Annotated in this window: 39 protein-coding genes and 2 pseudogenes; 24 read left to right on the top strand and 17 right to left on the bottom strand. The window is 61.9% G+C overall.

Annotated elements, in window-relative coordinates; translation table 11 throughout:
- Positions 1-61 precede the first annotated feature (61 nt).
- The 7 genes and pseudogenes from pglX to ACCAA_RS22225 all read left to right on the top strand — a co-directional run.
- Positions 62-1,768 (top strand): annotated as a pseudogene (gene pglX, locus ACCAA_RS16835) (BREX-1 system adenine-specific DNA-methyltransferase PglX); the annotation flags it as partial.
- Entirely contained in the window at positions 1,761-2,354 is a 594-nt protein-coding gene (locus tag ACCAA_RS16830) for an ATPase (RefSeq protein ID WP_186408406.1), read from the top strand. The pseudogene pglX and the gene ACCAA_RS16830, both read left to right, overlap by 8 nt.
- Complete coding sequence (locus ACCAA_RS16825; protein ID WP_186408405.1) at positions 2,335-2,559, top strand: hypothetical protein; 225 nt, start codon at positions 2,335-2,337, stop codon at positions 2,557-2,559. The genes ACCAA_RS16830 and ACCAA_RS16825 overlap by 20 nt, the downstream gene beginning before the upstream one ends.
- A 136-nt stretch (positions 2,560-2,695) precedes the next feature.
- Positions 2,696-4,163 (top strand): annotated as a pseudogene (locus ACCAA_RS16820) (ATP-binding protein).
- Between the two features lie 96 nt (positions 4,164-4,259).
- The gene (gene pglZ / locus ACCAA_RS16815; RefSeq protein WP_186408412.1) at positions 4,260-6,872 is read left to right on the top strand and encodes a BREX-1 system phosphatase PglZ type A; all 2,613 of its coding nucleotides are present in this window, start codon (positions 4,260-4,262) and stop codon (positions 6,870-6,872) included.
- 8 nt (positions 6,873-6,880) lie between these two features.
- Entirely contained in the window at positions 6,881-8,923 is a 2,043-nt protein-coding gene (brxL, locus tag ACCAA_RS16810; RefSeq protein ID WP_186408404.1) for a protease Lon-related BREX system protein BrxL, read from the top strand.
- Between the two features lie 497 nt (positions 8,924-9,420).
- Positions 9,421-10,170 carry an SEC-C metal-binding domain-containing protein gene (locus ACCAA_RS22225; RefSeq protein WP_245754633.1) on the top strand — a complete coding sequence of 250 codons (750 nt, stop codon included), beginning with the start codon at positions 9,421-9,423 and terminating at the stop codon, positions 10,168-10,170.
- Between the two features lie 146 nt (positions 10,171-10,316).
- On the opposite strand, the gene ACCAA_RS16800 is transcribed toward ACCAA_RS22225, so the two are convergent.
- The 3 genes from ACCAA_RS16800 to ACCAA_RS22220 all read right to left on the bottom strand — a co-directional run bounded on the left by ACCAA_RS16800 (position 10,317) and on the right by ACCAA_RS22220 (position 14,158).
- Positions 10,317-11,888: a 4-hydroxyphenylacetate 3-hydroxylase family protein gene (locus tag ACCAA_RS16800; RefSeq protein WP_186408403.1), complete on the bottom strand. Its 1,572-nt coding sequence runs from the start codon at positions 11,886-11,888 to the stop codon at positions 10,317-10,319.
- The gene (gene typA, locus ACCAA_RS16795; protein ID WP_186408402.1) at positions 11,885-13,723 is read right to left on the bottom strand and encodes a translational GTPase TypA; all 1,839 of its coding nucleotides are present in this window, start codon (positions 13,721-13,723) and stop codon (positions 11,885-11,887) included. The genes ACCAA_RS16800 and typA overlap by 4 nt, the downstream gene beginning before the upstream one ends.
- Before the next feature lie 81 nt (positions 13,724-13,804).
- Complete coding sequence (locus ACCAA_RS22220; protein ID WP_245754632.1) at positions 13,805-14,158, bottom strand: globin domain-containing protein; 354 nt, start codon at positions 14,156-14,158, stop codon at positions 13,805-13,807.
- 62 nt (positions 14,159-14,220) lie between these two features.
- On the opposite strand from ACCAA_RS22220, the gene ACCAA_RS16785 reads away from it, so the two are divergent.
- Both ACCAA_RS16785 and ACCAA_RS16780 read left to right on the top strand, forming a co-directional pair.
- Positions 14,221-14,757 carry a phasin family protein gene (locus tag ACCAA_RS16785; RefSeq protein ID WP_186408401.1) on the top strand — a complete coding sequence of 179 codons (537 nt, stop codon included), beginning with the start codon at positions 14,221-14,223 and terminating at the stop codon, positions 14,755-14,757.
- 253 nt (positions 14,758-15,010) lie between these two features.
- A complete protein-coding gene (locus ACCAA_RS16780) occupies positions 15,011-15,286 on the top strand; it encodes an ArsR family transcriptional regulator (protein WP_186408400.1) in 276 nt (91 codons plus the stop codon).
- A 113-nt stretch (positions 15,287-15,399) separates the two neighbouring features.
- Here the strand turns inward: ACCAA_RS16780 and ACCAA_RS16775 are convergent, their stop codons facing one another.
- The 9 genes from ACCAA_RS16775 to ACCAA_RS16740 form a co-directional block, all read right to left on the bottom strand.
- On the bottom strand, positions 15,400-16,839 hold the full coding sequence (locus ACCAA_RS16775; RefSeq protein ID WP_186408399.1) for a DUF294 nucleotidyltransferase-like domain-containing protein: 1,440 nt from the start codon (positions 16,837-16,839) through the stop codon (positions 15,400-15,402).
- A 74-nt stretch (positions 16,840-16,913) separates the two neighbouring features.
- Positions 16,914-17,105: a hypothetical protein gene (locus tag ACCAA_RS22215; RefSeq protein WP_245754631.1), complete on the bottom strand. Its 192-nt coding sequence runs from the start codon at positions 17,103-17,105 to the stop codon at positions 16,914-16,916.
- Positions 17,102-17,359 carry a cytochrome c gene (locus ACCAA_RS22210; protein ID WP_245754630.1) on the bottom strand — a complete coding sequence of 86 codons (258 nt, stop codon included), beginning with the start codon at positions 17,357-17,359 and terminating at the stop codon, positions 17,102-17,104. Before ACCAA_RS22210 ends, ACCAA_RS22215 begins: the two co-directional genes overlap by 4 nt.
- A 248-nt stretch (positions 17,360-17,607) precedes the next feature.
- Entirely contained in the window at positions 17,608-17,979 is a 372-nt protein-coding gene (locus ACCAA_RS16765) for a Na+/H+ antiporter subunit G (protein ID WP_186408411.1), read from the bottom strand.
- A gap of 5 nt (positions 17,980-17,984) precedes the next feature.
- Positions 17,985-18,260: a K+/H+ antiporter subunit F gene (locus ACCAA_RS16760; protein ID WP_186408398.1), complete on the bottom strand. Its 276-nt coding sequence runs from the start codon at positions 18,258-18,260 to the stop codon at positions 17,985-17,987.
- A complete protein-coding gene (locus ACCAA_RS16755; RefSeq protein WP_186408397.1) occupies positions 18,254-18,745 on the bottom strand; it encodes a Na+/H+ antiporter subunit E in 492 nt (163 codons plus the stop codon). Before ACCAA_RS16755 ends, ACCAA_RS16760 begins: the two co-directional genes overlap by 7 nt.
- Positions 18,742-20,268 (bottom strand): monovalent cation/H+ antiporter subunit D, encoded by a 1,527-nt coding sequence (locus tag ACCAA_RS16750; RefSeq protein ID WP_186408396.1) that lies wholly within the window; start codon positions 20,266-20,268, stop codon positions 18,742-18,744. Before ACCAA_RS16750 ends, ACCAA_RS16755 begins: the two co-directional genes overlap by 4 nt.
- On the bottom strand, positions 20,265-20,618 hold the full coding sequence (locus ACCAA_RS16745; protein WP_186408395.1) for a Na+/H+ antiporter subunit C: 354 nt from the start codon (positions 20,616-20,618) through the stop codon (positions 20,265-20,267). The genes ACCAA_RS16750 and ACCAA_RS16745 overlap by 4 nt, the downstream gene beginning before the upstream one ends.
- Positions 20,618-23,527 carry a monovalent cation/H+ antiporter subunit A gene (locus ACCAA_RS16740; protein ID WP_245754629.1) on the bottom strand — a complete coding sequence of 970 codons (2,910 nt, stop codon included), beginning with the start codon at positions 23,525-23,527 and terminating at the stop codon, positions 20,618-20,620. The genes ACCAA_RS16745 and ACCAA_RS16740 overlap by 1 nt, the downstream gene beginning before the upstream one ends.
- 82 nt (positions 23,528-23,609) lie before the next feature.
- Between ACCAA_RS16740 and phoU the strand changes: the two genes are divergently transcribed.
- The 4 genes from phoU (at position 23,610) to ACCAA_RS16720 (ending at position 27,648) form a co-directional block, all read left to right on the top strand.
- Positions 23,610-24,308, top strand: a complete 699-nt coding sequence (phoU, locus tag ACCAA_RS16735) for a phosphate signaling complex protein PhoU (protein ID WP_186408394.1) — start codon at positions 23,610-23,612, stop codon at positions 24,306-24,308.
- A complete protein-coding gene (phoB, locus tag ACCAA_RS16730) occupies positions 24,308-25,030 on the top strand; it encodes a phosphate regulon transcriptional regulator PhoB (protein WP_186408393.1) in 723 nt (240 codons plus the stop codon). The genes phoU and phoB overlap by 1 nt, the downstream gene beginning before the upstream one ends.
- Positions 25,027-26,346: a phosphate regulon sensor histidine kinase PhoR gene (gene phoR / locus ACCAA_RS16725; RefSeq protein ID WP_186408392.1), complete on the top strand. Its 1,320-nt coding sequence runs from the start codon at positions 25,027-25,029 to the stop codon at positions 26,344-26,346. Before phoB ends, phoR begins: the two co-directional genes overlap by 4 nt.
- A gap of 558 nt (positions 26,347-26,904) precedes the next feature.
- Entirely contained in the window at positions 26,905-27,648 is a 744-nt protein-coding gene (locus ACCAA_RS16720; protein WP_186408391.1) for a PEP-CTERM sorting domain-containing protein, read from the top strand.
- A gap of 479 nt (positions 27,649-28,127) precedes the next feature.
- Here the strand turns inward: ACCAA_RS16720 and ACCAA_RS16715 are convergent, their stop codons facing one another.
- The 4 genes from ACCAA_RS16715 to hemN form a co-directional block, all read right to left on the bottom strand.
- Positions 28,128-29,210, bottom strand: a complete 1,083-nt coding sequence (locus ACCAA_RS16715; protein WP_245754628.1) for a major royal jelly family protein — start codon at positions 29,208-29,210, stop codon at positions 28,128-28,130.
- Between the two features lie 81 nt (positions 29,211-29,291).
- On the bottom strand, positions 29,292-32,801 hold the full coding sequence (locus tag ACCAA_RS16710; protein WP_186408390.1) for a YhaN family protein: 3,510 nt from the start codon (positions 32,799-32,801) through the stop codon (positions 29,292-29,294).
- Positions 32,801-34,063 carry a metallophosphoesterase family protein gene (locus ACCAA_RS16705; protein ID WP_186408389.1) on the bottom strand — a complete coding sequence of 421 codons (1,263 nt, stop codon included), beginning with the start codon at positions 34,061-34,063 and terminating at the stop codon, positions 32,801-32,803. The genes ACCAA_RS16710 and ACCAA_RS16705 overlap by 1 nt, the downstream gene beginning before the upstream one ends.
- A 132-nt stretch (positions 34,064-34,195) precedes the next feature.
- Positions 34,196-35,593 (bottom strand): oxygen-independent coproporphyrinogen III oxidase, encoded by a 1,398-nt coding sequence (gene hemN / locus ACCAA_RS16700; RefSeq protein WP_186408388.1) that lies wholly within the window; start codon positions 35,591-35,593, stop codon positions 34,196-34,198.
- A 96-nt stretch (positions 35,594-35,689) separates the two neighbouring features.
- Between hemN and fnr the strand changes: the two genes are divergently transcribed.
- The gene (gene fnr / locus ACCAA_RS16695) at positions 35,690-36,433 is read left to right on the top strand and encodes a fumarate/nitrate reduction transcriptional regulator Fnr (protein WP_186408387.1); all 744 of its coding nucleotides are present in this window, start codon (positions 35,690-35,692) and stop codon (positions 36,431-36,433) included.
- A gap of 48 nt (positions 36,434-36,481) precedes the next feature.
- Here fnr and ACCAA_RS16690 read toward each other — a convergent pair whose 3' ends face one another.
- Complete coding sequence (locus ACCAA_RS16690; RefSeq protein ID WP_186408386.1) at positions 36,482-36,769, bottom strand: hypothetical protein; 288 nt, start codon at positions 36,767-36,769, stop codon at positions 36,482-36,484.
- A gap of 198 nt (positions 36,770-36,967) precedes the next feature.
- Between ACCAA_RS16690 and cas3 the strand changes: the two genes are divergently transcribed.
- The 10 genes from cas3 (at position 36,968) to cas2e (ending at position 46,942) form a co-directional block, all read left to right on the top strand.
- A complete protein-coding gene (cas3, locus tag ACCAA_RS16685) occupies positions 36,968-39,775 on the top strand; it encodes a CRISPR-associated helicase Cas3' (RefSeq protein WP_186408385.1) in 2,808 nt (935 codons plus the stop codon).
- Between the two features lie 308 nt (positions 39,776-40,083).
- On the top strand, positions 40,084-41,697 hold the full coding sequence (gene casA / locus ACCAA_RS16680; protein WP_186408384.1) for a type I-E CRISPR-associated protein Cse1/CasA: 1,614 nt from the start codon (positions 40,084-40,086) through the stop codon (positions 41,695-41,697).
- 9 nt (positions 41,698-41,706) lie between these two features.
- Positions 41,707-42,273, top strand: a complete 567-nt coding sequence (casB, locus tag ACCAA_RS16675; protein WP_186408383.1) for a type I-E CRISPR-associated protein Cse2/CasB — start codon at positions 41,707-41,709, stop codon at positions 42,271-42,273.
- Positions 42,274-42,319: 46 nt separating this feature from the next.
- A complete protein-coding gene (gene cas7e, locus ACCAA_RS16670; protein ID WP_186408408.1) occupies positions 42,320-43,378 on the top strand; it encodes a type I-E CRISPR-associated protein Cas7/Cse4/CasC in 1,059 nt (352 codons plus the stop codon).
- Positions 43,379-43,383: 5 nt separating this feature from the next.
- Entirely contained in the window at positions 43,384-44,142 is a 759-nt protein-coding gene (cas5e, locus tag ACCAA_RS16665) for a type I-E CRISPR-associated protein Cas5/CasD (RefSeq protein ID WP_186408382.1), read from the top strand.
- 1 nt (position 44,143) lies between these two features.
- The gene (gene cas6e / locus ACCAA_RS16660) at positions 44,144-44,863 is read left to right on the top strand and encodes a type I-E CRISPR-associated protein Cas6/Cse3/CasE (RefSeq protein WP_186408381.1); all 720 of its coding nucleotides are present in this window, start codon (positions 44,144-44,146) and stop codon (positions 44,861-44,863) included.
- 66 nt (positions 44,864-44,929) lie between these two features.
- Positions 44,930-45,268, top strand: coding sequence for a type II toxin-antitoxin system prevent-host-death family antitoxin (locus ACCAA_RS16655; RefSeq protein ID WP_186408380.1), 339 nt, complete (start codon positions 44,930-44,932; stop codon positions 45,266-45,268).
- The gene (locus ACCAA_RS16650; RefSeq protein WP_186408379.1) at positions 45,243-45,743 is read left to right on the top strand and encodes a PIN domain-containing protein; all 501 of its coding nucleotides are present in this window, start codon (positions 45,243-45,245) and stop codon (positions 45,741-45,743) included. The genes ACCAA_RS16655 and ACCAA_RS16650 overlap by 26 nt, the downstream gene beginning before the upstream one ends.
- Positions 45,744-45,747: 4 nt before the next feature.
- On the top strand, positions 45,748-46,659 hold the full coding sequence (cas1e, locus tag ACCAA_RS16645; protein WP_186408378.1) for a type I-E CRISPR-associated endonuclease Cas1e: 912 nt from the start codon (positions 45,748-45,750) through the stop codon (positions 46,657-46,659).
- Positions 46,640-46,942, top strand: a complete 303-nt coding sequence (cas2e, locus tag ACCAA_RS16640; RefSeq protein ID WP_186408377.1) for a type I-E CRISPR-associated endoribonuclease Cas2e — start codon at positions 46,640-46,642, stop codon at positions 46,940-46,942. The genes cas1e and cas2e overlap by 20 nt, the downstream gene beginning before the upstream one ends.
- Positions 46,943-47,093: the final 151 nt, after the last annotated feature.

Raw genomic sequence — 47,093 nt, 5'->3', positions numbered from 1 at the left:
AGACGCATGCCCAAAGGATAGCGCTCGCGGCCGACGGAGTCAAGTATGTCGGAGGCTCAGCGCATACTGGGCGTCTCCGGCAATGATTCGGATCCTTGAGCAATCAGAGCAGCTGGCGTCCGCTGCGGAAGTCCGGAAGGGCTTAGCGACGTGCGACGATGCGCGCTGGGTTAGGTACTGGTTCGAAGTAGATATCTTTGAGGTTGAGCTTCGCTGCGTGAGCAACGAAGATGCGCAGAACTCAAGACGGACCTGGTTTCCACTCCTGAAAGGAGGCCCATTCAGGAAGTGGTTCGGGAACTGTCATCACGTCCTTGACTGGGCAAATGGGGGAGCTGCACTCAAATCCTTCATTTCCGATAGGTACGACGGCGCACATTATTCAAAAGAGATTCGCAGCGAGGAGTTCTACTTCCAGGAGTGCATGACCTGGTCTGACATCGCGACCCCAAACACCTTCGGGGCGCGGTACTGTGGGATCGGATTCATCGCTAGCACCGTTGGTGGTGCGGTTTACTCAAGTCCAGACAACCTGCTCCTCTTGAACGCCCTGCTGTGCTCCTCGGTGGCACCCGTATGGCTGGGTGTAATAAATCCGACTTTGCACGCCAATCCGGGTGACATCGCATCTATTCCTCTTCCACCGCGCGACGAGTTGGTGGCCGTACAAAGGGAAATTGAGAGCAGGTCAGCTCGATGTGGCGATGTCGCCAGCGAAGACTGGAACGTCTACGAACGCTCCTGGGATTTCCAATCGCTCCCCATCCTGACAGCCTCCTCCGACCCCACCCCAACCCTCGAATCAAGCTACGCGACCTGGATCACCCAGAACCGTACCACCATCGCCGAGATGAAGCGCCTCGAAGAGGAGAACAACCGCCTCTTCATCGACGCCTACGGTCTGGGGGACGAACTCACCCCCGACGTCCCGATCGAGCAGATCACCCTGACGGTAAACCCCGCCTACCGCTACGGCGGCAAGCTCACCGAGGACGAGCAATGGACCCGCTTCCGCCAGGACAGCATGGAGGAGCTGGTCTCCTACGCCATCGGCTGCCTGATGGGCCGCTACAGCCTGGACGCGCCCGGCCTGATCTACGCCCACGCCGGCAACGTCGGCTTCGACGCCACGCGCTACCAGACCTTCCCCGCCGACGCCGACGGCATCGTGCCCGTCACCGACGAGCTCTGGTTCGAGGACGACGCCGCCAACCGCGTGCGCGAATTCCTGCTCGCCACCTGGGGTGCCGAGAAGCTCGACCAGAACATGGCCTTCCTCGCCGACAACCTCGGCGCCAAGGCCAGCGAAGCCCCCGTCGAGGCCATCCGCCGCTACCTCGCCGACAAGTTCTTCAAGGACCACCTCCAAACCTACAAAAAGCGCCCGATTTACTGGCTGTTTTCCAGCGGCAAACAGGGTGCCTTCGAGGCGCTCGTGTACCTGCACCGCTATCACGAAGGCACGCTCGCCCGCATGCGCGCCGAATACGTCGTCCCGCTCACCGGCAAGATGCAGTCGCGCATCGAAATGCTGGAAAAGGACCGCGACGCAAGCAGCTCAACCGCTGCCCGCAACAAGATCGCCAAGCACATCGAGTCGCTGAAAAAGAAACACGTCGAACTGCTCGCCTACGACGAAAAGCTCCGCCACTACGCCGACATGCGCATCACTCTTGATCTCGATGATGGCGTGAAGGTGAACTACGGTAGATTCGGTGATCTGCTGGCGGAGGTGAAGGCGGTGACGGGAGGTGCGAACGATGACTGAGCGGCGCCTCGTCATCGTTGGCGGGCCTAACGGGAGCGGCAAGACCACGTTTGCCGAAGAGTTCGTCACCCGTTTTGCCATTCCCTATCTCGGTGCTGATGCACTCGCGTCAACATTGGCACCGGCCGATCCCTTGAGCGTGCGCGTTGAAGCGGGCAAGCTGTTTGTGCGCAGGCTATCGGCGTTGATTGAGGCGGGTGAATCCTGCGTGGTGGAATCGACACTGGCGGGCAAGGCCCTTGGTCGCCATATTTCTCGGGCGCGTGAGCGTGGATACGAGGTCAGCCTGGTGTTTGTGACGCTCGACAGCGCTGATTTGTGCGTGGCTCGGATTCAGGAACGTGTGGCTCGTGGCGGACATCATGTTCCCGTCGAAGACATACGCCGCCGTTTTGGTCGCGCACGCAGCTTGTTTTGGCAGCATTACCGCCGCCTGGCGGACAACTGGCAGTTGTTTTCGAATTCGCGTGAGGGTTTCGAACTGTTGGCCATTGGGCAGTTCGAGCAAGTCTCCGAGGCCGCGCCGGATTCCTTCGCCGCCTTCTTGCTTTCTCTGGAGGAACATCGTGAACAATCCACTCTTTGATCCGGTGACCGATCCAGAAGTCTTTCGCCGCGCGGTGCAGATGCTTGCCATCGGCAACGTCGCCGCGCATCGTGCCCAGGTGCTCAACCAGTCGCTGGGTATCCCGAACCATTATTCGATTGGCGGTCGCATCGTCACTGATCGGGATCGCGATGATGGCGGGAGCGCCGTCGCGGTGAAGGCTGAGGACCATACTGCTTCATGAGCCAGCAACGCATCACCGACGCGCTCACCACGGCGTTTTCCAGTCATTCGATGGTCTCTTTGGCACGACGCCGACGGCGAGTTCGGGGATCCGCTGGCGGAGGCGAAGGCGAAGGCTGTAACAGGAGGGGCGAGTGATGACTGCGCATCGATCAAGCACGCTGGAGGAACTACTGACTCACCCTGAAGGCAAGACGCTGGAGTTCAAACGCGATTTGTCGTCACCGAGGCCTTTGCTCAAGACGCTGGTGGCGTTTGCCAATACCGCCGGGGGTCGCTTGTTTGTCGGCATTGGTGACGACCGTAGCATTGTCGGCGTCGAAAATCCGCTCGATGAGGAGGAACGTCTGTGCAGTCTGATTGCCGACAGCATCGCGCCGCGACTGGTCCCCAATGTGGAACTGCTGACGGTGGAGGGCAAGACGCTGCTCCTGATAGACGTTTTTGTCAGCGGTTCCCGGCCGCACTGGCTTAAATCCGAGGGCGCTGAATCAGGCGTCTATGTCCGCCTGGGGTCGACCAGTCGCCAGGCTGATGCGGCGCTGATCGGCGAACTGCGGCGGTCGGTCGAGGGTGTGGCTTTTGATGAGATGCCGATGCCGGACTTGAGTCTGAAGGATCTCGACATGGAGGCGGCCCGGCAGCTCTTTCCTGGACTGAACAGGCAGGGCGAGCAAGCGCTGCGAACGCTCAAGCTGGTGAACCCCGTATCAGGGTCATCTTGTGCCGACCAAGGGCGCCGTACTGCTGTTTGGCAAGGAACGGACGCAGCATTTCTCCGATGCCTGGGTTCAGTGCGGTCGTTTTGTCGGCACGGACAAGGCCGAAATCTTTGACCACGTCGACGTTCATGAGCATTTGCCGACAGCCGTGGATCACATCATGCTGTTTTTGAAAAAGCACGCGATGCGCGGTGCCGATTTTACGGAGGTGCGCCGCAAGGATGTCTGGAGCATTCCGCTGCTCCTGTTGCGGGAGGCCGTGATCAACGCCCTGGTGCATGCCGATTATTCGCAGCGAGGCGCACCCATCCGCCTCGCTTTTTTTGACGACCGTATTGAAATCGAGAGCCCCGGCATCCTTCTGCCCGGCATGACAGTGGCCGACATGCGTCAGGGTGTTTCGAAGATCCGCAACCACGTCATCGCCCGTGTGTTCCGTGAACTGAATCTGATCGAGCAGTGGGGCAGCGGGGTACCGCGGATCTTCCGGGAAGCCGAGGAGCAGGGTTTGCCGGAACCACAAATCATTGAAGTGGGAATGCGCGTGCGCGTGGTGGTGCATCTGGCCGAAGCGATCCGCCCGGTACAAGTAACCGAGCAAGTAACCGAGCAAGTAACCGAGCAAGTAAGCGAGCAAGTAACACGCTTCCTTGAATGCCTGAAGCAAGGGCCGCTCAGCACGCGCGAGGCGATGGAGCGTTTGGCGTTGCAGCATCGACCGACGTTCTCTGCGAACTATCTGCGGCCAGCGCTGAACGCTGGCCTGGTTGAAATGACCCAGCCCGAATCGCCAAGAAGTCCTACCCAGAAATACCGCCTGATTGCGCCAGCGTATCGCAGTGGACGCGCTCCGCTTGAACCGAAGGGACGAGCTAATGAATGAGGCTACCGACACCGATTTGTGCAACAGCCTGTTGCACAAATGCTCTGCTGTTGCCCCCGATGATTCCCGGCTATGGCACTTCACGGCGGCAATCCGATGAGCGAGCAACGCATCACCGACGCGCTCAGCACCGCGTTCTCCAGTCATTCGATTGTCTTCTGGCACGACGCCGACGGGGAATTCTCTTTCTCGGTCAGGAATCTCTTGCCCGACGGCGTCGAACTGCTCTATGTCGACGATCTGCCGGCCTTGTCGATCAAGCTCCAAGTGGAGCGCGCCGCGCCGCAGGCCAGCTTCCTCCTCTACAGCGCCAAACCGGTCCCTGAGCTTGCCGACGACTGGCTGCTGGACATCCGGCTGCGCAGCAAGAGCTTCCACGCTGACAACGCGTCTATCGTGCTGGAGGACCTCGGCCTGGCCTCGCAGCAACTGCGAGCGCATCTCAAGGAGCGCGCCAAGTTCTTGAAGTCCAAGGACCGCGTCGAGCGCCTCAAGCGCTGGGTTGCGCCCAACGATGGCGCCGAAGATCTCGATCGCAAGATGATCGCGGTATTGGCAAAGGCCGAGCAAGCCGATCTCGCTGCCATCCTCCTGCGCCTTTTTTCTGCGCTGGTGCAGGACGGCGTCGCCAATCTCGATGCCGAACCGAAAGCGTGCTCCGACATCGTCGCCAACGACCTGATCGATTCGTTCTGGGTCCTGGTTGAGCAGGAAATGGGATATGGCGATGCCGCGCCGACACTGCGGGACTTCCTGTTCCGGATCCTGGTGACGGATCTTTCGCGGACCGTCCGCGGTGCTTGTCCGGCGCAGTTGTCGCATTTTGTCATCGGTGACCAGGCACGCGCGGCGAATGCCTCGGTCTTTGTCGCGGGCTGGCGCTCGCACATGCAGCACTTTGCCAGCTACGATGCCTTGTCGGGCACGGTGGCTCGCGAACTGGGCTTGAGCAAGGTGATTGCCGGGCTGGCCGCTGAATCATTGGCGGAAACGATGACTTTCGAGGAAGTCGAGCGGCGCATCATCCAGGACATCAAGGGCCGCATCATCGCCGGTGCCGGCGCCGACATGGATACTTTGCGTGGACTGATCGCGCGTCGTCGCGACGGCCATTGGGCCAACAAGCTGCTGGCGCATTCCAGCGCCACGACTCGCGCGCTGGCATCGTGCTACGACGCGCTGGAAGCCGCGGCTGCTTTCTTCGAGTTGAAAGAGCGGTTCAACGCCGGCTTTGGTTTCGCCAACGCCGAGGCCGGGTTGGCGGCGTACCAGAGCGAGTTGTTCCGCTTCGATCAACTCTATCGCCAGATCAACCATGCCGCCGATGGCGTCGAGCCGATGGGCTGGGCCTTGCTGCATGAGCTTCGTCAGCGCATCGAGAGCGCCTATTCGGGCTGGTTTGTTCCGCAGTTGGGGTCTGCCTGGAGCAAGGTGCTGGAGGGCAAGGACGGCCTGTTGTCGAGCTGGCAGGTCGCTGGCTGGGTCAATCAGCCGGACTTTTTCGAAACGCACGTCATGGCGCATCTGGATGCGGGGATCCGCCGGGTATTTGTGGTCATCTCCGACGCGTTCCGCTACGAGGCGGCGGAGGAACTGGTTCGCGACATCAATGGCAAGAGCCGCTTCAAGGCGGCGCTGACGCCCATGCTTGGCGTGCTTCCCAGCTACACCGCGCTCGGCATGGCGTCGCTGTTGCCGCACCACACGCTGGCCTACAGGACGAACAGCAATCTCGACGTGATCGCCGACGCCGCCGTGGTTTCGACGCTTGAGCAGCGCAGCGCACATCTGGGCAGATATCAGGGGGTTGCCGTCAAGGCCGATGAGCTGCTGTCCATGGGCAAGGACAAGGGCCGGGAGTTTGTTCGCGATCATCGCGTGATCTACGTCTATCACGACAGGATCGACATGCTCGGGGACAAACAAGGCTCGGAGGGGCAGACCTTCGACGCCGTTGCCCAGACGCTGGCGGAACTGAATCAGCTCGCGACCTTTATCGTCAATGGCCTCAATGCGTCACTGGTGTTGATCACCGCCGATCACGGCTTTCTTTACCAGGAGTCGGCGCTCGACAAGGCCGATAAATCGACGCTCAGTGACAAGCCGGCGGGAACGCTACGAGCGAAGAAGCGCTATCTGCTCGGGCAAGGGCTTGGCGAGAGCAGTCAGGCGTGGTGTGGCAACACGGCCGTCACGGCGGGGACGACAGCGGGTGAAGGCAGCATGGATTTCTGGGTGCCCAAAGGAGCGGCTCGCTTTCACTTTGCCGGCGGCGCACGCTTCGTTCACGGCAGCGCCATGCCGCAGGAGATTGTCATCCCGGTGATCACCCTGCGCGAGAGCGAGCACCAGTCGGCCAGGACGCGCGCGGTCGAATTCAGCTTGCTGGGCTCGTCGAACAAGGTGGTCACCAACAAGCAGCGCTTCGAATTCATCCAGACCGAAGCCGTTTCGGAGCGGGTCTTGGCCAGATCGGTATTGGTCTCTCTGCGTGACGGCGAGACCATGATCAGCGACGAGCAGTCGCTGACTTTCGACAGCAGTTCCGGGCTGATGGACGAACGTAAGCGCTCGGTGATCCTGACCATCAAGTCCGGTCAATACGACAAGAGCAAAGACCATTTCCTGATTGCCCGTGACACGCAAACCAGGGTCGAAGTGGTCCGGATTCCGGTCAAGGTGGACCTGGCCTTTGCCAACGACTTCTAGAACCGATCATGACTGAACAACTCCCCGAGAACGACCGCAATCTCGATGCCCTGCTGAATCGGCAATTCGCCGGCAAAGTGGTGCGCAAGGATCTGACCAAGCTCATCAAGGAAGGCGCCAACGTTCCCGTTTACGTCCTGGAATACCTGCTCGGGATGTACTGCGCGTCCGACGATCAGGCGACCATCGATGCCGGACTGGTCAATGTAAAGCGGATTCTCAGCGAGAACTACGTTCGGCCAGACGAGGCCGAGAAGGTCAAGTCGAAAATCCGCGAGAGCGGCAGTTACAAGGTCATCGACAAGGTGACGGTCAAGCTGAATGAAAAGCGCGATGTCTATGAGGCGCTGCTCTCCAATCTCGGGGTCAAGAATGCGGAGATTTCCGATGCCTACGTTCGCCAGTTCGAGAAGCTGCTGGTTGGCGGCATCTGGTGCATCGTCACGCTCCACTACCGATTCGAGGAGAACCAGAAGGGGTCGCCTTTCCTGGTCAGCGACCTCAAACCGATACAGATGCCCAACATGGACATGCCGGGCCTGTTTGAAGGGCGCAAGGCATTCACGGAAGCACTCTGGATTGATGCACTGATCCGTTCAACGGGAATGGAGCCGTCCTGCTTCAAGGATCGGGTGAAGTGGCATCTGCTGGCGCGGATGATTCCTCTGGTCGAGAACAACTACAACTTCTGCGAACTTGGCCCCCGCGGCACGGGCAAGAGCCACATCTACAAGGAGATCAGCCCGAACAGCATCCTGGTCTCGGGTGGGCAGACCACCGTCGCCAACCTGTTCTACCACATGGCGGCGCGCAAGGTGGGCCTGGTCGGGCTGTGGGACGTGGTGGCCTTCGATGAGGTGGCCGGAATCAACTTCAAGGATCAGGACGGCGTCCAGATCATGAAGGACTTCATGGCCAGCGGATCATTCTCGCGGGGACGCGAGGCGATCAGCGCGAACGCGGCGATGGTCTTCGTCGGCAACCTCCCGCAAGGGCAGACTGTCGAGTCGCTGGTCAAGACCAGCCACCTGTTCAGGCCCTTCCCCGAGGTGATGATCGACTCGGCGTTCTTCGACCGCTTCCACGCCTATGTGCCCGGCTGGGAAATCCCGAAAATGCGTCCGGAGTTTTTCACGAACCAGTACGGGCTGATCGTCGATTACCTCGCTGAGTACCTGCGTGAAATGCGCAAGTACAACTTTGCTGATGCCATCGACAAGTGGTTCAAGCTCGGCAACAACCTGAATCAGCGCGACACCATTGCCGTGCGCCGGACGGTGTCGGGCCTTCTGAAGCTGATCTGTCCTGCCGGCGATTACGACAAGACGATCGTGCGCAAGTGTCTTGAGTACGCGCTGGAAGCTCGCCGGCGCGTGAAGGAGCAACTCAAGAAGATCGGCGGCATGGAGTTCTACGACGTCCACTTCTCCTACATCGATCTTGAAGATAACCAGGAGCGTTTTGTTTCCGTTCCAGAACAATCGAGCGGTGCGCTGATTCCGGATGGCCGCCTCGCGCCGGGAGCGCTGCACACGATCAGCATGGGTACCTCCGAAATGCCGGGGATCTACCGCCTTGAAATTCAAACCATTGCCGGCGGGGGAAAAGTCTCTGCCTCGGGTGCTGCACCGCGCGAGCCGGTGCGCGTGGCCTTCGACTACTTCAAGGCCAACTCTTCACGCATCAGTGCATCGATCAAGCCGAGCGAACACGATTTCCACCTTCAGCTTGTCGAGCTGCAGAATGCCGGCGCGCCACAGTCATTCACACTTGCCAGCTTCATTGCACTGTGCTCGGCAGCGCTGGGCCGCCCGGTTCAGTCGCAGATGACGATCATGGGCGATATGAGCCTTGGCGGAACTGTGGTGCAGGTGCGCAATCTTGCGGAAAGCTTGCAGCTTGCGTTTGACGCCGGGGCAAAAAAGATACTGTTGCCGATGTCGAGCGTTGGCGATATTCCGAGTGTTCCGGGGGAGCTCTTCGCCAAGTTCCAGACAAGTTTCTATTCCGATCCAGTGGATGCGGTATTCAAGGCGATTGGGGTCGAGTGAGGTGAGTCTTGAGGAAAACGGTCCATTAAAAGCGCTTTGTTCATTGATTTCGACAACGTCTATTCCGGTCTGCGCTGCCTTGACCAGGGAATCGCCGACCAACTCAAGAACAGGGAGCGGCGTATCCGACCGCAAACACTCCAACATCCATGCCAGGAGAAGCGGACGGTCTGCGTCAGGAATGTTCAACAGCGGCCAGAGCCAAACCCTTCTCGCTGTCGCGGTGCTCAGTCGGTTATCATGAGGCACCTCGACGAGCGTCAAGGACTCCTTACTCGGAAGCGATCATGGCACACAATCACACAGCAAGCGCCTCCTCAAGGCAACACCAGACGGCAAGCGGACGGAGAACTACCGGACCTGTTCTCGCACTCGACGATGGAGTGTTCGAGCTTCCGGGAATCGGTCCCCTGTGGGTCTGGGTACACACCTGTCCCGACCAGCGCTGCAAATGTCGTGAGGCGCTGATCCTTGCCTCGGACGAAAGTCGTGACGCGTTGCTCACGCGCGGCCTGCGCGTGCGCGAAGCCTGGCAAGCCGGCCACGGATACGTCGCCGCCGCGGCAGCGATCGAAGGACTCACGTCCTTCATGCTGAATATCGACGCCGTCACGCCTGCGGACCTTCACGGCCAGGCACTGGCAGCAACGGATGTGGAGCCTCGCATTGCTGCCATCGTCGACCGCCTCCAGGGTGATGTTCTCGATGACATCGCCAGACTGTGGGTCCTCGGCAAAGGTTATCCGGATCAACGGGAAGTCGTTCTCGCTGCCAAGACGATTGAGGTTTCTGCCTGGCAACCAGGCGACATGGTGGCTTACCGCGACGTTTTCAATTGGGTTCGGCGCGACCGGTATTTGTTCGACGGTGACCCGGGAGTCTTCGAAGCATTCGATGGCTATTGCATCAACCCGGCGTGCGATTGTGGCGACGTCGTCGTGCAGTTCTACCAGTTGGCGACTGCCGGGGACCCCCAGCCGGTTGGAGAGGTTGCGGTGAATTTGTCTGGTCGGATTGAGTTCATACCTGAGCCGGGGCACGACGCCACCCTCGATCGGCTCTGGGCGGCTTACGGCAAGCGCCACCCGGCATACCTGGCGTGCCTCGCGCAGCGGAACGCGGACATGAAATGCATAGGGAAGAAGAGAGAGTCATTGCATCGTCCAAAAATCGGCCGCAATGAGCCGTGTCCGTGTGGCTCCGGCAAGAAATATAAGCGGTGTTGCGCCGACGCGATCCCTGACTGACCAGAATGAACCCACAATTGCTCTCCGCGCTCATCTGGTGCGATGCAACACCTCCCCCTCGATTATCCCGGTGAAGGTTTGCAGGCACGTGTGCGAATGGGCGCCGACACGCATCCCCTGGCCGGGCGATTCACGGCACGTACCAGTCAGGCGTTCTTGTCCTGGCTCGGGAGGGGCACCATGATCGCTTGTCCCGGCGGCGAGCAACCCGCGTCGCAACATCGTCCGGGTTGGCGATTACGGGTGATCGAACGCGACTCATCGTGGAGTACGCCGCGGTCGAGAAGCCTTTCGACCAGTTCGACCTTGCTGCCCAGCGGGTAGTTACGCCAGATCTCCTGCTTCATGGCGGCCGGTGAGCCGCCGCCATGCAGGCTGATCACCGAGTACCAGCCGCCCTGGTACGAAGCGGTCAGGTCTTCGATGAAGCGCGCCACCTCGATCCGCTTGTCGTAGGGTACGTCCGGGTTGGCGCGCAGGACTTCGGCCAGTGTCGCGGCGGTCGCCGGGTTGTGGTCTTCGTCCGGTCCGGGCAGGGCGACGATCAAACCGCCCGACACTTCGTGCGCCAGGCGGTGCATGTCGTAGATCTGGGTGGCCAGCAGGAGCTTGCCGATGTTGGCAAAAACAGGCTCGGGCATGAAGCTGCCACTGTACGGGTCGCTGCTGCCATAGACGCTGGCGGCGACGCCGCAGGCGAAAAAGCCTTCGGTGATCTTGATCAGTTCGACCATCGGTTCGCGCAGGCTGGCTGTTCTGCCCGGATCGAAGCCGTTGGCCTCGCACATCAGCGCGCCGGCACCGATCAGCAGGTCGCCAAAGCCAGCCCTCGCGGCGATGCAACTGTGCCGATGGTGCGTCGCGTAGTGGTAGGTCAGCGAAGCTGAGTGCTCCCACTCGCCAGCAAAGAAGACGCGCTCCCAGGGGACGAAGACGCGGTCGAGGATGACCACGGCGGTCGATTGCCCGTAACGCCGTGAAAACAGCGCAGCTCCGTGTTCGACCTTCTCGCCAGGGCGGCCTGCCGGGCGGGCGACGATGGTCACCCCCGGGGCATCGACCGGCAAGGCGCAACAAACGGCGAAGTCGGCATCGGCGGGGGTCATGTTGCGGCTCGGCATGACCAGGAGTTCGTGCATGTACGGCGCGCCCGTGACAATCGCCTTGGTTCCGGAGATGACGATTCCCTTCGCCGTGCGCTCGACGACATGCACATAGGTATCCGGGTTGGCCTGCTGGTGTGGACGTTTGGAGCGCTCGCCCTTGGCGTCGGTCATGGCGATTCCCAGCGCCAGGTCGCGATCCTGCACATCTTCGAGGTAAGCGGCGAAACGGGAACGGTGTTCGCTGCCGCCGCGCGCGTCGTCGATCCGGGCGGCTACCTGATGGAGGGCATTCAGCGCGTCGTGCGCCAGGTAGCGCTGCGCACAGCCGGTCTCCTGACACAGGATGCGCACCGCCTCGAGCTTGTTCAACAGGTCGCCTGAAGACTCGTTGATGTGCAGCATGCGGTTGACCGTTCGTCCGCTGGCCGATTGCACGGCGGTCATCAGCGGCGATTTTGCGGCGTCGAGGGCGAAATCGTAGGTCACTGCCAGGGCGTTGATTCCCGGCTGCAGCGCGGGCGCATCGGCGACCGATTCGATCAGTTCGCCGTCGACGTAGACCGTCGGCCGGTAGCACCGCAGCGACTCGCGGTACTCGGCGCCGTTCATCATTCGCGTGAGGCCCTTCGCCGCTCGTGGTCGGTGAGCAGGCGCTTGCGGATGCGGATGCTCTTCGGCGTGATTTCGACCAGCTCATCGTCGTTGATGAATTCGACCGCGGACTCGAGCGTCAGCGCGACCGGCGGCACCAGTCGAACTGCCTCGTCGGTTCCAGAAGAACGGATGTTGGTCAGTTGCTTGCCTTTGATCGGATTGACGACCAGGTCGTTCTCGCGGCTGTGGATGCCGATCACCATTCCCTCATAGAGCCTGTCGCCCGGAACGGTGAACATCCGGCCGCGCTCCTGTAGCTTCCAAAGTGCATAGGCGACGGCCTCGCCCTTCTCGCCTGAAATCAGGACGCCGTTGCGGCGGCCCGAAATGTCGCCCTTGACCGGGGCGTACTCGTCGAAAACGTGACTCACCAGTCCGGTGCCGCGCGTCAGGTTCATCACCTCGCCCTGGAAGCCGATCAGGCCGCGCGCCGGGATGCGGTACTCGAGGCGGACGCGGCCGCGTCCATCGGAGGACATGTCCTGCAGGTCGCCACGCCGATAGCCCAGCGCCTCCATGACTGCGCCCTGGTGCGCTTCCTCGACGTCGAGGGTCAGCATTTCATAGGGCTCGCACTGCTCGCCTTCGATTTCCTTGAGAATCACCCGTGGACGGCCGACCGCCAGCTCGTAACCCTCGCGGCGCATGGTTTCAAGGAGAATCGTCAGGTGCAGCTCGCCGCGCCCGGAAACCAGAAAACTGTCGGTGTCTGTCGTTTCTTCGACGCGCAGCGCCATGTTGGTCAGCAACTCCTTGCGCAGTCGCTCGCCGATCTGCCGGCTGGTGACGAACTTGCCTTCAGTACCGGCGTAGGGCGAGTTGTTGACCATGAAAGTCATGTTCAGCGTCGGCTCGTCGATCTTCAGCATCGGCAGCGCTTCGGGTCGCTCGACATCGGTGATCGTGCAGCCGATCGACAGGTCGTCGATGCCGGTGACCAGCACGATGTCGCCGGCCAGTGCTTCGTCCATCGATACCCGTTCCAGCCCCTGGAAGCCGAAGACCTGGCCGACCTTGGCCGCCTTCGGCGAGCCATGCTCGAACTTGCCGGCGGCATCGGCCTGGCCATACATGACGATCACCTGCTGGGCCGGCTTCAGGCGTCCGCGCTGAATGCGGCCGATGCCGATGCGTCCGACGTAGCTCGAGTAATCCAGCGCCGAGATCTGCAGTTGCAGCGGCCCGTCGATCTCGTCGGCGTGCGGAGGCGAAACATGCTTGAGGATGGTGTCGAACATCGGCCGCATGTTCGGCGAGGGCTTGGCCAGGTCGAGTGTCGCATAGCCGTTGATCGCCGACGCGTAGATCACCGGGAAATCGAGCTGCTGGTCATTGGCACCGAGTTTGTCGAACAGGTCGAAAGTGTGATCGACGACCCAGTCAGGCCGGGCACCGTCGCGGTCGATCTTGTTCACCACGACGATCGGCTTCAGACCGAGGGCCAGCGCCTTCTTGGTGACGAAGCGCGTCTGCGGCATCGGCCCTTCAACGGCATCGACCAGCAGCAGGACGCCATCGACCATCGACAGCACTCGTTCCACTTCGCCGCCGAAGTCGGCGTGCCCCGGCGTGTCGACGATGTTGATATGCACGCCCAGATAGTCTACCGCCAGATTCTTGGCCAGGATCGTGATCCCGCGCTCTTTCTCGAGGTCGTTCGAGTCCATCATCCGTTCGGTGATGTGCTGGTGGGCCGAGAAAGTGCCGGCCTGGACCAGCAGCTTGTCGACCAGGGTGGTCTTGCCGTGGTCGACGTGGGCAATGATGGCGATGTTACGGACGGCGCGGGACATAGAGGGTCAAGCCTTTCAGGAAGGGCCAGTAGTCTAGCACAGGACGCCGTTCCTGCTGCGCTGCAAAAAGGCCGTGATGGCTCAGGCGGGTTGATTGCGCGTGAAATCGGCGGTGCTGTAGAACGACGACAGCAGCTTTTCGCGCGCGGGTTGGTCAATACCGACCGACTCCATGGCCAGAAACATGCACGCGACCCACTGATCACGCTCGGCTTCACCGATGGCAAAGGGCATGTGACCGCGGCGCAGCATCGGATGGCCGATTTCTACCCGCAGCGACTGCTGCTGTGCCGCGGCTTCTCGTCTGACATTCTGCTGGGTGAAGAAGCGCTTGGCGCTGCCCCCGGATGTGGCGACAGAAATGCTGCGGCGCAACATAAAGTGTTGACAACTCCTTTTGGATTGATACAATACATCCTTGTTGCGTCGCAGCAATTTGACTCTGGCGGGTTCGCCTGAGCAAGGTGCAAAAAGTTTGCAATCTCAAGGAGAGTACCGTGTACAACGTAGCAGAGAAATTTACCAGTACCAACAAGGCGGGTCTGGAAGCCCTGAATACCATCATCAACACTTCGCTGACGGGAATCGGCGCGCTGGCCACCTTGAATCTTCAGACGGCACGTGCTTTCGCCGAGCGCGGCGCCGAGAACTTCGCCGCGCTGTCGGAGGTGAGGGATCTGGCCGGTCTGAAGGCGCTGCAAAAGCCGATGGCCATGGCTGCACTTGACCAGTCGATGGCCTACTCGCGTCGTGCCTACAAGATCTGCAACGAGTCATCGAGTGCGGTCGTCCAGGTCTTCGAAGGCCACCTTCGCCAGGTTGGTGGCGACCTCTTCGCGGCGATCAATGACGGTCGCCAGAATCTGCCGCCGGCTGTCGGCTTTGCCGCCGCGACAGCGAAGTCGCTGATGGCCGCGGCCAAGCAGGTCTATGGTCAGGCGAGTGAGGTCGGCAGGCAGGTGGCGGACAGCGCTCAGGCAAGTGCGACGGCGGCCGGCGAGTCGGCGGTCAAGCTGCTCGCCAAGCCGGCCTGACGCTGCCGCGGTCGCGGCTTGTCAGCGCGCGTAGTTGCAGTTCGACCCGATGCCAAGGCATCGGGTTTTTGCGTCTGATGGCGGCGGCAGCGAGCGACCTTCCCTGACTGGTCGGCGCCGAGCCACGATGACCAGCCGTCATTGCGCAACCCTGATTGTTGCGCCGAGAAAGACTGGCAATTGCCAGAACGGGTTCTGCGGCGCACACTATGCTGGTTTTCGGATTGGCGAAGGCATTTTTGGGAGTAGTCAGATGAGCGAAACGATTCTTGGTTACCTGAGGGCCAATGCAGAGCAGCTTGACGTCGATATGGCCGAGGCGCTCAACATTCCACTCGCCGAGCTTCGCGATGAGGTTGCGCGGCTCGCGGCGGCGGGCGATGTGATTTGTTGCAAGGTGACGCGTTTCATCGAGGGCCGGAAAATCGAGGGAATCAGTTGTCGGCTGTCCTGCGACCTGCCGACTCCGTCGCGAGGTCGGAAGCCAGGGGTCAAGAAGGATGACGACGCGGAAGCCACCGCGTATTGACCGGATTTGAGCGGCTGGAACCTGGCCGGCCCTGACGCCGGGGTCGTGCGCGGTTCTGCTCCTTGCGACGGCGGCTCAGCGGGTCCCCCCGTTGAACGCCGACGCTGCTTCGGCTATCTGAGCAGATGCAGATTGAAGTGGCCCTTGATGAACTCCTGGAATTTCTCGACGCCCTTGAGGGCGATCTGCAGCCGGCCCAGCTCCATCATGTTCAGGCGTTCGAGCGCGACGTAGTTGTCCGGCTTGCGCCCTTCGCGAACCGCCTCCACCTGCCCGCGCAGGCGCATCAGAACGAGAAAGTCGAAGCTCTCGGCGATGTTATCGGCGATTTTCTTGCTCAGCACCTTGTCCTTGACCAGCGCTTCGAGGCGCTGGTGGGTGCTCCCCTTGAGCTTGCCGGCCTGAATGGCCAGCGCCTTGACGCCCTCGGAAATGGCAAAGATTCCTGCTTTCTTGATCTCCAGCATACCGGAATGGTCACCGTCCTTCTCACCCTTGATCTTGCCGAACCAGCCGATCGGGGGCGCGAAGCGCAGCGTATTCTCGACCATGCGCATCAGGAACAGCTTGTCCCGCTGTACGTACTTGTACACTTGCGCTTTCAGTTCGTGCTCGAAACACGGGTCGCCGTAGATCGTCCGAATGTCGACAAACGTTCCGCAACTGAGGACGTTGTTCGGCGTCGGTGCCTGTAGCCAGCGGTCGAGCTGCTCTCTCCATGTGCCCAGACTTCGCCGCCACTCCTCCTTGTTGGCCATGATTCCGCCAGGGCAGGGGGGGATGCCGATGGTGATCAAGGAGCCGATCAAGACCTGCGAGAACTCTTCGATCTGCCTAATCTCGTCGGCTCCGAGTTCGTCGCCATAGACGATGGCATTGTCCTGATCGGTGAGCAGCGTCTGCTCGCCCCGTCCTTCGCTGCCGAGAACCACCACGGCGAAGCGCTCCGGCAAATCGGCAAAACGGTCCTCGCGCAGCAGCGTAATCAGACGTAGCAGGATCTGGTCGTTGAGGTGGGCAATCATGCGCACCACGTCGCGCGTGCGCGTGCCGCTACCGCTGAGATGCAGGACCAGGCTCTGGATTCGCGAGTACACCGCTTTCAGTTCGCCGAGATCGCTGGTCCTCTCGATGTCGAGCACCAGTTGCTGTGGCGAGTGCGACTGCAGGCGGATGATGTCGCTGTCGGTGATGATACCCGACAGTTTTCCCTTGCCATCGACCACCGCCAGACGATGGATGTTCTGGCGCGACATCCGGTACAGCGCTTCGTAGAGCAGATCGCTCTCGCCAATCACCGACAGCGGGCTATTCATGATCGCCCTGACCGTGAGAGTCGAGGGGTCGGCGCCGGAAGCGACTACCTTGTTACGCAGATCGCGGTCGGTCATGATGCCCACCGGCAGCTTGTTTGCGCAAACCACGACGCTCGAAATGTTCTTCTCGCGCATGATCCTGACCACGTCGACGAGCGCGTCATCGGGTCCGCAGGTGACCACCGTGCGCTGGCAGAAGTCCTTTACGGGGCGAAAAAACTGACCTTCTTCAGCCATCGGTCGCTGCTCCCTGTGCTTGACTTTCTTGTTCCGCCAGCGTACACGCGGTGTCCGCTGCGGCCAAAATCACACTACTTCATCTTGCCGCCCTTCGCAGAGGCCGTCTTGCACATCGAACCGCTCTGCATCAGCATTGACTTCGGGGTCGTCAGACTCGCCTGATAGGCAGCGATGGCAACCAACTGAGCATCGTCGTATTTCGTGATGACCCTGAACATTTCCGGTGGGACATCGCGTCGCTTTGCAGCACGGATTTCAGTCATCTGACGCAACAGATACTGCCATCGGGATTTCCACTTCCCATCGGCAGATGGCAGGCTGCACAGTACTCTTCGTATTCCGCCTGGCCTGCCTTGGCATTGCCCGTGAGCCTGAGTGCCTCGACCTTCTCGGTGGGGGAGGTGTTCCCCTTGTAGTCCCGGATCTCGATGTCAGCCTTTTTTTCGGCGGGTGGCTGCGCCAGCGCAAAAGCGGGAATCAGCGCCACAAAGAAAGCAAAAGTGAGCGGCTTGTACATTAGGTGAGTCCTCCAGTGAGAATCAAGGGCAATACCAGAACATGCCCAAGCAGTATCGTCGGTGTATGTACCTCGGTCAAGCAGTGCTTCTCACTTTGGTTATTCTGCCGGAGGCAGCGAGGTTGGGGTGAGCTGGCGAACCCCAACAACCCACCAGCTCGCGCTCGCCATAAACCGGCGATGCTCTGTTGACCAGTGCGCTTATGGCGCATCGAGCGAAGATTGGCACCGTGTTGGCGTTCGCCAGCTCACCCCAACGGACTTTCAGGAGCTGAACGGGCCTTTTCGCGGTCCGCGGTCGTGCGCTGCTCGCCGTCACGCGCCTTTGCCTGCCGGTGCAGTGCTGCTTTGGCGAGCAGGTGCGCCGTTACTGGCGCGGTGATGAACAGGAAGAAGAGGATCGCCAGTTCGTGCAGGCTCACCCCCCTGTCAGGCCGGGTCGAGAAGAAGATCGCCGAAGCGAGTAGCAGCGCGCCGACACCGAGCGTCGTCGCCTTGGTTGGTCCGTGCAGGCGGGTCAGGAAATCGGGCAGGCGCGCCAGGCCGATCGAGCCGAGCAGGACGAACAGCGCGCCGAGGACAATCAGCGCGGCGACAGCATATTCGGTGGCCGTACTCATCGTGCTCATTCGATGATGTCTCCGCGCAAGAGAAACTTGCACAGCGCGACGGTGCCGACGAAGCCGAGCAACGCAAGCAGCAGCGCGGCCTCGAAATAAGCGGTGCTGGCAGTGCTGATGCCGAACAGCACGAGCAGCGCAATGGCATTGATGCCCAGCGTGTCGAGCGCCAGAATGCGGTCGGTAGTGTCCGGGCCGCGTAGCAGTCGATAGACGTTGAGCGCCAGCGCCGCGCCGATGAGGACGAAGGCGATCTCGACGGCAGTATTCACATTCAGCATGCGAAGATCTCCTTGAGCGGCTTTTCGTAACGATCCTTGATCTCGCGTACCAGTGCCTGCGGGTCAGGCGCGTCGAGGGCATGGACCAGTAGAATCCAGCGCTGCCGGTCGACGTCGATAGACACCGTGCCGGGGGTCAGCGACACGACGCTGGCCAGCAAGGTGGCGACAAACGGGTCGCGCAGATCGAGCGGTACCTCGACGAAGGCCGGCGACAGGCGGTGCAGCGGCCCGATGACCAGGCGCGCGACCCGCCAGTTGGCAGTGACGATGTCGAGCGCGAAGATACCGAGGAAGCGCAGTGCCGGCCAGGGCCGGACGAGGCGCGGCGGGTCCGGCCAGAAGGGCCTCGTCACCAGCGGCACAGCGAGCGCCAATAGACCGCCAAACAACAGCAGCCCGAGCGAGGCGGCATTGGTGATCACCACCCACAGCAAGAGAACGGTCAGCGACAGGAGCGGGCGCGGGAAGAACCTGCGCATCATCGTGCCTCCTCGCCGCCGTTCTTCGCCGCTGTCGGCGCGAGAACGCCGGCCACGTAAGCGCCAGGCGTATGCAGTTGGTTCGCTGCGCGTTCGGCGTAATCGGCCAGCGGGCGGGCGAACAGGGCCAGCAGTGGGCCGGCGGCGACGAGCAGCAGGGTCGCCGTTGCTCTCTGCCAGGCGATGCCCTCGGCCGGCGGCTGTCCGGCCAGCGCCTCGTGCTCCCAGATCAGCAGGCAACCGTCGCGGGCCAGCGCGATCATGACGATGAAGCTCGAAGCCAGCAAGACCACCCAGATGGCCACCCAGATCGCCGTTCCGGAGCTGACCGCACGCAGCGTCGTCAGCAGCATCAGTTTGCCGACGAAGCCCGAGAAAGGCGGCAGCCCGGCGACCGTTGTCGCCAGGATCAGGAAGGCGATCTTCACCCAGATCGCTGGCTGTGGCCCGGCCTTGAAGTAATCGCTGGCCCCACCGCGCTGGTCGGCGATGACTCCGGCCAGGAGGAAGAAAGCAGCGCCGGCCAGCGTCGATTGCACGAGGTAGTAGAGCGCTGCTGCGTCGACTGGCGCACTCGCTTGCGCTGGCGTGATCAGCAGGGTAGCCGCTGACAACAGGACTAGCCAGGCAGCCAGTGCCCGCAGCCGGGCCGCAGCGAGAACGCCGAGTGCCGCGAAGACGACGGTGGCCAGCGCCAGCGTGGTCAGCCATCGGTCGAGCAGATCGGGGATCGCTGGAGTCAGGGCGATGGCCTGGACGCGCAGGATGGCGACGATGCCGACCTTGGTCATGATCGCGAACAGCGCGGCGACCGGCGCGCCGGCGGCGGTGTAGGTAGGCGGCAGCCAGAAGGACAGCGGCAATAGCCCGGCCTTGAGAACGAAGACGGCGATCAGCAGGGCGAACGCCAGTCGGGCCAGTGCCTGGTCGTGTCCGGCGAGCGGCAGGCGAGACGCCAGATCAGCCAGGTTCAAGGTGCCGAGCGTGCCGTAGAGCAGCCCGAGGGCGATCAGGAAGAGCGCCGACCCGACCAGGTTGAGCACCACGTAGCTGATCCCTGCGCGCGTCCTCGCCAGCCCGCCGCCGTGCGCCAGCAAGGCGTACGAGGCGAGCAGCATCACTTCGAAGAAGACGAACAGATTGAACAGGTCGCCGGTCAGGAAAGCGCCACTCAAGCCGACCAACTGGAACTGGAAGAGCGGGTGGAAATGCCGTCCGCGCGCGTCGAAGCCGGCGCTCGCATAAAGCAGTGCGAGGAAGCCGAGGACGGCGGTGAGCAGGGTCATCCCCGCTGCCAGCCGATCGACGACCAGCACGATGCCGAAAGGTGCCGGCCAGTCACCGAGTGCGTAGACACGTAACACGCCGTCGTCGGCGAGCAGCACCAGCCAGGCAGTGACGACCACCAGCAGCGCTGTCGTCAGCAGCCCGACGATGCGCTGGAAAGCCAGTCGATCGGTCGCCATTTGCAGCAGGGCGGCGGCAAAGGGGATGAGGATCGGCAGGATCGGCGCATGCGCGTTCATCGCGGATCTTTCGAGCGCTCTTGGCAGCGCTCCTTGGCCGTGTCGACGTGATCACTACCCGACTCGGCGAGCGCACGCAAGGCCAGCATCGCCAGATAGGCGGTCATTCCGAAACCGATCACGATCGCCGTCAGCACCAGTGCCTGCGGCAAGGGATCGGTGTAACTGGCGCCGGCGCGGATCAGCGGCGGCGCGCCTAGCCGCAGGCGGCCGCTGGCAAAGAGAAAGAGATTGACGGCATACGAGAGCAGCGTCAGGCCGAGCAGTACCGGGAAGGTGCGGGCACGCAGGATGAGGAACACACCACAGGCGGTGAGCACCGCGACGGCGATGGCCAGCAGATCCTCCATCAGACTTCCTCAATCTGGCTGCGGGCACGCAGCGACAAACTGCCGAGTCCCGCGAGGACGGTCAGTACCACCGTCACCACGACGACGTAGACGCCGAGATCGAAGACCATCGCCGAAGCGAGTTCGAGGTCACCGATCAGCGGCAACTGCACATGACCATGGGCGCTGGTCAGGAACGGGCGACCAAACAGCCAGCTCGTCAGCCCGATGCCGGCTGCCAGAAAGAGCCCCAGGGCCAGTAGCCTGACCGCGTGGCGTGGCATTCGCGGCTGTGCGAAGGCGATGCCGTTGGCCAGATACTGCATGACCAGCGCGACACTGGTGATCAGGCCGGCGACGAAACCGCCACCCGGGACGTTATGCCCGCGCAGGAAGAGGTAGACCGATACGGTCAGCGACAGGGGTAGCAAGGGGCGCATCAGCATCGACAGGAAAAGCGGGTGTGCTTCCGCGGCCCAGGGCCGGCCGTCAGCGTCGTGCTGCGGTGCCAGCAGGACCAGGCGGTCGAGCAGTGCGTGCGCGGCGAGGCCGACCATCGCCAGTACGGTGATTTCGCCGAGAGTATCGAAACCACGAAAATCGACCAGGATCACATTGACGACGTTGGCGCCGCCGCCGCCGGGAAGCGATTGCTGCAGATAGAATCCCGACATCGTCTCGAACGGCGACGCGAGCATCTGCAGGGTGACCAGACCGAGGCCGCCACCGGCGAGCAGCGCCAGCAGCAGGTCGCGGCTCAGTCGGCGGGCACTGCTCCTGGGCGCGCTGCGCGGCGGCAGATAGTAGAGCACCAGGAGCAGCAGAATGATCGTCCCCATTTCGACGGCGAGCTGGGTCAGCGCCAGGTCGGGGGCCGACAGGCGAATGAAGATCAGCGTTACGACCAGGCCGACGACGCTGACCAGAATCACTGCCAGCAGCCGTTCCCGGTACAGCGCGGTGGCTCCCAGCGCGCCGAGCAGCAGAACGAGCAGCGCGCCGACCGCTGCCTCGTCGGCTGGTTGACCGGGCAAGCGGACGTCGGCGCTCGGTCCCGAAACAAAAGCCCAGCCGCCGAGCAGCACGATGAAGCTGACCAGCAGGGCGCTGTAGCGTTGCAGCGAGCCGTTGTCCAGCACGGCCAGCGTGCGGCGCGCGCCCGCGGCGAGGGCGCGATAGAAACGCTCGAAGGCCGTGCGCGGGTGCAGCGGCGGCAAGTGCGCCTGCCAGGCGAAAAGAGGGCGACGCAGGGCATAGATCAGTACGCCGCCGGCCAGCGCCAGCGTGCTCATCAGCAAAGGCTTGTTGAAGCCGTGCCAGAGCGCCAGATGAAAGTCCGGCAGCGGCGCCTGCAGCGTGGCACCAGCGGCGGCAGCGAGCAGCGGGCCGACGGTCCATCCCGGAAAAATGCCGACCAGCAGGCAGAGCAGGACCAGTAGTTCGATCGGCGCTCGCATCCAGCGCGGCGGCTCGTGCGGCTGACGCGGCAGGTCGATCGGCTCGCCATTGAAGAAAACGTCGTGAATGAAGCGCGACGAGTAGGCGACGGCGAGCATGCCGGCGATGGTCGCAAACAGCGGCAGGGCCCAGCCGAGGGGTTCGAACTGCGGGTAGCTGATCGTTTCGGCAAAGAACATTTCCTTGCTCAGGAAGCCGTTCAGCAGCGGTACGCCGGCCATCGAGCCAGCCGCAATGATCGCCAGGGTGGCGGTGATCGGCATCACACGGAACATGCCATTGACGCGGCGCATGTCGCGCGTGCCGCATTCGTGGTCGATGACCCCGGCGGCCATGAACAGCGAGGCCTTGAAGATCGCGTGGTTGATGATGTGAAAGATACCGGCGACCACCGACAGCGGCGTGTCGAGCCCGAACAGGAGGGTGATCAGACCGAGATGGCTGATCGTCGAGTAGGCCAGCAGCCCCTTGATGTCATTGCGAAAAAGCGCCGTTGCGGCGGCGTAGACGAGGGTCATCGCGCCGCTGCCGCCGACCATCCAGAACCACAGGTCGCTACTGCCGAGCGCCGGGTACAGACGCGCGAGCAGGAAGACGCCGGCCTTGACCATCGTCGCCGAATGCAGATACGCCGACACCGGCGTCGGCGCCGCCATCGCGCTTGGTAGCCAGAAGTGGAAAGGAAACTGCGCCGACTTGGTGAAGGCACCGATCAGGATCAGGATCAGCGCTGGCGCGTAGAGCGCGTGTGCGCGGATCTGCTCGCCGGCAGCGAGGATCACTGTCAGCTCGAAGCTGCCGGCGATGTGGCCGAGCAGGACGATGCCGGCGAACAGCGCCAGGCCGCCACCGCCAGTGACCGCCAGCGCCATGCGGGCGCCGATGCGCGACTCGTACTTGTCGCTCCGGTAGGCGACGAGCAGGAACGACGACACGCTGGTAAGTTCCCAGAAAATCAGCAGCAGGAGCAGGTTTTCGGAAAGCACGATGCCGAGCATCGCGGCCATGAAGAGCAGCAGGATCGAATAGAAGCGCCCGAGACGATCGCTGGTCGGCAGATAGTAGAAGGCGTAGAGAACGACCAGCAGGCCGATGCCGAGAATCAACAGGCAGAAGAGCAGCCCGAGACCGTCGAGGCGCAGGCTCAGATCGAGTCCATAGCCCGGCAACCAGGCCAGCCGCGCGACTTCGCTATGACCGGCGAAGGCGGCCGGGGCCAGCGGCAGCAGCAACGCCAGGCAAGTGGCCATGACCGTTGCTGCTGCCAGCGTCGCCGCCGCGCGCCCGCAGCGCTGCACCAGCAGGGGCAGGCTGAAGGTGGCAAAAGCGGTGGCCGGGATGGCCGCAAGCAGAAGACTCGAATTCACACAGGCCTCATCGAGGAACGCGTTGTCCGGGTCGTCAAGCAGTGCGCCGGAGGCGCGATTATAGCGGTCCTTGCCGCTAGCTGTCGGTCGCCGGCAATCCGTCATCTTCCCGTAACATAGCAGCGTCAAGCTATATGCATTAAAAGATTCAACCGTTCAACCTGCCTTCCGACGCGAGCCCGCAGCCATGAGTGATCACTTGAGCAAACAGTTCGACCTTGAACTCGAGAACATCCGTACCCGTATCCTGCAGATGGGTGGCCTGGTCGAACGTCAGGTGCTGGCGGCGGTCGATGCCTTCAGCACCGGCAATCTGGAAGAGATGCAGCAGGTTATCGACAACGACAGCGAAGTCGATGCCTACGAAGTCGGCATCGACGAGGACTGCACCCTGCTGATCGCGCGCCGGCAACCGACCGCTCGCGACCTGCGCCTGATTATGGCCATCTCGCGCATCGTCACCGACCTCGAGCGGGTTGGCGACAAGGCGTCCAAGATCGCCAACATGTCGCGCAAGCTGCACTTGGCCGGCGGTCAGCGCATCCCGCGCTTGTCCGACGTGTACCATTCGGGAAGGCTGGCCACCGATATGCTTCAGGGCGCGCTCGATTCGCTGGCACGCCTGGATGTCGACGCCGCCCGCCATGTCATCGGCTCCGACAAGGCGATCGACGCCGCCTTCAACGCCATCTTGCGGCAACTGATCACCTATATGATGGAAGATCCACGCACGATCAGCGAGGCGCTGGACATCATCTGGATTGCCAAAGCCATCGAACGCGTCGGCGATCACGCGGCCAACATTGCCGAAAATGTGGTTTATGTGGTCAGCGGTACCGACATTCGGCACAGCGCTGCGGTCAGGAAGAAAGCGGACCAAGCGTGATGCAAGCGGTATCTAGTCTGCCGCTGATCCTTGTCGTCGAGGACGACAAGGGCATCCAGGAGCTCCTACGCTTCACGCTCGTCTGCGGCGGCTATCAGCCGCTCTGTGCCGACACCGCCGAAGAGGCCGAGACCTTGTTGCGCACCACACTGCCCGATCTGGCGCTGATCGACTGGATGCTGCCGGGTAAATCGGGTCTGGCGTTGACGGCCAGGCTGCGCAGTGATCCGCGCACGCGCAATCTGGCCGTCATCCTGCTGACCGCGCGCGGCGAGGAAAGCGACCGCGTCGCCGGACTCGAAGGCGGCGCCGACGACTACATCGTCAAGCCCTTCAGCCCGAAGGAGCTCATCGCGCGGGTGCAGGCGGTGCTGCGCCGCTGCGCTCCCGAGTTCGTCAAGGGCACCTTGAGCGCCGGCCCGATCGAACTCGACACGGTCAGTCACGAAGCGCGCGTCGACGGCCAGCGAATTACGCTGACGCCGACCGAGTTCAGGCTGCTGCGTTTCCTGATCGCCAACCCGGGGCGGGTGTACTCGCGCCAGCAACTGCTTGACAACGTCTGGGGCGATCACGTCTATATCGAAGACCGCACGGTCGACATCCACATCCGCCGCCTGCGCGTCGCCCTCGGGCCGGCGGCCGAGCAGATGGTCGAAACCGTTCGCGGAGCCGGCTACAAACTGAGCAATCGAGCCGGGGCGAACCAGATGGCGCCATGAGCCCCGGCGGGCGGTGGTTTGCGAAGACGCTGCTGACCGGCGTGTTGCCGATTGTCTCGCTGGCATTGCTCGCCGGCTTGCTTTATGGCTCGGCCTGGGGTTGGGCGGCAGCGGCGCTCGGTTTCCTGCTCGTCGTCTGCGCGCAAACCCACCGGCTATCGGTACTGCTGGCGTGGCTTGACACTCCTGGTCGTGCCGACAGCGCCCACTATCCCGATGCCGGCGGCGCCTGGGGCGAAGTTTTTCTCAAACTGTCGCGGAAACTACGCCTCGACGCCAAGAACCTCGCTGCCGTCGAGGCCAGCCTGCGGTCGTTCCGCGAGGCGATGGACGCCGTCCCCGATGGCCTGGTGATCCTTGATGGCAGCCACCGTATCCAGTGGCACAACCGCGCCGCCGAGGCGCACCTGGCAATCCACATGCCGCGTGATACCGGCGCGATCATCGAGCAACTCGTCCGCACGCCAGGGTTTGGCGACTATCTCGGCAGCCCGGACGCGACTGCTCCCTTCCTGCTCCAGTCGCCGGCGGCGCGGACGCGCATCTACGCGCTGCGCGTCGTTCCCCTGGGCGAACGGCAGAAGTTGCTGGTCAGCCTCGACGTGACCGACGCTCGCCGCGTCGAGTCGATGCGTAGCGAATTCGTCGCCAACGTGTCGCATGAGTTGCGCACGCCGCTGACCGTGGTCAGCGGTTTCCTCGAGCATTTTGCCGACGACGGCGCGATGAACGCCGATCAGCGCCAGCATTTCGCGCGTCTGATGAGCGACCAGACCGCGCGCATGCTGAGCCTGGTCGACGACCTGCTGACCCTGTCGCGGCTGGAAGCCGAAGACGCCCCGGCAAGCGAAGAGGATGTCGACATGGCCGATCTGCTGGCGCAGTTGCTGGCCGAAGCAAAAAGCCTCAGCGAAGGCCGGCACCGGATCGAGATCGCTTGCCAGGGGCCCACCTTGCGCGGCAACCGCAAGGAATTGCACAGCGCTTTTGGCAATCTGGTGTCGAATGCCATCCGCTACACCCCGGCCGGCGGCGACATCGTTATCGAATGGGCGGTGCGCCGAGGGGCCGGAGTCTTTGCGGTACGCGATTCCGGTGTCGGCATCCCCGCTGAGCACCTGCCGCGGCTGACCGAACGTTTCTACCGCGTCGATCGCGGCCGCTCGCGCGACACCGGCGGCACCGGGCTGGGGTTGGCCATCGTCAAGCACATCCTGCTGCGGCACCAGGCGAAGCTCGGGATCGAGTCGCAGGTGGGGGAGGGTAGTACTTTTCGCGCGGAGTTTCCGGGCTGGCGCTTGAAGGCGGGAGCCTGAAGAAAGTTTGGGGGTCGGGGCTTGTCGGGAGTGCAGGTAGGGTGGCGTTACCGAGTGTGGAACGCTTTGCCAGGACTGGAGGAAAAGCTGACACGTGGCCAATGGCGGTCGCCCGACCGTGGTGCTTGTGGCAAGGTGGGATGATGCACAATTGCGGGTTGAAATACTGTGTTTCGTGGTCTATATTGAATTTGTCGAGGGGGACGCGGGTTGCACATCTGGTTGAGAAGCTTGGCCGCGGAAGGTGTGAAGGTGTGTTTTTCGCGGATCCAGGTGTGTCCGTGGCCTTAGGCGCTTTAAAAAACATTCGTTGCACACAACCGGCCTTGATCATCATTCCGGCCACCTACCGGGGAGCGCCACACCGCAGTCGGGAGTGGTCTATCCGCGGCACGCAATGCCGGCGTCGCCGGCGAGACAGCGGCGCACTGGGGTGCGGCGTTTCCAGCGTCGTTCCACCCGAGGGCGCGCGTGCTCTCGCCAAATCGCCCGAGCCGTGCCGTGAGCGTGGCGCGGCCGGAACGATGATCAAGGCCCACACAACCAATGGAGAAAAACATGAACTTGACTTTGACTTGGTACCAGAAAGCGTTTGCTGGGTTACTGTTCACGTCACAACTGTTTATCTGGCCAGGACGGGTGGAAGCCAGTCCGATTTCGGGTGTCACGATTTACGTAGTTTCGAGTGAACTTACAAGTTCGAATTCAATCTATGACCGAGCAGCCATCCACGTTGTGGATGGTAGTGGGCTTGATGCCATCGGACGTCATACTAACCTCCCTGATGGTACAATGTGGGATGCAAACACATTCATCCCATCTCTCACAAACGGCCCAACAGATATAGGCCCGACAATTACGTTTAATCTCGGTTCTAAGTATGTTCTGAACAGTTTTCGTGTCTGGAATTTCAATAGTTTCCGTGATCTTAATGGGGTTCCTTATACTGAACGAAGTATTAGGAGTGTAGACATTTCTACGTCAAATGACGGAGCCAGCTATGCCAACTTAGGCGCCTTCCTGTTCTCTCAGGCACCCGGGACAAGTGACTATTTGGGCGAACTGGTGTCTCCGTTCAATGTTACAGCCCAGTTTGTACGCTTCAACATCCTAAGCAATTATGCTAATGATATGACTTTTGGGGTGGGCTTATCAGAGATTCAGTTCTTCGGCTCAAGTTCTCCCACCTCGGCTCCTGAACCTTCAACCTCACTTCTTTTTGTTACCGGCCTAATCAGCTTGCTCATCAAGAAGCATTCAAAGGGGCCATGGTCGCATGCATCACGCATGCCGCAGGGCTAAAGTGGATCCCGAAGTCAAGACAAGAATCAAGTCTGTTTAAGCTGGGTACTTGACTTCAGTCGCAGCTGGACGGCGCTGTCCCGGTTCTGCCTGTGCTTTGGTTTGTGCTGTGGCTGTTGATCTTGCTTCTGCGGGGGGAGGAGACCCCGTGGAGCGTAGCGGAACAGGGTCTCCTCCCCCCGCGCCGCCGAATTTATCGACTATCACCGCTCCACCACCGATAGCGCTCATCGGGGTCAGATCTAACATTACAACAGCTTGGTTGGGTCGTTCTTGTGTGTTGGAATGTCAGGCCCTGCGCTTGTGTGCAGTCAGGCTCGCGCGAAACGCTCTGATCGTCGGCAACAGGCGCCAAACAGGCAGTAAGCAAGTTGTTCAGAAGCAGGCGGTCAGGCGCTTTGGGTAGGTGACCCCGCCGCGTACCGCTGTGCCACAGCAAGGGAAATCACATTCCTTTCGGGACGTACCAATCGGCAGAGCTAGCGGGGTACTGCTCCCGCTGTTCCGGTCCATACTCGCATGATGCGGTAGGGCGGTGTTCCCTGGTCCTCGCCACCCGTGAAAGCCTTGGTCTTGTGCAGTTGGTTGACCGAGATATAGAGCCAGCTTTGGTCGCCAAACTTTACGCTGTCAGCCCAGTTCAGCAGGGGGTCGCGAACGAGCGGCTGCAGTACGCCCCGGGTGTCCAGACGATCGATGCCATCCTCGTTCAGATTGGTAAAGAAGTGGTTGCCGGCGGCATCGGTCGTGGCGCCATCGGAGACGGGCTTGCGCCCGATGAGGCGAATGGCGGCGGCAATTTCGGCATCGCTTCCTTGACGCAACAGGCGTGTTGGCACGGAATACCAGTGAGTTCCGGTCATCGCACCAAAATACAGTGTCTTTCCGTCAGGTGACAAAGTCAGCGGATTGACTCCCGCTTTGGCTGGCTTTCCGCCGAAGAAGGTCGGCTTGCCACCCACCCGTATTTCCGCACCTTCTTCAGCCTGCAGACTGGCATGTCCCTGAAAACGGCGAACCTTCCCATCCTCGATGCGTACGGCCAGCAGGGCCGGGTTGTTGATGTCTGCCAGGTAGATCCAGCCGCGCCCGGCATCAACGACCAGATCCTGGATGAAGCTGTCCTTGGGTGCGACAGCGCTCGGCAGGTCAATCTTCCTGACCAGCTTTCCGGTGGCGATATCAAAACCCCACAGCCGGGTCTTGCCGATATTCAGCCCCATGTCGGTGATCCACAGGCGACCCTTGCCATCCTGGGTAATGCCTAGTGGGGCATCAATGCGTGTTTCACCACGCGTTGTCGAATCGCTTTGCAGTTCAGCCGAGGGCCAGGGGCGGTAGCTTTCCGGACCGGTGATTTCGATCAATTGCAGGCCTGACGGCACATCCAGCGGATGCACGGTAGCGAAGACCCGACCGTTCGGCGTAGGGGACACATTGCCCGGCCGAATGGGCAATTCGGCGACGGTTTCGAGGGTGCCAACGGCCGGTGCGGAAATGACCAGTTGGGCACCTGCCATCAATGCGGCGCCGATGAGATTACGAAATGTGGTGAGTTGCATGCGTGACATCTCCTCTTCGGTAGTCGGTAGGGACGGCTTTCGGGTTAATCCAAATTTCCTTCGAGATCAGGAAATCTGCAATTACGCCGACAAACGATGCGCCTGGTAGGCGCCGGCGCCAATGGACGTTTCGGCGACGTCGAGCAAATGCGCGTGATGCGTCAAAAAAAGCACCTGTGTGCGCTGCGACAGGTCGGCGAGCACCTTGAAGGTAGCGGCGGCGGCTTCATCGTCAAACTGGATCATGATGTCGTCGACAATGACCGGCAAGGGTTCGCCGTTGCCGACGTGGCCTTCGATGGCGGCGAGTCGCAGCGCCAGAAAGAGCTGGTCTCGGCGGCCGGTGCTCAGTTGTTCCATGCTCAGGCGTTCACCATCGGCGCGCACGGCCTTGAGGATTTGTTTGTCTTCGTCGTAGTCGATGACAATGCCGCTATAGCGGCCGGACGTGATGATCGCAAAGCGCTTTGACGCTTGCTCGATCAGCGGCCCCTGGTTGCGCTTCTGGTAGGTGTCGATCACTTGTGCGAGTACCGCCGATGCGATCCGCGATGCGGCATAGTCGGCGCTCAGCTCAACAATCCGTGCCGCGTGCTGCGCGGTTTTTTGCTGCGCATCGGCGGCTGCGGCCGAGCCATCCATTCTGTCGAAGGTCTGCCTGGCGGCGAGGTAGCTTTCATGCCGCTGCTGCACGGCAGCGGCTTTCAGCTCATTCTCCTGTCCGCTGTCGTTGAGCGCATCGGCAACGGCATCGGGGTCCTGGCCGGCCGCCTGCTTGAGTACTTCTGCCAGCGGCAGGCCGGCAGACTTGACCAGCCGGGTCTCTATTTCACGGACTTCAGCCGTCAGTGCGGAACGTTGCGCGCTTTGTCCCTCGACCAGTTCAAGACGATCGACAGTGACGCCGCCGGCAAGCAGAAGAAGCTTGTCGATGGCCAGCGTGGCGTCTACTGCTGACTGGCGAGCTTCGTCGACGGCCTGCTGATCATCGACAATCTGCTGGGTCAGGGTGTTCTTCTTCTCCTGCAGTGAGCGCGTGAGCGTCAGTTCGCGATAGAGATCGGCTGCCAGCAGATCATGGCTACGTCCGTCGGCTGGCAGTACCCCGCCGCGGATACCTTGCCAGGTCCTGAGCAGGCGGGATTCGTAGTCGTCGATCTGGATCCGGGCACTGCGCTGCTCGCTTCTTGATCGGTCCAGCGTGTCGTGGGCCTGGGTGAGATCCAGCCATTGCTGGAGTCTGGCGCTCGCCTCTTCTTCGCTCGCCTCGCCGGCGAGACGAATCGCCGCCATCGCTGCGCCCCACTGTGTAGTCCAGGCGTCCAGTTGAGCGCCGCTCGCAGATGCGGCGGCGACGGCGTGTTTCAAGGCGGCATCAGCTTTCGCCCGGTGGCTTGCTTTCAGTTGGCGCTGAGCAAGCTGCTCGGCGTGCCGTTTGGCAACGGCCCGCGCTCGTGCCAGAATTTCGGAGATCCGCTCGGTCGCTGCCGGGGCGGGCCGGTTCATCAGGGCATGGATTTCGCAGAGCCGCGTACGGATGTCCTGAGCGAGCGTGCGGCGCTGCTGTGCCTCCTGCTGCTTCGTCTGATGGGCAGCAAACTTCTGCAGGAAGGCTTCCCGCTTGGCGACCCATTGCAGCGCTTCGGTGATTTTCAGCGACGGCAGGCTGTGCGCCGAGAGCAATGCGGTCCAGCTCTGATCGAGATCTTCCTGTTCCCTGGCGACCGAAGCGCCGCGTTCCCTTTCCAGGCCGAGGCCGTTTTGCATCTGCGCTTCGCGCACCCGAAACTCGGCGTAACGGGTGGCTCGTTCGGCATCGGCGAACAATCCGTCAGCAGCGTCATCGGCGCAGGTGACGGCATGCTCGTAGCGTTCGGCCGGGGGCGGTGGATCGGTTGGCACGGGTTCGCCCGTGGTCGGCATGAAATGCCGGCGAATGCCAAGCCAGAGCGCGTTGCGCGTGTCGCGCTCGCCGACGACGGCTTCTCGGGTCGGCACGTCGCCGCGTACTTCCAGCCCCTTGATATCGCCCTGCAAGGCGGCGAGATCGTTCTCGATCTTTTCGATCGCCTCACGGATCGAACGCGTTCGGCGGCGCAATTCCTCGTCCGCTGACTTGCAGGATTGCAGTTCGGCATCCAGCGGGAGTGTCGTTTGCGCCACGGATTCTGCCGAAGGCATTTTCAGCCCACGGGCTTCGCTGTCGAGCTTCGCTGCCGCAGCGGCCGCTTCGTCTTCGAGTTGCTGTGCTCGCGCTTCCGGGTCGCCGTGATCAGCGATCGAGTCCAGGTAGGCGCCCAAATCCTCGGCGCAGTCCTCGTGCGCCAGGCTGAGGATTTCCGCGTCGAGCTGGTCGACTTCGAGTTTCTTCTCGCGCTGAGTCCTGAGATGGGCTTTATGCGTGGCCTTGAGCGTCGCGCCCGAGGTGATCAAGGCGCGGACCTTTGCCGTCCGGGTCGGATCCGGGAGCCATTGCAGCGGATCGATGGGCTTGTCGTCGCCAACGATTTGTCTGAGGATGAAATCAAAGTCGCTCTGCGCCGCGGCGATCGCGGCGTCGGCCTTGGCGGATTGAACTCCCGCATCGCGGTAGGCATTGGTCGCGTGGTGAATCGCTTCGATGGCCTCGGCATCGGCGAGCACGGCGTCGTTGATCTGAATTGCCGCCAGGTCCGTCTGATGCTGCTGCAAGCGTTGCGAGGCTGTGCGTTCGGCGCCGAGGGCTTCAGCTTTCTTGGTGACCGCAGCTACTCGTTCGGTCGGCGCCGAAGGCGGGAGCATGGGTACGCTGGCGAGTTCCGCGAGCTGCTGTTGCGCGAGTTCGAGCGCCGCCACGTCCGGGAGAATCGCAGCCAGCCGCTCGAGCCGACGGGCTTCCTTCTGCAGGCTGGCCTGTTCGACACGAACGGCTTCGTAGTCCTTGCTCGCCGCGTCCATCGCCGACCTGGCCGCGCTCCATTCCGCCGGCCGCACTGCGGCGTCCTTCGCCTGCCGCCTGCTTGCCTCGTAGTCCGCCAGTGCCCGGTAGATGGCCGATGTCGATGCGCGTGGTTTGAACAGGGTTTCCGCTTCGCGATCGAGCCTGGCACGCAGAGCGCGGATCGAAGTCAGACCCGCGCCAGCTTCGAAGAGGCTCTCGCCGGCATCGCCCCTGCCTTGCGCCAACGCTTCACCACCGCGCACCAGCGCGTCGTGGTCGAGGCTGAACATGGCCAGGAAGAGCCCCTGACTGAGGCCGCCGAGCCAGTCGCGCAGACGGTCTTCGGGGACCGTTTCGGCTAACTCGTTGCCGCTCGCCGGATCGTACTTGAGCAGGGTATTGACCCGCCCCTTGCGGCGCATGACCGCCAGGCGCTCGCCGGAACGAGCGCGCAGAGAGAGACCGACGCGCAGCTTCCTCGCCTCGTGCAGGAAAGCGTCCTGCGTACGCTCAGCGATGCCGAACAGCGCGCCATTGATTGCTCGCCAGAGCGTCGTCTTGCCGGCCTCGTTCGGACCGCAAATGATGTGCAGATTCGCGCCACCGCCGAGCAGCAAACGCTGGTTGTTGAAATGGCCATACGCCCGGAGATCGATCTGCTCGATCCTCATCAGGCGTCCTCGGCAGCGATCGTCGCCAGCAGACGTTCCCTGGCGTTGGCCAGCGCGTCGGCCAGGGCCTCGGGAGAATCGAGTGCCCAGGCACTCTCGGACCCGCGCAATTCAGGCGGGAGCTTTTGGGCAAGTTCGGAAAGCACCGACTCGGCCAGCGAGTGGAGCGTTCTCGGCTCCGCGGCCAGGGATTCGATCGAGCGGATCAGCAAGCCGATCGGATCATCGCGCTCGGCGAGGCGCGGTAGATCCAGCGGTGCAGTGACCTTGATCCGGACTTTTTCGAGCCAGGCCATTCCGGCTGACGCTTCGCCAACCGAGGCCGAGAGCTGTGCCCGAATCGCTTCTCTATTCGAAACAATGACCTGATGCAGCGGCCCACGCCCGGCGAGCGTCAGGCGCAGCGCGAGAATCCGGTCTTCGGCGGCTAGCTGCGCCGCACGTACTTCGGCCTGCACGGCGGCGTGGAGATCGTCCGCGGACGACAGCGCGGCGATATCTACAGTCAGGTGATGCCAGCGGGCCACGTCGGTCGGAACGAAGTCGACTGAGCGAATGCCTACGCCCGGCTCTGCTTCGACGACCATGCAGCCTTTGGCGCCGGTTTCACGAGCGTGCCGCCCCTGCGTGTTGCCGGGGAAGACGATCCAGGGCGATTCACGGACGATTTCGCGCGTGTGCACGTGACCCAGCGCCCAGTAGTCGTAAGCCTTGTCGGTCAGGCGATCAGCCGTTGTCGGCGCGTAGGGTTGGTGTCCCTCGCGTCCGGACAAGGATGTGTGCAGAACGCCGATATTGAGCAGCCCATTGCGCGCTGCGGGATAGGCGGCGGAAAGATCGGTACTCACGGCCTCGGAGGCAAAGCTTTGCCCGTGGATCGCCACACCCAGCGACTCGATCACTTCAGTGGCCGGACGATTCGCCGGGAAACTGAAAACGTTCTTCGGCAGCGGCACCGACCTGGTCAATTTGCTGACCGCGTCATGGTTGCCGTAGGTCAGGAAGACGCGGACATCGGACTCGGCAAGGCGGCGTAGTTGGGATGCAAAATACAGGCCGGTGTTGAAGTCCGGCCAGTCGCCGTCGAAGATGTCGCCGGCGATCAGTACGAAATCGACCGATCGGTCGATGGCCAGGTCGACGACATTGGCGAAAGCACGGCGTGTGGCGCCGCGCATCTCCTCGGCGGGCGCACCGTCGTAGAATTCGAGGCCGCGCAGCGGGCTGTCGAGATGAATGTCAGCGCAATGAATGAAGCGCATCGCTCCTCCCGTGAATGAGGCGACATTATGCCCTTCATGGTTTGGCGACGAAACGCGTTTTTATTCTGCTCTTGGCTGCGGATGCGTTGGTCAGTGAAGTTGGCGAGCCGCGAGTGCTCTGCCCGGTCGGCGTCAGATCACCTTGGAGTAGCGGGTGCGCTGTCGGTCGGCGCGCAGGTAGCGGTCGAAAACCATTGAAATGGCCCTGACCAGCATTCGTCCGCGCGGCAGAACGGTGATCCACTTGTCGTCGACGCGAACCAGGCTGGCGTCGACCATTTCGCGCAGATCATCGAGTTCGGTCGCGAAGTACTTCCTGAAGTCGATCAGATGCGCGATTTCGATCGACTCGATCGACAGTTCGAAGTGACACATCAGCGACTGGATGATCGAGCGGCGCAGCAGGTCATCGGCGTTCAGTTCGATGCCCCGGTAGACCGGCAGCGTGCCGCTGTCCAACAAATCATAATACTCGTCGAGCGTCTTCACGTTCTGGCTGTAGGTCGGCCCGACCTTGCTGATCGACGAGATGCCGAAGGCCAGCAGATCGCAGTCCGAATGCGTCGAATAGCCCTGGAAGTTGCGGTGCAGGCGCCCCTGGCGCTGCGCTGTAGCCAGTTCATCATCGGGTTTGGCGAAGTGGTCCATGCCAATATAAATGTAGCCCGCCTCGGTCATCTTGCGGATCGCCAGGGCCAGAATCTGCAGACGCTCGTCGGCGCTCGGCATGTCGGATTCGACGATGCGCCTCTGCGGTTTGAAGAGGCTGGGCAAATGCGCGTAGTTGTAGATCGAGACGCGGTCCGGAGCGACGGCGATGACCCGTTCCAGGGTGTCGCTGAAGCCCGCCACTGTCTGCCTCGGCAGGCCATAGATGAGGTCGACGCTGATCGACTTGAAACCGCTCGCACGCGCCGCGTCGATTACGGCGACCGTTTCCTCCTCACTCTGGATGCGATTTACCGCTTGTTGTACGCCGGGGTCGAAATCCTGTACGCCGACGCTCATGCGATTGAAGCCGAGTTCGCCCAAGAGTTTGACAGTCGCCCGATCGACCTTGCGCGGATCGACTTCGATCGAGTACTCGCCGCCGTCGATCAGCGTGAAATGTTGGCGCGTCGCGGCCATCAACTGGCGCATTTCATCGTGCGAAAGGAAAGTTGGCGTGCCGCCACCCCAGTGCAACTGCGCCACCTCCTGATCGCCGCCCTCGAGATGGCTGCTCTGCAGCGCCAGTTCTTTGGCCAGGTACTTCAGGTACTTGGCCGACCGACCGTGGTCCTTGGTGATGATCTTGTTGCAGGCACAGTAATAGCAGATGGTGTTACAGAACGGAATGTGGAAGTACAATGACAGTTGTCGGCTGATGGCGCCGATGTTGCGCTTGCCGAGCCAGAGTTGATAGGCGTCCGAACCAAACGCTTCCACAAAACGGTCCGCTGTCGGGTACGACGTGTAGCGCGGGCCGTTGATGTCGAAGCGGCGGATGATCTGGGGATCAAAGACAAGGTTGCCAGCGACGGAGTTCATGTTTCCATTGGACTATTCATTGTCTTCATTATCGGACCTCGCAGAATCAATCGGGTTGACGTGGATCAAACGCGGGGTTGAGTGAAAAGGATTCGCATGCCTACCAGTGCCGCGACCGCCAGACTTGCGTTCGAGGTCGTCAAGACCGCCTGTTCGAACTGCAATCTGCGCGAGCTATGCCTGCCCATCGGCATCGAGCCGGAGGATCTGAAAAAGCTCGACGAACTGGTGTCTACGCGCCGGCGCCTCAAGCGCGGCGACCATCTGTACCGTGCCGGCCAGGGCTTCGCGTCGATCTACGCGATCCGGAGCGGCTTTTTCAAGACCGATGTGCTGATCGAGGATGGCCGCGACCAGGTCACGGGTTTCCAGATGACCGGCGAGTTGCTCGGCCTCGACGGCATCAGCAGCGAAGTACACACCTGCAACGCCATCGCGCTGGAAGACAGCGAAGTGTGCGTGATCCCCTTCTTGCATCTCGAAGGGCTGTCGCGGCAGATCCATACGCTGCAGCATCACTTCCACAAGGTGATGAGCCGCGAGATCGTTCGCGATCACGGGGTCATGATGCTCCTCGGCACGATGCGCGCCGAGGAGCGCTTGGCGGCTTTTCTCCTCAACCTGTCGCAGCGCTTCAAGGCGCGCGGCTATTCGCCGGCCGAATTCAACCTGCGGATGTCGCGTGACGAGATCGGCAGCTATCTCGGTCTCAAACTCGAAACCGTCAGCCGGGCGTTTTCCCGTTTCCAGGAAGACGGTCTGCTTGCCGTGCATCAAAGAAAGATCCGCATTCTCAACACCGACGGCTTGCGAAAACTGATGACCCATCAGCGCAGTTGACCGGCGCGCCAGTCTTCCGGGCGGTGGTCGGCTTGACGCGCACGCCCGTCACTCAAAGGTGGCCCAGCAGGTTGTCGAGCCCTTGCCCGCCGGGCAGGCGGTAGATGCCGAATCGCGCAGGCGTTGCGCATGATTGCGGCCAAGATCACCGATGCCACTGTCAAAGCAGCCAACCAGGCCGAGCGCTTCAGCGATTTGTGCCGGTGGGCTTGTGGTTGCCACGAGCGCCGCGATTCCGGACTTCACCGCCTCGGTCTGGCTGACCCCGGTACGCGCGCAATAAGCGCGCAGCAAGGCATCGGTCTGGTCATCGAGGCGCAGGGACAAGGTTCGCATGGCAGAAGTCTCCGTCTGTATTACAAAACATAATACAAGAGTTCCCGGCTGCAATCCTGCGACACAAGTCCTCGACGCTTTCAATCCTAGCCTATGCCATAATCCCTATGGTCGGTGCAGGAAATTTTGCGACTGCGTCTTCTGGTGACGTGCTGAGTCCCCAAATATGACGCGATTGGCCGGCGTAAGGGGAAAGCCATGGCAGATCCGCGGTATTTTTCGTATTGGGGCAAAGCGTCGAGCGAATTGCCGCCGGACCGAGCCCATTCCCCGGGCTGGCACAGCCTGGCCTATCACTGTCTGGACGTGGCGGCAGTGGCCGACCAATACCTGCGGCGAACCCCGGCTTTGCAAATCTTGCTGCGGCAGTCCCTGGGAAACGTGGACGAAGATTCGCTTCCCCGGTGGCTGGCGTTCTGGATTGCGCTGCACGACCTGGGCAAGTTTGCCGAGTCCTTCCAGGGGCAGAAGCCGGACTTGTTCCAGGCCTTGCGCGACCGCCCGCCCGCGCCGGGCAAACCCTATCGTATCCGCCACGACAGTCTCGGCTGGCTCTACTGGCGGGACATTCTCGCCGCCCAGGCAGAGGAGGAATCCTGGTTTGGCGAGGGCAGCGCCGAAGCTACAGATGGGCTCAATTGGTGGCTGCGCGCGGTTACCGGCCACCATGGGCAACCGCCCGAATCCAGCCACAACTTCTGGGAAAGCCACTTCGACCGGCGAGACGATAATGCCGCCATCGCCCGCTTCGTCGCCGATTTATCCGAGCTTTTGCTGACCGATGCGGTACGGGCCATTCCCGGCCGACTCGATGAGGAAGCGTTCGAGCATACCAGCAAACTGCTGTCCTGGTGGGTGGCTGGAGTGACCGTCCTGGCCGACTGGCTGGGATCGAATACCGACTTCTTCCCCTATCGCACCGATCCCCAGCCGCTTTCCGAATATTGGGCTTACGCTCGCAAACAAGCTCGCCGTGCTTTGCAGTCTTCCGGTGTGCTGCCACCCGGACGACAGGAAGAACTCGGCTTTTCAGACCTGTTTTCCGCCATCGAGACGCCTTCGCCGCTCCAGGAGTGGGTATGCCGAGCAGATCTCTCCGCGGGGCCGCAGATTTACCTGCTCGAAGATGTCACCGGCGCGGGCAAGACAGAGGCGGCAGTGATGCTTGCCCACCGGCTCATGGCTGGCGGCTGCGCCGATGGGTTTTTCATCGGCTTGCCGACGATGGCCACCGCCAACGCCATGTACAGGCGCATTGACCAGGTCCAAGAGCGCTTGTTTGTTGGGTTCGCCAGCTTGGTACTCGCCCATGGCCAGCGCAAGCTCGTGGATTACTTCGCCAAGTCCGTCTTCAGGCCCGGACCGGACGAAGAAGACCGCCGGCAACTCGACGAAACCGCCAGCGCCCGCTGCGCCGCCTGGCTCGCCGACCGCAACAAGAGCGCCCTCCTAGCTCCCGCCGGCGTCGGGACGGTGGATCAAGCCCTGCTGGCGGTCCTGCACAGCAAGCATCAGTCCTTGCGCCTGCTCGGCCTGTTGCGCAAGGTGCTGGTGGTGGACGAAGTGCACGCCTGCGACCCCTACATGCAGAGAGTACTGGAAACCCTGCTGGAGTTTCACGCCCAGGCCGGCGGCAGCGCGATCCTTCTCTCCGCCACCCTGCCGGAACGGATGAAGCAATCCCTGCTGGATGCGTTTGCCCGCGGACGCGGTCAGGCCGTACCCCGAATCCGGGAATCCGCCTATCCGGTTGTGTGCGCCTGGCACAGTGCCGCGCCCGACCTCCTCCAGGAAACGCCCTTGGCGACTCGACCCGATATCTGCCGGGAACTGGCCGTGCGCTATGTTTCCGAAGAGTCCGAAGTCATTGTCGCCATTGAACAAGCCCTGGCGGCAGGCAAGTGCGTGTGCTGGATGCGCAATACCGTCTTCGACGCCTTGGCCGCCCATGCAAAATTCACTGAAAAGTTGCCACCGGAGCGGCTCACCCTGTTCCATGGCCGCTTTGCCTATGTCGACCGGTTGGGCACCGAGCAGGACATCCTGGAGAGTTTCGGCAAGGACAGCAACCCGAAAAGCAGGGCCGGCAAGCTGGTCATCGCCACTCAGGTAGCCGAGCAAAGCCTGGACGCGGACTGGGATCTCGTCGTCAGCGACCTGGCGCCCATAGACCGCCTGATCCAGCGGGCCGGGCGACTGCAAAGGCACCCGCGCGACCCAATAGGGATGCGTCTTGCCGACCTCGCCGCTCGAGACCAGCGCGGCACTCCCTGCCTGTGGGTCTTCGGCCCGGCCTGGTCGGATGAGCCGCACGCCCGGTGGTTCAAGGAATTCCTGCCCAAGGCGGCGGGCGTCTATCCCCACCACGGCCAGTTATGGCTGACCGCCAAGGCCTTGCGCCAGGGAAGCATTGCCATGCCCGGCGGCGCTCGCCCGCTGATCGAAAGTGTCTTCGGCCCTGACGCCGATATCCCAAAGGGCCTGGAAGCCAACGCCAACCGGGCCGAAGGCGAACGCTACGGCCAGATGAGCGAAGCACAGCGCAACATCGTCAAGCGCGAAGCCGGCTATGTCCGCAGCGACGTAATCGACTGGTGGAGCGAAGCGAAAACGCCTTCGCGCTTGGGCGAGGCCACTACCACCGTCGTGCTCGTCCGCTGGGAAGGCGGGCAACTTTGCCCCTGGGCCGGGTATGAAGGCGGACGCCACGCCTGGGCCTACAGCAGCCTGCGCATGGCGGAAAGACTGATTGCCGCTTCATTCGAGGAAACCGACCCCGTCAGGAAAGCCGCTGTCGATCAGTTGCTGCTCAGTTTGCCAGGTAAGGGGAAATGGTCGGTGCTGCTGCCACTTGACGAGGTAGCGGGCGAGTGGATCGGAAAAGCGCTTAGTCGGCCAGAGGAAGGGAAGGCTGCCCAGGAAAAAGTTTGGCGATACAGCAGCGAACTGGGATTGGTTGAAGTGCAAGCGCCGAACGATGTTCTGTCCGGCGCAAGCCCCGCTTAGGCGAGGAACGAGATCGCATATAGCCGATTGAAAAGCCATCACCCGGTTCATCCCCGCACGTGCGGGGAACGGCGCGAGTTTCTCACAAACATGAGCTGAGCAAAATGGACTTCTTTTTTGTTATTTGAAAAACCTTCACCCTTCAAAACGTTATTGACTCTGCTAGCAACCTCACATAACATGCGCGCTGTGACACCCGCCACACCAACGCGTGGACTCCTTGATCCTCCAAAAGTCAGGCAATCGCCGCTGAAAGCGGAAAGGCGGCCTCCAAAACCGCTCCGTCACACTTCACCTCGGGAGACACCATGAATCTGCTGCTCAATGAACCCTGGATTCCGGTACGCCGCCGCGACGGCAGCCGGGAATGGATCGCACCTACCCGGTTTTCCGACACGGAAATCGTCGCCTTCGACGCCGACCGGCCGGACTTCAATGGCGCCCTGGCCCAGTTCGCCATCGGACTGCTGCAAACTACCACCCCGGCGGATAGCGCCAGTCAGTGGCGCAAGCTGCTGGCCACCCCGCCGAACGCGGCCAGCTTGGCGGAATGGTTTGCGCCGGTGTTGAAGGCCTTCGAGTTCGACGGCGCCGGAGCGCGGTTCATGCAGGATTTCACTCTCAAGGCCGACGATGGTACGGTCAATGACATCGGTGCTCTGCTGATTGAAATGCCCGGCGAGAATGCCCTGAAAAACAACAGCGACCACTTCGTCAAACGTGGTCAAGCTGCTTCCCTTTGCCCGGCTTGCGCAGCCACCGCCTTGCAGACCCTGCAACTCAATGCGCCGTCTGGCGGTGTCGGTCATCGCACTGGCCTGCGCGGCGGTGGCCCGCTCACCACGCTCCTCGTTGGCCAACCGCCCGGAGGTCTGTGGCGCGATCTGTGGCTGAACGTGCAGGAGCGCTCAGTCTTCCTCGCCTCTTGTGGCGACGCCGGAAAGGTGGGCGAGCACCTCCGCTTTCCCTGGCTCGCCGACATGAGCGCCATCCAGAAGGAGAGCGGCGAAACGGCTCCGGCGCAAGTACATCCCGATCATCTGTTCTGGGCCATGCCGCGCCGCGTCCGCCTCGACCTTGATGCGGTTGCCAGCGGGCAATGCAGTATCTGCGGGCGCGAATCGGACCGGCTGATCCGTCAATACGCGACCAAGAACTACGGCCTCAACTACAAAGGCGCCTGGAATCACCCTTTGTCGCCTTACTACGAGGCCAAGGATGGCGAGTTGCCGCTCCATCCCCAGCCCGGCGGTCTGGGTTATCGCCACTGGCTGGCCTGGGTGCTGGGCCAAACTTCGGACAAAAAGAAGCAGCGGGCGGCCCGCATTGTCAGCCATGCGCTGGATCACCGCCACAGCCAACTCGGCGGCGGTTTGCGGCTCTGGGCCTTCGGTTACGACATGGACAACATGAAGGCCCGTTGCTGGTACGAATCCGTCGTGCCGCTTTACGACCTGGCCGAGTGCGCATCCGGGGCTCTGGAGCGGATACGGGATGAGGTCGGGTTGTGGTTGGCCAGCGCCGACCTGGCCGCCAGCTATTTGCGCGGCGCAGTGAAAGACGCCTGGTTCAGCGCCGATGCACGGGGCGATTTCAGCGCGGTGGACGCAGCCTTCTGGAGCCGGACCGAGGACGCCTTCTATCGCCAGTTGCAAGCCCTGATCGACCGTGAAAGACAAGCTATCGAGCGAGATGCCCTTCCTGCGCGCCAGGCTTGGCACCAGGTTCTCCTGCACACTGCCGAGCGATTGTTCGATGGAGAATTTGTCGGCGCCGGCCAGGTGGAGCGGCAGAATCCTCGCCGCATCGCCGAAGCCCACACCCAACTCAAGAGGAACCTGCGCGGCCCCAAGCTGCTTGGGGCCTTGGGCCTCCCCGTCCCCGAAAAAAAGCCAACCAAGGCAGCCAGGAAGGCTGCGTAAGGAAAAAACATGTTCAACTGGTATGACAAGGAAGTCGGCAATTTGCGGCCAACCGCTCTCGGCGGCTGTTTACTTGAGTGGTGGAAAGACCTGGAGGACGACCGGGCCAGCCGCGCCATCCTTAGGCGGGCTGATTCCGTTACGTCAGTTGCGCTCAGTGCCCCCTACCAGCGCCTATATCGCCGGCTACTAAATGTCGGATGGCCTGAGAATGCCCCTGCATATCGCAATGACCATTTGGCGGCGTTAGTTGCCCTTTTGGCTCATGTGCGAGGGGATGTGGACGGGAAGAAACAAAAAAACGGCGTTCTTTCACTCCCTGAAGCCATGAGCGTTAGAAAAAAAGAAACGGATCGCCCGGTCGTCAGCGAGCTACGTTTTTTGCGATTGCTCGACTCCCCGGACCTGGAAGATTTGTTCACCGGCCTGCGCCGCGTATTGCCGCTCTTGGTCAAGACAGTGGATGGCAAGGCTTTGGACATCCTGGCGCTAGCCGACGACGTTCTCTCATGGAGTGACTCAGTCAAAAAACGATGGGCCTACGCATACCAATGGCCCGATAAGACCAAGCAGTAAAAAGCCTAGCCCCCTTTACGCGCTTTCCAATTTACAGGAGAAGAAAATGTCGCGCTTTGTCCAGTTGCATGTCCTGACCAACTATCCGCCCTCCAACCTCAACCGTGACGACACCGGCCGGCCCAAGACCGCCCTGGTGGGCGACGCAACCCGCTTGCGAATTTCTTCCCAGAGCCAGAAGCGCGCCTGGAGAACCTCGGACATTTTCACCACCGCCCTTGCGGGGCATGTCGGCACCCGGACCAAGCGCATGGGCAGGGAAGTCTTTGACGCGCTGAAGAAGGCCGGCAGCGCCGAAAAGGCCGCCCGGGAATGGGCGCGTAGCATCGCGGGCCAGTTCGGCAAGATCAAGTCCGACAAGAAAACCGAAAATGACGAAGACCTGGAAATTGAGCAGCTTGCCCATTTCGGGACGGAGGAGCAAGCCGCCATCGAGTCTCTGGTGCAGGCCTGCGCCGCACGCAACAGCGCACCCACCGATGAGGAATTGAAGCTTCTGCGCAAACCCCAACAAGCAGCCGACATCGCTATGTTCGGTCGCATGCTGGCGGACAACCCGCTGTTCAACGTCGAAGCCGCGGTCCAGGTGTCCCACGCCATCACCGTCCACAAATCCGTGGTGGAAGACGATTATTTTAGCGCCGTGGATGATCTGAACAAGACCGACAAGGGAGCCGCCCACATTGGCGAACGCGGCTACGGCGCCGGCCTGTTCTACCTTTATGTCTGCATCAACCGGGAACTCCTCCAGGCGAACTTGGGCGGGGACGCGGAACTGACGGCCAAGAGTCTGGAAGCCTTTCTCCATGCCTTGACCAAGATTGCCCCCACGGGCATGCAGAACAGCCATGCTTCCCGCTCTTACGCCAGCTATGTCCTGGCCGAGAGGGGAGACCAGCAACCCAGATCCCTGGCCCAGGCTTTCCTGAAGCCGGTCAAGCCATTCGAGAATGAAGACATGCTGGAAAAGTCGGTCAAGGAACTCGAACGCCGCTACGTGAATTTCGACAAGGTCTATGGCGCCTGCGCCGATGACCGCTATAAGTTCAACGTCGAAACCGGCGAGGGCTCGCTGGCCGAACTGGTAGCATTTGTCCAGGAATGATGGCCATGGACTTCCTGATTTTTCAACTACAAGCGCCTTTGGCGTCTTGGGGCGATACGGCGGTCGGAGAATACCGGCCCAGCATCGACTATCCCGGCCAATCGGCCCTGGTCGGTCTGCTTGGCGCCGCCCTGGGCCTGCGGCGGGAGGAGGAAGCTGCCCATGCCGCCCTGGCCGCGAGCTACGGCTTTGCCGTTGGCATCCAATCTGGCGGCCACCTGTTGCGCGACTATCACACGGCCCAGGTGCCCGGCCAGACGGCGTTGAAAAAGCGTCCTCACGCCACGCGTCGGGACGAACTGGCGGTGCCAAAATCCGATCTGCACACCATTCTGTCCACCCGTGATTACCGGCAGGACGCCGCCTCGCTGGTGGCGGTGCAGGCCTTCGACGGTGCGCCCCGTACCCTGGCGGAACTGGCGGAGGCCTTGCAAAAGCCGCATTTCGTGCTTTACCTGGGCCGTAAATCGTGCCCGCCCGCCGCACCCTTGCATCCGCTCGTGCTCGCGGCCGATTCGGCGCTGTCCGCCATGGAAGCCTACCGGGCACAGATTGAAGCTGAGCGCCGGAAGCACCTGGACAGGAAAGGCCGCCCACCGCTGGAAGAACTGGCGCCGATACGCAAGCTGGCCTGGTCGGAAGGCGTAGCGGCGGGGGCAAACATCCACTTGAGCACCCGCCGCAAGGACCGCCTGATCCGCCGCCGCAGTTGGCAATTCGGCGACCGGATCGAGCATATTGCGCTGTTGGCAGAGGAGTCCTGACATGTATTTCAGCCTGATCACCCCCGTCCCCGGCCGGGAACGGGAAGCGGCCCACGCCTGGGCGCGTTCGGCAGGCCCTTACGTCGAGCACCAATGGTTGTGGCGGTTCTTCCCAGCGGAAGCGGGCAGCCCGCGGGACTTCCTGTTTCGCCGTCGGGATGCGGATGGACTGCCCCGTTTCTACGTTGTCTCCCAGCGCCCGCCTGTACCCGCTGCCGATGCCTGGCTGATTCATCCCCGGGACTACGCCCCGGTCCTGGAAATTGGAGACCGGCTGCAATTCGAGCTTCGTGCCAACCCCGTCGTTACCCATAGCCGAACCGGCAAGCGAACGCGGCACGATGTCGTGATCGAAGCCAAGAAAACACTGCTCGTCGAAAGGGGGTTGAACAAATGGGAAGACTGGAAACCCGACCGCATCCAGCCGGACGGCAGTCCAGACCCACGGCCGGAGTTGTACGAGTTGGTGCAAGAACATGCCGGCGCTTGGCTCAGTGATCGCGCTCCTCTGCGCGGGTTTGCCGTTGACCAGAAGTGCCTAGCGGTGGAAGCCTACCAGCAGCACGGTAGCAAGAAAGAAGGGCAGTTGCGAATTTCCACCGTGGATTTCAGCGGCGAGCTGACCGTGACGGACCCCAATTTGTTCGGTAAGACCCTGCGCGAAGGCATAGGCCACGCCAAAGCCTTCGGCTGCGGCCTGCTTCTGGTGCGGCGGGTTTGAGGCGGGGAGTCGGCAGCAAGATTTGTGCTATCGTTTGATGGCACAAACCATTTCCGGGAGAGCATCATGCAAACCTTCACAGTCCGAGACCTGCGCGAGCGTACCGGGGAGTTGATCCGGGGGGCGGAGGACGGAGAGTTGTCCATTGTCACCAAGCATGGCACCCCGGTATTCATCGCCGTGCCGTTCGACGAAAAGGTTTTGCATAAAGGCGTTCTGGCCGCATTGGCGGTGAAGCTGTTTGACGACGAGGCGATTACCTTGCGTCAGGCAGCGAAGATCGCCGGCATGTTGCTTGGGGAATTCATGGAATTTTGTTCCGCCCAGGGCGTGTCGGTGGTTCGCCTTTCGGCAGATGAACTGGAAGCCGAGTTGGCCCATGTCGAAGAGCTTGCTCGTCGTTGACAGTGGGCCGCTGATTGCCTTGGCCAAACTTGGCCTGCTCGGGCTGCCTGGGCAATTATTCGGCCAAGTACTCGTACCGGAAGCCGTTTTCAACGAATGTCTGGCCCAGTCACAGTGTGAGGATGCTGCCGCGATTCGGCAGGCTGTGGCGTCGGGGGTGCTGTGCCGGATACCGGCTGACGTTCCGTCAGAGGAAGTGAGAGCCACAAAATTGGACCCTGGGGAGACCGCTGCTATTGCCAGTGCGCTGGCACGCGATGCGGAAATTCTGATTGACGAGCGGCAAGGGCGACGTTCCGCCCAGGCGCTGGGCTTGCAGGTGATCGGTGTCTGCGGCTTGCTGCTCCTGGGAAAACGGGCTGGCCACGTGCAACGGTTGGCACCTCTGATGGAGCGCCTGTGCGCGGTGGGCTATTACATTTCGCCAAGCCTGAGGTCGGGAATGCTGGCCGCGGCCGGAGAGTGCACAGACTGAACCCATGCTGCCACCCCTCAAACCCATTCCCATCAAGGAGCGTCTATCAGTCCTGTTTGTCGAGAAAGGCAACCTGGATGTGATCGACGGCGCCTTTGTCGTCATCGATATCAAGGGCGTTCGCACCCACATTCCCATTGGCGGCGTCGCCTGCCTGATGCTGGAGCCGGGAACACGGGTTTCCCACATGGCAGCGGCGCTCGCGGGCCACGTGGGAACGTTGCTGGTGTGGGTGGGCGAAGCCGGAGTCCGGCTCTATTCCGCCGGCCAACCCGGCGGCGCCCGCGCCGACCGGCTGCTCTACCAGGCCCGGTTGGCGCTGGAGCCGGACTTGCGGCTCAAAGTGGTGCGCAAGATGTACGAAATCCGCTTCGGCGAGAAACCGCCGGAACGACGTTCGGTTGAGCAGTTGCGTGGCATAGAGGGGGCGCGGGTACGCGAAATCTACAAACGTCTGGCGGCGCGCTTCGGTGTCGAGTGGAGGGCCCGCAACTATGACGTGAAGGAATGGGACGCGGGCGATCTGCCCAACCGCTGTCTGTCCGCCGCCACCGCCTGCCTCTATGGCGTGACGGAAGCGGCGGTGTTGGCAGCGGGCTATGCACCGGCGGTGGGATTCATCCACACCGGCAAGGCGCTGTCCTTCGTCTATGATGTGGCCGATGTGTACAAATTCGATACCGTCGTTCCCGCCGCCTTCAAGGTCGCCGCGACCCCCGGCCCCAACCCGGAGCGGGCGGTACGACTTGCCTGCCGTGACATCTTCCGCCAAACGAAACTGCTGGAACGTATCATTCCCAGCATCGAGGAGATGCTTTCCGCCGGCGGCGTGCTGCCGCCGGAGGCGCCAGAAGATGCCGTCGGTCCCGCCATCCCGAATCCGGAGAGTTTAGGCGATGCTGGTCATCGTGCTTGAAAACGCGCCGCCTCGTCTGCGCGGTCGGCTCGCCGTCTGGCTGCTGGAAATCCGCGCTGGCGTCTATGTCGGCAACTACTCCAACCGCGTGCGGGAGTTCATCTGGGACCAGGTGGAAGCCGGCATCGGCCAGGACGGCAATGCGGTCATGGCCTGGCGCGCCAGCAACGAGGCCGGCTTCGACTTCGTGACCCTGGGGACGAACCGGCGCATTCCGGTCGATTTCGATGGCGCCCAACTGGTGTCTTTCCTGCCGGTGGACGGCGTCGGCGATGCTCTTTAACAATTCAGAAATCGCCCCAAAAAGAGCTTCATGTTGCGGTGCAATATTTGGTAGAATTTTGACCTGCTGAATTCCTTCATTGATTCATAGGTGTTGCCGGCGGAGTAAATCCGCATAAATCTGGCGGCAGTAATTGGCGGCGAGAAGGGCA

The sequence above is a fragment of the Candidatus Accumulibacter aalborgensis genome (assembly GCF_900089955.1).
Taxonomy (GTDB): domain Bacteria; phylum Pseudomonadota; class Gammaproteobacteria; order Burkholderiales; family Rhodocyclaceae; genus Accumulibacter; species Accumulibacter aalborgensis.
The sequence above is the reverse complement of the archived record's forward strand: the minus strand, read 5'-3'. Positions and strand labels throughout refer to the sequence as shown.

Bases quoted from the DNA above. Each gene is read 5' to 3' on its own strand.
- ACCAA_RS16830 (WP_186408406.1), top strand. From the start codon at position 1,761: ATGACTGAGCGGCGCCTCGTCATCGTTGGCGGGCCTAACGGGAGCGGC.
- pglZ (WP_186408412.1), top strand. From the start codon at position 4,260: ATGAGCGAGCAACGCATCACCGACGCGCTCAGCACCGCGTTCTCCAGT.
- brxL (WP_186408404.1), top strand. From the start codon at position 6,881: ATGACTGAACAACTCCCCGAGAACGACCGCAATCTCGATGCCCTGCTG.
- ACCAA_RS16800 (WP_186408403.1), bottom strand. From the start codon at position 11,888: ATGATGAACGGCGCCGAGTACCGCGAGTCGCTGCGGTGCTACCGGCCG.
- typA (WP_186408402.1), bottom strand. From the start codon at position 13,723: ATGTCCCGCGCCGTCCGTAACATCGCCATCATTGCCCACGTCGACCAC.
- ACCAA_RS16780 (WP_186408400.1), top strand. From the start codon at position 15,011: ATGAGCGAAACGATTCTTGGTTACCTGAGGGCCAATGCAGAGCAGCTT.
- ACCAA_RS16775 (WP_186408399.1), bottom strand. From the start codon at position 16,839: ATGGCTGAAGAAGGTCAGTTTTTTCGCCCCGTAAAGGACTTCTGCCAG.
- ACCAA_RS22215 (WP_245754631.1), bottom strand. From the start codon at position 17,105: ATGACTGAAATCCGTGCTGCAAAGCGACGCGATGTCCCACCGGAAATG.
- ACCAA_RS22210 (WP_245754630.1), bottom strand. From the start codon at position 17,359: ATGTACAAGCCGCTCACTTTTGCTTTCTTTGTGGCGCTGATTCCCGCT.
- ACCAA_RS16765 (WP_186408411.1), bottom strand. From the start codon at position 17,979: ATGAGTACGGCCACCGAATATGCTGTCGCCGCGCTGATTGTCCTCGGC.
- ACCAA_RS16760 (WP_186408398.1), bottom strand. From the start codon at position 18,260: ATGCTGAATGTGAATACTGCCGTCGAGATCGCCTTCGTCCTCATCGGC.
- ACCAA_RS16755 (WP_186408397.1), bottom strand. From the start codon at position 18,745: ATGATGCGCAGGTTCTTCCCGCGCCCGCTCCTGTCGCTGACCGTTCTC.
- ACCAA_RS16750 (WP_186408396.1), bottom strand. From the start codon at position 20,268: ATGAACGCGCATGCGCCGATCCTGCCGATCCTCATCCCCTTTGCCGCC.
- ACCAA_RS16745 (WP_186408395.1), bottom strand. From the start codon at position 20,618: ATGGAGGATCTGCTGGCCATCGCCGTCGCGGTGCTCACCGCCTGTGGT.
- ACCAA_RS16740 (WP_245754629.1), bottom strand. From the start codon at position 23,527: ATGACGGATTGCCGGCGACCGACAGCTAGCGGCAAGGACCGCTATAAT.
- phoU (WP_186408394.1), top strand. From the start codon at position 23,610: ATGAGTGATCACTTGAGCAAACAGTTCGACCTTGAACTCGAGAACATC.
- phoB (WP_186408393.1), top strand. From the start codon at position 24,308: ATGCAAGCGGTATCTAGTCTGCCGCTGATCCTTGTCGTCGAGGACGAC.
- phoR (WP_186408392.1), top strand. From the start codon at position 25,027: ATGAGCCCCGGCGGGCGGTGGTTTGCGAAGACGCTGCTGACCGGCGTG.
- ACCAA_RS16720 (WP_186408391.1), top strand. From the start codon at position 26,905: ATGAACTTGACTTTGACTTGGTACCAGAAAGCGTTTGCTGGGTTACTG.
- ACCAA_RS16715 (WP_245754628.1), bottom strand. From the start codon at position 29,210: ATGCAACTCACCACATTTCGTAATCTCATCGGCGCCGCATTGATGGCA.
- ACCAA_RS16710 (WP_186408390.1), bottom strand. From the start codon at position 32,801: ATGAGGATCGAGCAGATCGATCTCCGGGCGTATGGCCATTTCAACAAC.
- ACCAA_RS16705 (WP_186408389.1), bottom strand. From the start codon at position 34,063: ATGCGCTTCATTCATTGCGCTGACATTCATCTCGACAGCCCGCTGCGC.
- hemN (WP_186408388.1), bottom strand. From the start codon at position 35,593: ATGAACTCCGTCGCTGGCAACCTTGTCTTTGATCCCCAGATCATCCGC.
- fnr (WP_186408387.1), top strand. From the start codon at position 35,690: ATGCCTACCAGTGCCGCGACCGCCAGACTTGCGTTCGAGGTCGTCAAG.
- ACCAA_RS16690 (WP_186408386.1), bottom strand. From the start codon at position 36,769: ATGCGAACCTTGTCCCTGCGCCTCGATGACCAGACCGATGCCTTGCTG.
- cas3 (WP_186408385.1), top strand. From the start codon at position 36,968: ATGGCAGATCCGCGGTATTTTTCGTATTGGGGCAAAGCGTCGAGCGAA.
- casA (WP_186408384.1), top strand. From the start codon at position 40,084: ATGAATCTGCTGCTCAATGAACCCTGGATTCCGGTACGCCGCCGCGAC.
- casB (WP_186408383.1), top strand. From the start codon at position 41,707: ATGTTCAACTGGTATGACAAGGAAGTCGGCAATTTGCGGCCAACCGCT.
- cas7e (WP_186408408.1), top strand. From the start codon at position 42,320: ATGTCGCGCTTTGTCCAGTTGCATGTCCTGACCAACTATCCGCCCTCC.
- cas5e (WP_186408382.1), top strand. From the start codon at position 43,384: ATGGACTTCCTGATTTTTCAACTACAAGCGCCTTTGGCGTCTTGGGGC.
- cas6e (WP_186408381.1), top strand. From the start codon at position 44,144: ATGTATTTCAGCCTGATCACCCCCGTCCCCGGCCGGGAACGGGAAGCG.
- ACCAA_RS16655 (WP_186408380.1), top strand. From the start codon at position 44,930: ATGCAAACCTTCACAGTCCGAGACCTGCGCGAGCGTACCGGGGAGTTG.
- ACCAA_RS16650 (WP_186408379.1), top strand. From the start codon at position 45,243: ATGTCGAAGAGCTTGCTCGTCGTTGACAGTGGGCCGCTGATTGCCTTG.
- cas1e (WP_186408378.1), top strand. From the start codon at position 45,748: ATGCTGCCACCCCTCAAACCCATTCCCATCAAGGAGCGTCTATCAGTC.
- cas2e (WP_186408377.1), top strand. From the start codon at position 46,640: ATGCTGGTCATCGTGCTTGAAAACGCGCCGCCTCGTCTGCGCGGTCGG.